The 57,671-nt window shown below is 35.8% G+C and carries 50 protein-coding genes and 1 pseudogene (1 of these 51 only partly in view); 22 read left to right on the top strand and 29 right to left on the bottom strand.

Features of this window, described 5'->3' with window-relative positions; all coding sequences use genetic code 11:
* The first annotated feature begins 493 nt into the window (after window positions 1-493).
* From JM83_RS08210 to JM83_RS08170, 9 genes are all read left to right on the top strand, one after another.
* Window positions 494-1,885, top strand: coding sequence for a toll/interleukin-1 receptor domain-containing protein (locus tag JM83_RS08210; protein ID WP_144961064.1), 1,392 nt, complete (start codon window positions 494-496; stop codon window positions 1,883-1,885).
* Complete coding sequence (locus JM83_RS08205) at window positions 1,878-3,404, top strand: argonaute/piwi family protein (protein WP_144961062.1); 1,527 nt, start codon at window positions 1,878-1,880, stop codon at window positions 3,402-3,404. Before JM83_RS08210 ends, JM83_RS08205 begins: the two co-directional genes overlap by 8 nt.
* 8 nt (window positions 3,405-3,412) lie before the next feature.
* Complete coding sequence (locus tag JM83_RS08200) at window positions 3,413-4,420, top strand: hypothetical protein (protein WP_144961059.1); 1,008 nt, start codon at window positions 3,413-3,415, stop codon at window positions 4,418-4,420.
* 77 nt (window positions 4,421-4,497) lie between these two features.
* On the top strand, window positions 4,498-4,806 hold the full coding sequence (locus tag JM83_RS08195) for a helix-turn-helix domain-containing protein (protein WP_144961057.1): 309 nt from the start codon (window positions 4,498-4,500) through the stop codon (window positions 4,804-4,806).
* Window positions 4,803-6,296: a hypothetical protein gene (locus JM83_RS08190; protein WP_144961056.1), complete on the top strand. Its 1,494-nt coding sequence runs from the start codon at window positions 4,803-4,805 to the stop codon at window positions 6,294-6,296. Before JM83_RS08195 ends, JM83_RS08190 begins: the two co-directional genes overlap by 4 nt.
* Window positions 6,297-6,373: 77 nt before the next feature.
* Window positions 6,374-6,802 (top strand): hypothetical protein, encoded by a 429-nt coding sequence (locus JM83_RS08185; protein WP_144961054.1) that lies wholly within the window; start codon window positions 6,374-6,376, stop codon window positions 6,800-6,802.
* 2 nt (window positions 6,803-6,804) lie between these two features.
* The gene (locus tag JM83_RS08180) at window positions 6,805-8,097 is read left to right on the top strand and encodes a tetratricopeptide repeat protein (protein WP_144961052.1); all 1,293 of its coding nucleotides are present in this window, start codon (window positions 6,805-6,807) and stop codon (window positions 8,095-8,097) included.
* Window positions 8,098-8,172: 75 nt separating this feature from the next.
* A complete protein-coding gene (locus tag JM83_RS08175; RefSeq protein WP_144961051.1) occupies window positions 8,173-8,562 on the top strand; it encodes a hypothetical protein in 390 nt (129 codons plus the stop codon).
* 254 nt (window positions 8,563-8,816) lie between these two features.
* Complete coding sequence (locus JM83_RS08170) at window positions 8,817-9,065, top strand: hypothetical protein (RefSeq protein ID WP_144961049.1); 249 nt, start codon at window positions 8,817-8,819, stop codon at window positions 9,063-9,065.
* A gap of 96 nt (window positions 9,066-9,161) precedes the next feature.
* Here JM83_RS08170 and JM83_RS08165 read toward each other — a convergent pair whose 3' ends face one another.
* From JM83_RS08165 to JM83_RS08070, 20 genes and pseudogenes are all read right to left on the bottom strand, one after another.
* A complete protein-coding gene (locus JM83_RS08165; RefSeq protein WP_144961047.1) occupies window positions 9,162-10,451 on the bottom strand; it encodes a tyrosine-type recombinase/integrase in 1,290 nt (429 codons plus the stop codon).
* Between the two features lie 397 nt (window positions 10,452-10,848).
* Entirely contained in the window at window positions 10,849-11,859 is a 1,011-nt protein-coding gene (gene fbp / locus JM83_RS08160) for a class 1 fructose-bisphosphatase (RefSeq protein WP_144961045.1), read from the bottom strand.
* Between the two features lie 225 nt (window positions 11,860-12,084).
* Window positions 12,085-12,756: a bifunctional 4-hydroxy-2-oxoglutarate aldolase/2-dehydro-3-deoxy-phosphogluconate aldolase gene (locus JM83_RS08155; RefSeq protein ID WP_144961043.1), complete on the bottom strand. Its 672-nt coding sequence runs from the start codon at window positions 12,754-12,756 to the stop codon at window positions 12,085-12,087.
* A gap of 12 nt (window positions 12,757-12,768) precedes the next feature.
* The gene (locus JM83_RS08150) at window positions 12,769-13,788 is read right to left on the bottom strand and encodes a sugar kinase (protein ID WP_144961041.1); all 1,020 of its coding nucleotides are present in this window, start codon (window positions 13,786-13,788) and stop codon (window positions 12,769-12,771) included.
* A gap of 99 nt (window positions 13,789-13,887) precedes the next feature.
* On the bottom strand, window positions 13,888-14,652 hold the full coding sequence (locus JM83_RS08145; RefSeq protein WP_144961039.1) for an SDR family NAD(P)-dependent oxidoreductase: 765 nt from the start codon (window positions 14,650-14,652) through the stop codon (window positions 13,888-13,890).
* A 35-nt stretch (window positions 14,653-14,687) separates the two neighbouring features.
* Window positions 14,688-15,965 (bottom strand): MFS transporter, encoded by a 1,278-nt coding sequence (locus JM83_RS08140; protein ID WP_144961037.1) that lies wholly within the window; start codon window positions 15,963-15,965, stop codon window positions 14,688-14,690.
* A 199-nt stretch (window positions 15,966-16,164) separates the two neighbouring features.
* Window positions 16,165-16,875: a FadR/GntR family transcriptional regulator gene (locus JM83_RS08135; protein WP_144961035.1), complete on the bottom strand. Its 711-nt coding sequence runs from the start codon at window positions 16,873-16,875 to the stop codon at window positions 16,165-16,167.
* A gap of 197 nt (window positions 16,876-17,072) precedes the next feature.
* On the bottom strand, window positions 17,073-18,410 hold the full coding sequence (locus tag JM83_RS08130; RefSeq protein WP_144961033.1) for a RagB/SusD family nutrient uptake outer membrane protein: 1,338 nt from the start codon (window positions 18,408-18,410) through the stop codon (window positions 17,073-17,075).
* Between the two features lie 10 nt (window positions 18,411-18,420).
* Window positions 18,421-21,606 carry a SusC/RagA family TonB-linked outer membrane protein gene (locus tag JM83_RS08125; protein WP_144961031.1) on the bottom strand — a complete coding sequence of 1,062 codons (3,186 nt, stop codon included), beginning with the start codon at window positions 21,604-21,606 and terminating at the stop codon, window positions 18,421-18,423.
* 383 nt (window positions 21,607-21,989) lie between these two features.
* A pseudogene (locus JM83_RS08120) lies at window positions 21,990-22,738 on the bottom strand (SDR family NAD(P)-dependent oxidoreductase).
* A gap of 130 nt (window positions 22,739-22,868) precedes the next feature.
* Window positions 22,869-23,219 (bottom strand): cupin domain-containing protein, encoded by a 351-nt coding sequence (locus JM83_RS08115; protein ID WP_144961028.1) that lies wholly within the window; start codon window positions 23,217-23,219, stop codon window positions 22,869-22,871.
* A gap of 6 nt (window positions 23,220-23,225) precedes the next feature.
* A complete protein-coding gene (locus tag JM83_RS08110; RefSeq protein WP_144961027.1) occupies window positions 23,226-25,511 on the bottom strand; it encodes an alginate lyase family protein in 2,286 nt (761 codons plus the stop codon).
* A 99-nt stretch (window positions 25,512-25,610) separates the two neighbouring features.
* Window positions 25,611-26,381, bottom strand: coding sequence for an SDR family NAD(P)-dependent oxidoreductase (locus JM83_RS08105; RefSeq protein ID WP_144961025.1), 771 nt, complete (start codon window positions 26,379-26,381; stop codon window positions 25,611-25,613).
* Window positions 26,382-26,472: 91 nt separating this feature from the next.
* A complete protein-coding gene (locus JM83_RS08100; protein WP_144961023.1) occupies window positions 26,473-27,588 on the bottom strand; it encodes a polysaccharide lyase family 7 protein in 1,116 nt (371 codons plus the stop codon).
* Window positions 27,589-27,862: 274 nt separating this feature from the next.
* A complete protein-coding gene (locus JM83_RS08095) occupies window positions 27,863-29,137 on the bottom strand; it encodes an Nramp family divalent metal transporter (RefSeq protein WP_144961021.1) in 1,275 nt (424 codons plus the stop codon).
* A gap of 23 nt (window positions 29,138-29,160) precedes the next feature.
* On the bottom strand, window positions 29,161-31,044 hold the full coding sequence (gndA, locus tag JM83_RS08090; protein WP_144961019.1) for an NADP-dependent phosphogluconate dehydrogenase: 1,884 nt from the start codon (window positions 31,042-31,044) through the stop codon (window positions 29,161-29,163).
* Entirely contained in the window at window positions 31,037-32,089 is a 1,053-nt protein-coding gene (locus JM83_RS08085; RefSeq protein WP_144961017.1) for a polysaccharide lyase family 7 protein, read from the bottom strand. Before JM83_RS08085 ends, gndA begins: the two co-directional genes overlap by 8 nt.
* The gene (locus JM83_RS08080) at window positions 32,089-34,398 is read right to left on the bottom strand and encodes a chondroitinase-B domain-containing protein (protein ID WP_144961014.1); all 2,310 of its coding nucleotides are present in this window, start codon (window positions 34,396-34,398) and stop codon (window positions 32,089-32,091) included. The genes JM83_RS08085 and JM83_RS08080 overlap by 1 nt, the downstream gene beginning before the upstream one ends.
* Before the next feature lie 271 nt (window positions 34,399-34,669).
* Window positions 34,670-35,407, bottom strand: a complete 738-nt coding sequence (locus JM83_RS08075) for an LVIVD repeat-containing protein (RefSeq protein ID WP_261376401.1) — start codon at window positions 35,405-35,407, stop codon at window positions 34,670-34,672.
* A 1-nt stretch (window position 35,408) separates the two neighbouring features.
* Window positions 35,409-35,924 (bottom strand): hypothetical protein, encoded by a 516-nt coding sequence (locus JM83_RS08070; protein WP_186434968.1) that lies wholly within the window; start codon window positions 35,922-35,924, stop codon window positions 35,409-35,411.
* A 289-nt stretch (window positions 35,925-36,213) separates the two neighbouring features.
* On the opposite strand from JM83_RS08070, the gene JM83_RS08065 reads away from it, so the two are divergent.
* The 3 genes from JM83_RS08065 to JM83_RS08055 all read left to right on the top strand — a co-directional run bounded on the left by JM83_RS08065 (window position 36,214) and on the right by JM83_RS08055 (window position 39,042).
* Window positions 36,214-37,137 (top strand): alkaline phosphatase, encoded by a 924-nt coding sequence (locus tag JM83_RS08065; protein ID WP_144961012.1) that lies wholly within the window; start codon window positions 36,214-36,216, stop codon window positions 37,135-37,137.
* A 100-nt stretch (window positions 37,138-37,237) separates the two neighbouring features.
* Window positions 37,238-38,197: an MBL fold metallo-hydrolase gene (locus JM83_RS08060; protein WP_261376400.1), complete on the top strand. Its 960-nt coding sequence runs from the start codon at window positions 37,238-37,240 to the stop codon at window positions 38,195-38,197.
* 128 nt (window positions 38,198-38,325) lie between these two features.
* The gene (locus tag JM83_RS08055; RefSeq protein ID WP_144961008.1) at window positions 38,326-39,042 is read left to right on the top strand and encodes a TerC family protein; all 717 of its coding nucleotides are present in this window, start codon (window positions 38,326-38,328) and stop codon (window positions 39,040-39,042) included.
* Here the strand turns inward: JM83_RS08055 and JM83_RS08050 are convergent.
* The 6 genes from JM83_RS08050 to JM83_RS08025 all read right to left on the bottom strand — a co-directional run bounded on the left by JM83_RS08050 (window position 39,039) and on the right by JM83_RS08025 (window position 43,799).
* Window positions 39,039-39,620, bottom strand: coding sequence for a DUF1989 domain-containing protein (locus tag JM83_RS08050; protein ID WP_144961006.1), 582 nt, complete (start codon window positions 39,618-39,620; stop codon window positions 39,039-39,041). The two genes, JM83_RS08055 and JM83_RS08050, sit on opposite strands and share 4 nt — an antisense overlap.
* The gene (locus JM83_RS08045) at window positions 39,613-40,221 is read right to left on the bottom strand and encodes an FMN-binding negative transcriptional regulator (RefSeq protein ID WP_144961004.1); all 609 of its coding nucleotides are present in this window, start codon (window positions 40,219-40,221) and stop codon (window positions 39,613-39,615) included. The genes JM83_RS08050 and JM83_RS08045 overlap by 8 nt, the downstream gene beginning before the upstream one ends.
* Window positions 40,222-40,224: 3 nt before the next feature.
* On the bottom strand, window positions 40,225-40,932 hold the full coding sequence (gene gntA, locus JM83_RS08040; RefSeq protein ID WP_144961002.1) for a guanitoxin biosynthesis heme-dependent pre-guanitoxin N-hydroxylase GntA: 708 nt from the start codon (window positions 40,930-40,932) through the stop codon (window positions 40,225-40,227).
* A gap of 189 nt (window positions 40,933-41,121) precedes the next feature.
* The gene (locus tag JM83_RS08035) at window positions 41,122-41,643 is read right to left on the bottom strand and encodes a DUF421 domain-containing protein (RefSeq protein ID WP_144961000.1); all 522 of its coding nucleotides are present in this window, start codon (window positions 41,641-41,643) and stop codon (window positions 41,122-41,124) included.
* A gap of 75 nt (window positions 41,644-41,718) precedes the next feature.
* On the bottom strand, window positions 41,719-42,918 hold the full coding sequence (locus JM83_RS08030; RefSeq protein WP_144960998.1) for an NAD(P)/FAD-dependent oxidoreductase: 1,200 nt from the start codon (window positions 42,916-42,918) through the stop codon (window positions 41,719-41,721).
* Window positions 42,919-42,950: 32 nt separating this feature from the next.
* Entirely contained in the window at window positions 42,951-43,799 is an 849-nt protein-coding gene (locus tag JM83_RS08025) for an SDR family oxidoreductase (protein WP_144960996.1), read from the bottom strand.
* 274 nt (window positions 43,800-44,073) lie between these two features.
* Here JM83_RS08025 and JM83_RS08020 point away from each other — a divergent pair, with 274 nt between their 5' ends.
* Window positions 44,074-44,787 (top strand): glycerophosphodiester phosphodiesterase, encoded by a 714-nt coding sequence (locus JM83_RS08020; RefSeq protein ID WP_144960994.1) that lies wholly within the window; start codon window positions 44,074-44,076, stop codon window positions 44,785-44,787.
* 70 nt (window positions 44,788-44,857) lie between these two features.
* Complete coding sequence (locus tag JM83_RS08015) at window positions 44,858-46,072, top strand: NAD(P)/FAD-dependent oxidoreductase (RefSeq protein ID WP_144960992.1); 1,215 nt, start codon at window positions 44,858-44,860, stop codon at window positions 46,070-46,072.
* A 6-nt stretch (window positions 46,073-46,078) separates the two neighbouring features.
* Here JM83_RS08015 and JM83_RS08010 read toward each other — a convergent pair whose 3' ends face one another.
* Window positions 46,079-46,558, bottom strand: coding sequence for a TspO/MBR family protein (locus JM83_RS08010; RefSeq protein WP_144960990.1), 480 nt, complete (start codon window positions 46,556-46,558; stop codon window positions 46,079-46,081).
* Window positions 46,559-46,659: 101 nt separating this feature from the next.
* Between JM83_RS08010 and JM83_RS08005 the strand changes: the two genes are divergently transcribed.
* From JM83_RS08005 to JM83_RS07970, 8 genes are all read left to right on the top strand, one after another.
* A complete protein-coding gene (locus JM83_RS08005) occupies window positions 46,660-47,751 on the top strand; it encodes a diphosphomevalonate/mevalonate 3,5-bisphosphate decarboxylase family protein (RefSeq protein ID WP_144960988.1) in 1,092 nt (363 codons plus the stop codon).
* A 72-nt stretch (window positions 47,752-47,823) separates the two neighbouring features.
* Window positions 47,824-48,762 (top strand): mevalonate kinase, encoded by a 939-nt coding sequence (locus tag JM83_RS08000; protein WP_144960986.1) that lies wholly within the window; start codon window positions 47,824-47,826, stop codon window positions 48,760-48,762.
* Between the two features lie 15 nt (window positions 48,763-48,777).
* Complete coding sequence (locus JM83_RS07995) at window positions 48,778-49,683, top strand: geranylgeranylglycerol-phosphate geranylgeranyltransferase (RefSeq protein ID WP_144960984.1); 906 nt, start codon at window positions 48,778-48,780, stop codon at window positions 49,681-49,683.
* A 71-nt stretch (window positions 49,684-49,754) separates the two neighbouring features.
* Complete coding sequence (locus tag JM83_RS07990; protein ID WP_144960982.1) at window positions 49,755-50,618, top strand: pseudouridine synthase; 864 nt, start codon at window positions 49,755-49,757, stop codon at window positions 50,616-50,618.
* Window positions 50,619-51,041: 423 nt separating this feature from the next.
* Window positions 51,042-52,445, top strand: coding sequence for an arginine decarboxylase (locus JM83_RS07985; RefSeq protein ID WP_144960980.1), 1,404 nt, complete (start codon window positions 51,042-51,044; stop codon window positions 52,443-52,445).
* Window positions 52,446-52,600: 155 nt separating this feature from the next.
* Complete coding sequence (gene speB / locus JM83_RS07980) at window positions 52,601-53,479, top strand: agmatinase (RefSeq protein WP_144960978.1); 879 nt, start codon at window positions 52,601-52,603, stop codon at window positions 53,477-53,479.
* Complete coding sequence (locus JM83_RS07975; protein WP_144960976.1) at window positions 53,472-54,443, top strand: deoxyhypusine synthase family protein; 972 nt, start codon at window positions 53,472-53,474, stop codon at window positions 54,441-54,443. The genes speB and JM83_RS07975 overlap by 8 nt, the downstream gene beginning before the upstream one ends.
* A 309-nt stretch (window positions 54,444-54,752) precedes the next feature.
* A complete protein-coding gene (locus JM83_RS07970) occupies window positions 54,753-55,376 on the top strand; it encodes a lipid-A-disaccharide synthase N-terminal domain-containing protein (RefSeq protein ID WP_144960974.1) in 624 nt (207 codons plus the stop codon).
* On the opposite strand, the gene JM83_RS07965 is transcribed toward JM83_RS07970, so the two are convergent.
* On the bottom strand, window positions 55,357-56,751 hold the full coding sequence (locus JM83_RS07965; protein WP_261376399.1) for a mannosyltransferase: 1,395 nt from the start codon (window positions 56,749-56,751) through the stop codon (window positions 55,357-55,359). The two genes, JM83_RS07970 and JM83_RS07965, sit on opposite strands and share 20 nt — an antisense overlap.
* 352 nt (window positions 56,752-57,103) lie before the next feature.
* Window positions 57,104-57,671, bottom strand: partial view of a MutS-related protein gene (locus JM83_RS07960; protein ID WP_144960972.1) — the end only. The gene runs 1,202 nt beyond the window's last position; only the last 568 of its 1,770 coding nucleotides appear in the window; its start codon lies beyond the right edge, outside the window; it ends in the stop codon at window positions 57,104-57,106.

The following is a 57,671-nucleotide window of genomic DNA, read 5'->3' as shown; positions in this document are numbered from 1 at the left end:
TTGCGAAAGTCAAATCAGGTACAACATTTTGTCAAAAATTCACTTTAAAGATACATCTTTATTAGGAATTTTGGGTACAACATAGGTACAACAAATGTTGAAATTAACTGATATTATATGACTTTAAATAAAATGTCAAAACACATAAGTAATTGTAAATGAGTTAATTTGTGTTTTGTTGGTGCAAGGTATGCAAGACTTAGGATCTAGTGCAGCAATGTGTGGAGGTTCGAGTCCTCTCGCCCGCACAACAAAAAGAGCTTAATAGACTGATCTAAAGTTTATTAGGCTTTTTTTATTTTATAAATTCCCCTAAAAACACCCCAGTTTTTCTTTCAATATCTATAAAGGGTGGGGTATCCTATAAATTTCTTCTCAAAATCAAATTTGAATACTGGTCCCTAATGAGTTAATCCCCCACATTAAATTTCTCACTATATTTTACTATTTTAGATGAATATTCGTCCCCTACGCCGATTCACTAAATTATTTTATGCTCGAAAAAAATAATCCACAAGCTAGAGACACCATATTTATTGGCCATGCAACACCTGAAGACAATGAATTTACAATTTGGCTACAATCCCAACTTCAAAATCACGGCTACAATTGTGAATGTGATTTAACTTTTCTCTTAGGTGGAGAATCCGATTACTGGAAAAGCCTTCAAGATTTTTTAGAATATCGTTCAATCAAATATATTTTAGTAGTCTCCGAAGTGACATTTAGTAAACAGGGGGTTTTGGATGAATGGGAACAATGTAAAAGTATTGAAAGACAATTTGGCTTAAAAGACTTTATTATCCCCATTAAAATTGATCAATCTTCCTACTCAGCGAGAATTGGCTTAAATCGAAAGAATATAATAGACTTTGAGAAAAACTGGGCGGTAGGCTTGAAAAGACTTTTTAAAAAATTAGAGGCCGATAAAGCACCAAGAGATAAAAACCTCAAAACTAATTTAACTGATTGGTATAATAATATCTATTCTAATTGGAGTGGGATTGAAAAAGGGGGTACAGATGTTTTCTATTCAAACTGGCTGAGAATTGAGAATTTACCCAGAAATATTTATTTTTTTCACTTTAGAAATGATAAACAGGCAAAAGCTATTCTAAAAGAAAACGATTTTCCTTGTTATAGGCATGGCAATATGGTTGTAACTTTTGATAAAGATCTCAATCTTTATTTAGAAGCTGAAGATCTACATTTAAATCCAAAAGAAGTTATTGAAACTAACACTAAGAATGCTTTCAATTACTTTGAATCAGATAATTTTCCAAAATACAATGATCTTAGAAGGTTGCTAGTTAGACTTTTAAATAGAGTCCTTCATTATTATATGGAAAATCTAGGGTTATTGCATTATCAGTTTTCAAATAAACTCTGCTATTTTCATCCGCATTCCATTGACGATAAAGTGAAAGGTAAGTTTGAGCTAAATGGAAAATCTAAAAATATTGGTTTGACAGGCAAATATTTTGAAGATTTTTGGCACTATGGTATTAGCTTCCATACTTTATTAGAACCCGAATTGTGTTTCAGTTTGAAAAATCATTTAGTTTTTACTTCAGATGGGATGAAACCTTGGAGTGACTCGAAAAAAATTCAGGCTGCAAGGAGAAAAAAAGGAAAGCGAATGTTTAATAAGGAGTGGAGAGATCTTTTACTTTCTTATTTATCGATATTAGGAACCGAAGAAAATAAAATTTACATACCCCTATCTAATAATTCTTATTTAGAACTTCCAACTACTCCTATTTTATTTGAATCATCATTTACCTATATAGAACCAAATGATGAAAAAAGAATGATTCCAATTGATGATTTTCTGGAGGAACAAGAACATTATCTATCTCAAGACGAAGAATCGCAAAATGAATAAACTCAAGAATATAATAGAGCCTAAATTACTGTTCAATCATAATCAAGAGGTTCAAGATCCTAGGGACGGTCTTACCCTATTTGGCCCATACAGTAAGGATAAAGTAAATAATTTTTCGATAGGAATAATAGGAACACCTTCAGGAATAGATTTCTTTAAAAGCTGGTTAACAAAATTCTTAAATCCAGTTATACCCTTAAAAAAAGACGTATCCAAACCTTTTTATCCTGGTTTTGAAGCCATTTTTGGAATTACTGTAAATTTAAATTCCACTGTAGAATTAGAAGTATCGCCTTCGGATCTAAAAAAAATGTATAGATACTCTGATTCTCATGTGAGAGTTTCAAGTATGGTAGATTTATTTGTAGATAAAATTATCGACCAGAAAAAGGAAGATGACAGACCACCAGTTAATTTATGGTTCGTTATTATTCCCGATGAAGTCTATCAACATGGAAGGGTTAAATCCAAACCTGCTAAAGACCCTATAAAAATTGGCATAAAAGATAAATATTCCAGAACAACCGTGGGATTATTTGACGAGATAGATCCAACCATAAAAAAACTTAAGGATAGTTACAATTACGAAAATAATTTTCATAATCAACTTAAATTAAAACTGTTAAAGCATGAGATCCTTACACAAATAATTAGGGAATCAACGATTGCTTATGATCAGCATCCGTATTTAAATTCAAGAAACGAACCCAAAAGAGATTTGGCTAACATGGAATCTGATATTTGTTGGAATATAGCAACGTCAGTATATTATAAATTGGGTGGCTTACCATGGAAACTTGGAAAAATTCGAAAGGACGTCTGTTATATAGGATTAGTTTTTAAAATAAATGAGAGAAATAAAAATAATAAGTATGCCTGTTGTGCTGCCCAAATGTTTTTAGATAGCGGTGATGGAATGGTATTTAAAGGCGCTGTCGGGCCATGGTATAATGAGGATACTAAAGAATTTCATTTATCCGAAGAAGCTTCAAAAGATTTACTCAATAAGGCTCTTGATTCATTTAAAAGGGAAAATAATAGATTACCTAAAGAGATTTTTATTCATGGTAAAACTTACTTCAGTAATGAAGAATGGAAGGGATTTTTAAATGCAGTTGAAGGGCAAGATATTTCAATTATTGGCGTCACTATTAAAGAAGAAAAAGTTTTTAAATTATACAGGAATAAAGATTTCCCAATTTTAAGGGGATCTTATTATACAAAAAGTCATTCTCAGGCTTATCTCTGGACTAAAGGTTTTATTCCTCGCCTACAACAACCTTTAGGCATGGAAACTCCTAATCCTCTTTCAATAAAAGTAACAAGGGGAGCAAGGAACACAAATATTAATACCGTATGCAAAGATATTTTAGCTCTCACAAAATTGAATTATAACTCCTGTAAATTCTGCGACGGATCACCCGTCACTCTGAAATTTGCAAATGTTATTGGAGAAATTTTGACCTCTGGTGAAATAGAGGATTTAAGGCCTGCATTGCCTTTTAGGTATTATATTTAATATTACAAATGGGAAATAGTAACAAGCCAAAATATCAAAAATTAATAAAAGCATTAGATCAATATTCAATCGGTGACATAACAGAATTACAAAAATTGGTGGTAGGAATGGAGATCATTATAGATTTGGAAAAACCAGTTTATGACCAAGATTTAGATCAAACTTATGAGCATGAAAGTGTTATTATAACTATGGATAAATGTTTGACGTTAGAAGTCGACAAAGAATTATTTAAAAGCGGATATTATGATAGGCATTTTTATAGAAGATCCAAAAATGTAAGGCTATCTGAATTACAAACAATTAATTATGCCGACTTTATATATCATAAAAATGATTTCCGTGAAAAAGTTGAAGAAAAGTTAATTGAGATTGAAGAAAATATTACTGAGTATCTAAATCATTATATACACGAAAATCTTCCAACTCCTCATTATCCAAGACATTTATTGAATAAAGTAATTCTTTCCAAAATTCGATATTCTAACAATTGGATGAATACCAATTACAGTAATCCTCCAGAAGAAAATATCTTCCCTTTTTTCAACAAGTTTGACACTTTTCCTGAACTGATGCCAGTAATGACCATGGTACAAGATCGGCAGGCTAACTTTATTAAATTTTTAGAGACTGAATTTAAATATTATTATGACAAATCTGATCTCGAAAAATATCTTGATAAACTAGATAAAGAGTTTCAAAAGAAAAAGAAAACACCCATACATCCTGACTTCTTTAAAAGTGAAATCGAATACGAATGTTTCACTGAATACTTAAATGAAAATGTTGTTAAGAAAAATCCATATAAAGCAATTGGTTATGTTTTTAAAAGAATGTTATTCGAGAAAAAAATTCATAAAATTACCGATATGCAATTTGCCTTTTTTCTTAAAGATAGAAATTTGATAACTATAGAAATGTTTGATTTCATAATTGAAAAAAATCAATTTGATTCTTTGGGAAAGAGTAAATCTGAAGCTCGAGAAGCGGCCTATGATTTAATCTTCAAAAGGTAGTTCCGATTTTCGGAAATTTCTAGCTATAAATCAGAAAACAATATTTTCAAGCTTTGTACTCATAAAAGATAATTATTATGAGTATAAAAACATTTACAGAATTAGATCTTGAAGATCTAAAAACTATTATTAAGAATGCAGTAGCTTCAGAACTGCAAAATTTTAAGGATTTTAAGCCTCCAGGTGCAGCTAATCGAAAAGAGAATCTACTCAGCCGGAAAGAAGCTAAAGAACTCTTACAAGCGTCCTACACAACTTTATGGAACTATAGTAATCAAGGTTTTCTTAAACCAAAGAAAATTGGAGGAAGAGTTTATTATTTAAAGAGCGAAATCCTTTCTTATTTAGAAAATGAAAATGCTCAATCTAAAACCTGGGAAGGATGATTTGCGGAAAAAAATATTGCGTTCAAATTAATCAAGATTTATTTGACGAATTAGAGGTTAGGTTAGAACATTACAATTTTTCATTAGAAAAGAAACAGAAATTGGGGCTAGATTATTTAGTGTGTTTTCTAAACTTAATAACATTTGGTAATCTTCATGGAAAAGGAGATTCAGAAGGATTTGTCAGACTTGCTGCAAAGTATCTCAATAAATTGTGCAGGAATCGGCACAAGGATCATAAAAACTTTTTACTACAAAATGGATTTATTAAAATTAAAGCTTATAGCATCAAAAGAAATCAAAGCTATGGTTATAAAATTTGTTGGTTTGATCAAAAAGATAAATCTAAGTTCAAACCTTTCAATTTTCATTCTTATGAACTATTAAAGAGAAAAGGAGAAATTTCAAAAGAAATAAATGAGATTCAAGATAAAAGAAAGGAAAGAGCAGCAAAGAAAACTGGACATTTAACCAAATGGTTACAAGAAAATTACATACAAATAGATACCGAAAATGCCTACAAATGGATTGAGAATAATGAAGATCTTAGTAAAGATCAAAAATATCAATATGCCTTTGCAGTTAATAATTTAACAGTGGGTAACTGGTGGTACAGTCGGGAAGGTGAAGATAACAGACTTCATAGTAATCTAACCAATTTAAGCTCTAACCTTCGACAATTTTTAAATTGTCAGGGAAAAACTCTAATATCTTTAGATTTAAAATCATCCCAACCCTTTCTTATGACTTCCGTTTTAGAAATGATTAAGATTGGTACTAATAGGGATAAAGAATTTATTAGAAAAAGTTTTGATAAGAGAAAGATCTCTAATCAGAAATGGGATGAAGTTTTCTCTATTATGAATTACAAACTTACGGAATCGCAGAGCCAGAAGGAGTTTGAAGCTTTTAAATCGATAGTTGTTGATTTGGATATTTATATATGGCTTTCAGAATTATTATCTGATAAATTTTTAAAAGAGATAACTACTGAAAAAGGACTTTATGTAATAGAAGCTTATAATACTCAAATAGGTAAACTTGAAAAAAGGGAATTTGACTCCAAACGGTCCTTAGCAAAGGTTCTACTATTGGAATTTATGTATAGCGGACTTGGAAGCAAGACAAAAACCTATAGAGAAGTAAAAAATCTTTTACCTAAAATAATTGTAGATTTTGTTGCAGAATTTAAGAGTTCGAAACATCTAAAGAAAAATTATAGAGAAGGTATAAAGAAAGCCAAAAAACGCTTTGCTACTTTTCTACAACAATTTGAAGCTTTTTTAATTCTTGATGTCATAACTAAGGATTTAGCAGAGGATTACCCGGATATGTTTATGGCAACCATACATGATAGCATAATTGTTACTGAGGAAAATGTCGATCTGGTAAAAAAAACACTAGAAATTAGAATGGACTATTTAACTGGGCTTAAGCCTGAAATTAAGTGCGAACCTTGGATTTCTACAAAAGAAACTTTGAAATGTTAAGAATAAAATCAATATTTGAACTCTATACTATTCATTTTCACAGCCCTACCTTGAAATGAATACATTAAAAATTCACAATGAAAAAATGTATTTTATTTCTAACGGTCTGCCTTTTAATTTCCTGTAGTACAGATTCAGTTAGTACAGAGTTATCTTTGTCCCCTCCTGAATGGCTTCAAGGTTCATGGGAAGATGAACGAAGTCAAAATGATTCATTCACTCAAATCCAAATTGAAGTTTCTTCTAAAAATGTCAAGATTATTTCTGGTGGTGGTATTGTCGTTTTAGATATTGTTGGAATGGCACGAAATGCCAATGACGCTCCAAATGGTTCAGCATCGATAGATGAAGAAATTAAGACTGGAGAAACCTATGAATTTAATGTAACCGTTAATTTAGATAACGCAGAAATACAAAGAACCGCCTATAGATTTGAAAAAATTGATAGTGAGAGAATTACATTTTATCAGAATAATGTCAGCTTAGAATTAAATAAAACAAATTAAATATGAAATCACCCATTTTAATCTTTTTAATTCTGTTTTCCTTTGCATGCTTTAGCCAATCATACACTGAAAAATATAACGAAATTCAACAGAGGTATGAATATTACAATTCTTATAATGAATTAGTTGGATATAAAGAATGGGATGCCATCAATGAGGAGTGGAGATATACAGATTTGACTCAAAGACAACAACAAAGAAAATCTCCCTATGCCGATATGCAACCTGTGAACACTTTTAACGCTAATCTTACCAATCAGGTTTTAGCTGCGAAAGAGTCTAAATATAATTCCAATATAAATTTAGTTCAAAATAAAATTGATGAGTTATCCCGAAATTTAACTTCTCACCCCACTCTACATAAGAGATTTTCAGATGCTATCACTCGATTTAATAATCAAAATAATAAAATTGATTATTCAAGCGCTCAGGCTACTAATAGTGTAATTAACTATTTTATAGGGATATATAACGACTTAATAAATTCAATATCTCAGAAACAATCTAATAATTATCCAGTTAATAAAAAAGATTCTAAATCGAAGTATGAGGAAGCAGATGATTATTATAAAAAAGGGTTTAATTATGAGCAAAATGGAGAAATTGATATAGCCATCAATTTTTACAAATTGGCAGTGGCAAAAAATTCAAATCATTTCGAATCACTATTTGCCTTAGCTCGAAACTTTTTTGAAAAAGCAAAAAATATAAATAATGAAATAAAACAGATTAAAAATTCAGAAGATCAAAATGTGAAATACACAAAGCTGTATCTGCAAAGAAAAGAATTAAATTCTGAAATTAAATCTTTATTAGAAAGAGCTAAAAAACTCAGACCTGGAAACGAGGAAGTAAAACAATTATTAAAAAAGATAACCGACTTAGATACTGTAGAAAAAGAAAACAGTAATCTACCAAGCAAAGAAAATTCCAGACCTATTGAAATTCGAGAGGGCTTTCGAACTAATAAAATACTTGAATTTAGGTTTAATAAAAACTCAAACGAATATGAATTGACCAAAGAATTAGATACAAATTCAGAACTATATTTTGGTAAAGATTATTACGGCTTCAAAAGAGGCAATGATCCTTGGAAATATAATAACTGGACGTTTTCTGAATATAATGATAGAACGGAACTATATATGTTTTATGATAACTATGGTAATACAGTAGTTTTTGACAAACAACTCACATATATAGCTTGGTATTTTGATAGAGAGGGCAATCAATTTAACCAAAGAATAATATATACTGGGCTAAAAAAAGATCCAACTATTTTACCAAAAAAATAGTTAACTGGGATAATCTATTATTAATTGCACCTTACTGCTTCGGGATAGTGCCAGAACTAAGAAACCATTTATTTTATGAAACAAATATTTTTATTAGTCATTTTTATATTTTTTTCATTGGGATTAAAAGCTCAGTCCTGTGAGGAGTTAATAGATTTTGTTAAATCAAATGATTATGGAACAACTTATAACAGTCCATTAAGCGAAGCAATTTCAAAAGTTTCATTTCATAAAGTTTTTATTGATTTTGACACCTATTATTTTGCGATAGTATGTTTTAAATCAAAATACTCTTATGGATGTAACGAATACTTATATCAAGTTGGTTCTAATACAAAATTAAATTATACGATGAATTATTTAGATAGTGCAGGGAAAGCGTTTTGGAAATATATACAACCCTATCATGAAAATTTAGAATGCAGCCCGAGTTTGAATAGATATAGAAAAAATCATCTTGCATAGGTGTCTATTTGAGCGTCCTCACAGGCATCTTTTGCATCTTCATATGAATACCCTTTTCTTTTTCATCATTGAATCTATACAATCATCTCTATGGCTTCTACAGCCAATTAAACAGAAGGTAACAATCGTCAAGGATAGAAAGAATAGGATTTTTCGCATGGTATTAATCTTTAAATGAATATACTATAATAAAAACAATTAGGAAACTGTAGTAAGCTGTTAGGTATGGCTTAGCTTCTTTAAAATAAATATTTATGTGTATACTACATATTAGAAATTGGGAGAGAGTTGAATGTGAAAATTATTTTAAAGAGCAATTAGAAAATGCGGGGGCAGAAAAAACAGAAAAGGGTTATAAATTAAACAATAAAGAATTCAGGCTAATAATATCAGCTATGCTATTTCAAATAGCCATTATAGATGGTTTAGATATAGAGATGGAAACTACATTTAGCCTAGACAGAGCAAAAGAATATATTAATTTTAAGATAATTGAGATTTAAATTGAGAATTACTTATGCAACTTTGAAGAAAGAAAGTAACAACGGCAAGGACAAGTATAATTTTTTCATAATAAAAATTTGAATTACAATACTAAGTTATGATTTTTGTTTTAACCAGAAGTTTTTCAATTTTTCAGCATACTCTTTTGGAGTAACTTTTATATAATCAAGGAATTGCTTTTCTGTTTTATGCCCAGTTATCTTCATAATAGTAAGCGTATCAATTTTTCCATACAGATTGGTAGCAAAAGATCTCCTACATATGTGAGAAGTTACTAATTTATATTTTTTAAAGCTTCCATATTCTTTCCGATGAATGGTGACCTTTTTGCCATTCCGAAGGATATTTCTTTCGCTCATCTTTGCCCCTTCGGTCAGTTCAGTTAACCCTGCTTTTTTAGCAACTTTCTTAATATAATCATTAAATTTCTGATCACTTATTTTCCTGGGTAGTTCACCGCCTCTTTTATTCAAAATTTCCTGTACTTGATCATGAATTGGAATAATCACGGGGAAATCAGTTTTCTTGGTATTTTTAGTTATAAAACCATTTTCAATATTCTTGTTAGTTAAAGAAAGAAAATCAGAAACTCTAAATCCAGTTCTTAAACCTATAACCAACCAATCCCTGGCATTATCTAAATACTCATATTCCAAATCAACACAGTAAATCGAGTTAATTTCTTCCTCATTTAAATAGATATCTTTCGTTTTATTTGATGGAGAATAAAAATCTGATAATTGAAAGTCTTTAGGAACATCGTAATTTCTTTTATCTGCGTTGCTACAAAATAATTTTATATCATCAATGTAACCCCCAATGGTATTAGGGTTTAATAACTGTTCAGTTTCTAAAAAATCAATAAAGTTAGAATGGAATTGAAGATTTATATCCTCAAAACGCAATCTCTTATTTTGATATTCCTCAAAAGCTAATATCTTATTTTTTGTAGTAGTGTAATGTTGAATAGTCCTTTTTTTAACCGGCGTATTATTTCGAGTTTTTTTATTGTGAGAGGCCTTAATAAATCGGTCAATATAATTAGTGAAGAATAATCTATCGTCAATTTCAGCATTTAAAGTTTCTCTATTAAAAAAATGATAGATCTTTTCCTTTAACCACTTAGAATTGATCAGATGACCATTTAACCTAGTGTTTTCGAATTCTGATCTGACATAATTTTTCAGCTCCTTTAATTTCAAATTAGCAGAACGGTAATCCATTTCAATCGTTGGAAGGATTTCTTCTTTATATTTACTCCATCTGCCTTTTGGCGCTTGAATGCCAGTAGAAATTTCTAAATCAAACTGTTTTCCCTGCTTAAATCGAAGATATATTGAATTCCAATCTTTAGACGTTTTAATTCTGTATTTTATTGAAGCCATAATTCCCCTCTTATTCCCCCAAATATACTTAATCTATATGAATTTATCTTTATGTAGTAGAATTTATCTATATGCTAAACCCTATTAAATAAAGAAAAACTAAACATATATGGATTTACTATAATCTACCAGAATCAAGGGTGCGACTCCTCTCGCCCGCACAAAGGGATAAGCCGACTTTAACGAGTCGGCTTTTTTTGTGGGCAACACCGGGGCAACGCTTTTTTGTTGATTTTTTAAAAAGTTATTGTGTTGAGCCGAATTCTCCTAGTTGGCTAGATAAATATATAGAGATGATGAGGCGGGAGTGTTTTAAAATTTGCTTATGCTTTTAACATTGGGCTGTCCAAGCATTACTTAATGGAGTGTTCACGAATTAGACATCTCTAACTAAATTTTAAGATTTACAAGAAGTTAAAAACTCTTCAGCCTTTTCTACCATTTCTTTATTTCCACAAATAAACGGCGCTCGTTCGTGTAGTTCCTCAGGTTGTAATTCCATGATCCTGCGGAATCCGTCAGAAGCTTTTCCCCCAGCCTGTTCGGTTAAAAATGCCATAGGATTACACTCGTACAGTAAACGTAATTTTCCTTTAGGAGCTGTTGTTCCCTGCGGATAGAGGTAAATTCCGCCCAGCAGCATATTTCTATGGAAATCGGCTACCAGCGATCCGGTATACCTGGAGGTAAAAGGCCTGTTTTCTTCTTCATTTAGTTCCTGCACCCATTTTATATATTTCTTGATTCCCTGCGGAAAATGCACATAATTGCCTTCATTTACTGAATAGGTATTACCGGTGTTTGGAAACCTGATATTGGGATGGGAAAGAAAAAATGAACCAATTCCCGGATCAAAAGTAAACCCATTTACGCCATTTCCGGTAGTATAAACCAAAATAGTGGAAGTACCATAAATTAGATAGCCGGCTGCCACTTGTTTATTGCCCGGTTGCAAGAAATCTATCAATTCTGCCTTAGTTCCTTTAGGAGTAATTCTGCGATAAATACTAAAAATAGTACCCACGGTGATATCTACATCAATATTACTGGAACCATCCAATGGATCAATAAGCACGATATATTCAGCATTTTTATGGATATTATCTTCAAAAACAAGATAATCTTCTAGTTCTTCAGAAGCCAGACCACATATTTCACCCCGGTTGCGAAGGGTGCTTACAAATATTTCATTGGCCATTACATCCAGTTTAGCCTGAGACTCTCCCTGAATATTTTCCTGACCTGCCTTTCCAAGAATTTGGGAAAGACCGGCTTTATTTATTTTTTCATTTACCATTTTCCCCGCCAACTTAATTGAGCTTAATAAAGCGCTCAATTCTCCTTTGGCGTATGGAAAATCCTTTTGATTTTCAATGATAAATTCTCCTAAAGTAGTATGTCTTTCCATTTGCTTTATTATTAAATATTAACTAACATTAAGACTTACTTACCATCTTAGGTGTTTTTATTTTTTTTGTTTGTCCGTAAAGCATCCCAAACTGAAAAATGATGTCATTCTGAACTTGTTTCAGAATCTCATTTCAATGTAAATCAATGTAATATGGAGACCCTGAAATAAATTCAGGGTGACAAAAGAGCTTTTAGGGTAGAAAACGGATATACATATATTTTTTTAATTTGATTTGAGATTCTTTATAATTTTAGTACACTTACATACAAGTTGCTCAATTTCCTTAAAGTTATAAGCCCCGTCAGAGTCCCTCTTCATCAGTTTAGAACCAATACCCACGCAATAAGCCCCTGCATTTAACCATTGGCTTATACTTTCCTCTGTTGGTTCTACACCCCCGGTAGGCATAATACTCGTCCACGGTTGTGGGCCCTTGATAGCTTTTATAAATTCTGGCCCATAGATGGAACCTGGAAATAATTTTACAATTTCACAGCCCATTTCTTCAGCCTTAGCAATTTCAGTTAAAGAACCACAACCTGGAAAAAAAGGAATTTTCCGTCTGTTACAAATAGCTGCAATATCCTCTCTAAATACAGGGGTCACGATAAAATCTGCCCCTAATTGAATATATAATGAAGCTGAAGGGCCATCTGTAATCGAACCAATCCCCAGAGCTAGATCAGGATAGTTCTTTTGTACATATTTACCAAGCTCTCCAAATACCTCATGAGAAAAGTCTCCACGTGCAGTAAACTCCAAAACCCTTGCTCCACCATCGTAACAGGCCTTGATAATTTTTTTGGCAATTTCTATATCTTCATGATAAAATAATGGAACCAAACCTGTAGATCCCATTATATTGAATACTTCAAGTCTTGATAGTTTGGACATATTTGATAATTTTTATCGTTTAACTAAAGCGGACAGGTCTCCCTGCATAATAGCGTTGATCTCATCCAAGGAGGCTAAATTAATATCACCCGAAATTGTGTGCTTAAAACAGCTTGATGCTACCGCAAAATCCAAAACTTTTTGAGTGTCCCATTCCTGGCTTAAACCATAGATGATACCAGCCATAAAAGCATCTCCTGTTCCTAACCGGTCTACTATGGGAATAATCTCCTTTATCTCAGATGTAACTATGTTACCTGCAGAAAACATTATCCCACCGATTTTTTGATGAGAAGCACTCTTGGAATACCTTAAGGTAGTTGGTAAAAATTCCAGTTTTGGACATTTCGCCAGCACCTCCTCATAATAATCCCCTAAAGTTTCTGGCATAGAATAATCTGGATCGATCTTCTCTTTGCCAAGCATTTTAAAAAGAGTGGCCAAATCGCTTAAGATGACATTGGTTAGAGCCAGTATTTCCGGCAAGACTTCCTTTGGCTCTTTTCCCCACTTCCATAGCATGGACCGATAATTAAGGTCACAGGAAATGGTTATATTCATCTTACTGGCAACCCTACAGGCACGCAAACATTCTTGCGCTGCTGCCCGGGAAATACCGGGAGTGATTCCAGACCAATGAAACCATTCGGCTTCTTTAAGTACTTCTTCCCAATTAATATCGCCAGGTTCTATATTAGCCACAGCACTATCTGCCCTATCATAAATAACCTTGCCTGGTCTGATCGCAGAACCTTTTTCCAAAAAATAAATTCCGAGTCTTGTTCCCCCCTTAGCGATATACTTTTGACCTACACGATATCTGGAAATTTCAGAAATAACCTTATTTCCAAAGTCGTTATCGGGTAATTTCGTTACGAATTGAGTTTCCAAACCCCAATTCTGTAACGAAGCGAGGGTATTGAATTCGGCACCACTATAAGAAGTTTCAAAAGAACTGGCCTGAAAAAACCGAAGGTGATCAGGAGGAGATAACCGCATTAGAATTTCACCAAAAGCAACAATATTATCCATCTTATTCTTTTTTATTAGGAATGAAGTCGAGACCGATATCCCTGAAGCCTCCAGTAACTAACACTATTTTTACTTCTAACTTGCCCATTTCGTGCTTTATTATATTCCCAGGGCTTGTCCACCTCCAACCTGAATGGTTTCAGCAGTTAAAAACGATGCATCTTTACTTACCAGAAATGATACAACAGAAGCCACGTCTTCTGGCTCTCCCAAACGCCCTAACATGATATTATCTTTCCACGAAGCGAATACTTCTGGTTTAGTAGATTTAATTTGCGCATGAAACGGCGTATCAATGGTACCCGGGGAAACTGCGTTAACCCTAATTCCATATTCCGCAAGATCTTTTGCCAGCGCCCTGGTAAGGGTGTGGACGGCCGCTTTCGAAGTTCCGTAAATACCAGCACCGGGACCCCCGGCATTCCAACCTGCGTTTGAAGTGTAATTAATAATTGATGGGCTATCACCTTTTTTTAAAAATGGAATAGCAGCCCTGGAAGCAAAAAATGCTGAATCAAGGTTTAACGCCATCACCGATCTATAAAAATCAGTAGTCATATCTTCAAATCTTGATCTACCACCGAGACCGCCGGCATTATTTACGAGGGCATCTATTTTACCATATTTCTCCCCAATTTTTTTGAAGTTTGAATTAACAGCTTCTTCGTTGGTAACATCGAAACCATAATATTCAGCCGAAATCCCTTCTTTTTCGAGTTCTTTAACTCTTTCAGCTCCTTTATCGTCTTCTATTCCGTTTAAGATTACGGTATATCCATCCTCACCAAGTCTTTTGGCCACAGCAAAACCAATACCTCCAGTTGCTCCGGTTACCACTGCTATTTTTTTCTTTGAATCACTCATTGTTTATTGATATTTATAATTGTTCTATAAAAAATTTAATTTGATTTGAGTTCCACGGGTTCTATTCTTCTTATTAAGATATAAATAGATATGACTGCCAATGGGGCTAAAATGGCAATTACTATAAATGCCGGTGTATAGGAGATTTCAGTAATCTGGGGAATAAGCCAGTTCATAATAATTACTGATACCGCTGCAACCGTTCCCGCAAGACCTGCCAGGGTTCCAACAGATGGTCCCTTCAGCAGATCACTGGAAAGGGTTTGAATGTTCCCAATGGCGAATTGGAATCCAAAAAGGACTACAGCTACGATATAAATAAACGTCATTGGATTATCTCCTTTTACCAAGAATATGATCCCCATAAGTCCTAGAAAAATTAAGCTACCACCAATAAGAATGGACAGTTTTCGGGAAAAATCCAGAGACCGCTTCTCCATTAGTTTGCCTGCAAACCATCCGCCTGCTATACTGCCGGCCATTCCACCCAAATAGGAGATCCAAATGGTTGCTCCAATTTCTTGAATGCTGAAACCAAATTTGGAGTTTAGATATAGTGGCATCCATCCAACGAACAGCCACCATATTGGTTCAATAAAAAATCGTCCCACCAATACCCCCCAGGATTCCCTATAACTCAAAATCTTTAAAACGGGTAATCCTTTTTCCTTTTCAGGTACTTCATCCGGCTCTATCCTTCCAGAAAGAATAAGATTTCTTTCTTTTTCGGATAACCATGGATGATGTTTAGGGGTGGTTTTATTAATAATGAACCATGGTATAATCCATACAAAACCTAAAATACCTAAAATGATAAAGGTGGTCCTCCATCCAAATTGAGCATATAAAAATGCGATAAGCGCGGGAGCAACCACGCTTCCAAGAGAAGCTCCGGCATTAAATATTCCTTGTGCAATGGCCCGCTCTTTCACGGGAAACCATTCCCCATTGCTTTTTACAGCTCCCGGCCAGTTACCCGCTTCCCCAAAACCAAGCATTGCCCGCACGAGTGACAAGGAAATAAGACCCCTAGCAAAAGAATGCAGGATGGCAGCAGCAGACCATAATGTAATGGAAAAAATAAAACCAAGACGGGTCCCAATTTGATCGTATAACTTCCCCGATAAAAATTTACCAAGTGCATAAGTAACCATAAAGACATTAAGCATGACTGCGTAATCAGATTCATCCATGCCTAAATCCTTACCCATTTCGGGCCACATGACACCAAAGGCTGTTCTATCTATATAATTTATGACCGTGGCAATGCATATCAATCCAATTATCCACCATCTTAGTCCTCTTATCTTCATATTTTCAGATTTGCCGCCCTTTGTTGGGCTTAAATTTTAGACAAAATTACCTGTGACCCTCAGGCAACTACCTGTGGAGTTATATTCTTACATGACCTGGAATGAGGATATAATTTTTTAGGAAAGGTATATCAAGTAATTCCTGGTTTAAATTCTTCTCTCTACCAATTATTTATAGGATCGTGCATTCCCATCTTATTTATAAATCTACATTGTAGCAATACTTGTAAAGACTCCTAAAATGCAATTTCATTTTTTCTTTAGCTTCTTGAGGATTCTTATTTGCTATTGCCTCATAAATAGCTTTGTGTTCATCAATTCCCAAAATGGCCTGATTTTCATCACAAACATGGTATTTTGCAAAATTCGTGATAATTTCTGGTGTAATGATAAGCATGAAAGTATTCATTGTACTGTTCCCACTTGCTTTGGCAATAGCCAAATGAAAAAGCAAATCTTCCTGTACTGCGTCTTCTCCTTTAATAGCTTTTTTTGTATAAGCTTCAAGAGCTTCTTTCATCTGTTCTAATTGATCTTCGGTCCTTCTTAATGCAGCAAGTCTAACCGTTTTTAATTCCATTAAAATTCTGGTTTCAACCAAAGATTTAAAATCTGGATCGTCCAGACTTAAAATATCAGAGATCATCCCATTTAAAGCAACCACACCAATATTGGCCAAATAGGTTCCGCTTTGTGGTACAGATTCCAATAACCCGTAAAACTCCAGCGTTTGAATTGCCTCACGAAGATTATTCCGGCTAACACCAAACCGTTCTGAAAGCATTCGTTCTGATGGTAATTTCTCTCCGGGTTCCATATTTTTGAAATTGATATATTCCCTAATTTCAGAAATAATTTTATTCCTTGTTTCTTGCTGAATATCAATTTTAGTAAGCGACTCCACCTTCATTTTTTCTTGGTTTAATATGTATTTAAAAACTGGTTAACCAAACTGGTTAGGCAAATTTAGGGAAATTAATCTAGTTTAAAATAATTATCACATACTAATTAAAACCCTTGAAGTTACATTGATTCCGTCGATTTTAGCCCAACGGAATCAATGGTAGCTAACTCAAACTAAAATTCTTAACCTATCCAAAAGCATTTTCAACTTCCTTGATAACCAGGATTTTGAGTGATTACCCCATCGCTGGCTAGAATTTCTGAGATTGGGATTGGAAATAGGTAATAATTTGGATCAACTGATTCTCCAATTTCCTCGTTAACAGTACCTGTTCTTACCAAATCAAACCATCTCTGTCCTTCAAAGGCCAATTCCAATCTTCTTTCATCATATATAGCTTCTCTAACCAATGCTTGTGTATTAAGCACAGTATGGTCCAGAGGATCTAATCCAGCTCTTGTTCTTATAGGATCTAATAGATCAAGTACTTCCTCCGAAGACGTACCATTCTCATTCAATGTCTCTGCATATAACAAAATAACGTCTGCTAACCTAAGTTCTATCCAATCATGATCGGGACCTCCAGTTTGGGGATATTTTGGTGATGCCATTAGTCCTTCATCAATAACTACCCCTCTTCTTAATGTTCCTGATACTTCTCCATTTTCATCAAAAGCTGCAATTAAATCTGGGTCTAACGGCATCAAAGCTTTTGTATCCAGGCCACCATACCATGACCAAAATTCGGAATCTCCATATTCATCAACCACAGAACTTGAAATTTGGGTTGCAAATATGATTTCTGAATTTAAATCGTTTTCAAATCCAAAAATATCCCCATAATTAGCTTGTAAACTAATCCCTGCCCCAGCAGCTCCATTAATAACTTCAGCCAAAAGTGGTTGAGCATTACTAAAATCACCTCTTTGAATATATGCTTTTGCAAGCATTCCCTGAGCTGCGATTTGAGTAGCGCGTCCATTTGATAATCCGGAATTGTCCAAAGATGTTATTGCATCTTGAAAATCTGGAATGATCACGTTATTATATACATCAGAAACAGGCTGTCTTGCTAGAATAGATTTATCAGTTGTACTTGGAGAAGCAGATAAATTCACTGGAACATCACCAAATACTTTTACAAGTTTAAAGTAAGACAAAGCCCTCAAAAATTTTGCTTCACCAATATGAGTAGCATCTGATGAATTTTCAATTACATTATTGGCACTTAAAATTGACTTGTACAAAGCTGTGTAAAAAGGCCCGAAAAATTGATCTTCCATAACGGTTAATTCACCATTGAATCTATCGAATGCAGGATATGGCTCCTCGTCCATTAAAGCATTGTCTGCTCTAAAATCTCCCATTACTGCTAAAGGTGTAACAGAACCGTGCTGGTAAAAATAAGCAGCATTTAAAACTCCCTGAAAATCCTCCAGAGAATCTGCACTAGCAATATTTGGTGGAACCTGATCCAAATCACTTTCACATCCTACTGCTACCAACAATGACATTAATAATAACTTATATACTGTTTTCATTTTTTAATCTTTAAAAATTAACATTTAAACCAAATGTAAAGCTTCTTACAATTGGACTTGCACCTACCTGTACCCCATAGGTTGTAGGACCTAAATAATCATTATTCGTAGTCTCAACACCCTCTGGATTAAAAGACGTATAATCATCAGACCATAAATACAATAGGTTGGTTGCCGCAACATAGATTCTCGCAGAACGCAAACCTATTTTACTCGTTACCTCCTGGTCAATAGTGTACCCTAATGTGAGGTTTCTCAATGCAACGTAAGATGCATCTTGTACCTGGGCGTCTAACTGGTTTCTTGACTGGGTATAGAACTGGCCATTATGATCGGCAATACCGTCATTATTGGCGTCAAAACTATCCCTCACTCTTCCTCCAAATTCTGAATTATAGTAAATCGGGTCTATATTATAAACATCTCCTCCCTGGGACCCTTGAAATTGAAAAGACATATCAAAAGCTTTAAATTGCATTGAACTATTCAATCCCCAATAAAAATCTGGAGTATTCTGTCCTATTTTTACCAGATCTCCACCTTCTTCCACAGTTCTGGTTCTATCTATTACACCGTCACCATTCTGATCTACAACATAATATTCTGAACTATTCAAGCCAATAGCTCTTGTTGGATCTTCTATAAATCTATCTTCTACCTGACCTATAGTTTCAAGTCCCCACATTTCTCCAATTTCGCCCCCAACATAATTCCTAAAAACAGGTCCTCTACCACTCTGCCCGTAAATTACCTGAGGTAGTTCGTCCAGGCCACCTAGGTCGGTAATTTCTGTTTTAACCGTAGATAGGTTGGCTCCGATATTCCAGCTAAAATCTTTTTCAAAATCCTGGATAATAGCTGCAGATAGTTCAACCTCTAATCCAGAGCTTCTCACGTCACCAGAATTAAGTCGTATTGAAGTGGTCCCAAGGACTTCAGATACACTTTGATTAATAAGGATATCTTCAATATCCGACGTATAGTAATCTACACTTAACCTAAAACGATTTTTAATAAAACCTAAATCAACTCCATAGTTAGTTTCTGTATTCGTTTGCCAGGTTAAATTATCATTTGCTATATCTGAAGGAATTAGAAATGCATTTCCTAATACTGTTGCTTGTGGGTTTAAAAGACTCAAGGAATTATAGGCTCCTAAATCGGAGGTAGTTCCTAATGATCCTATACTAAACCTTGGTTTTAATGTGCTTAATAGTTCCGAGTTCCAAAACTCTTCATTATGCACATTCCATCCTACCGAAAAGGCCGGAAAGGTTTCGTATTTATAATTAGTCCCAAAGCGAGAATCCCCATCCCTCCTTACCGATGCCGATAATAGATAACGATTGTCATACGCATAGTTAATTCTTCCAAAAATGCTCCTTCTTGAAATTGTCTCATCCCTTTCCGTAACAGCTATATCTGCAGGATCTAAAAGGTTATAATTTATGATATCGCCAAAGGGCACATTTGTACCGTTTAAAGCCGTCCCATTGGTATAGAGGTTTTGAAATTCAAGCCCAGCTACGGCAGATATATCGTGCTTGCCCAATACCTTTGCATAATTCAAAGTTGTCTCACTTAATATTGAAGATCTTTTTATATCGGTTTGATCCAAGTTAGTTTGATTTGTACGTGCTCTGGAATCAAACTCGAGTCCCCTCCAAAAATAGTCTTGGGTATCCCTAATATCTGCTCCTAAAACAGTTTTAATGTTTAACCCATCTATGATCTCAAATTGTAAATAGGACGTAATATTAGCGAAATACGTTTTTTCATATCTGTCTGTATTATCAAGTTTCGTTGCCGGTCCTGCATCGCCAGATCCTCCAATACCATTCCCACTTCTACCGTACTGCCAGTCTTGCGCGGTATCACCAGGCTCTAAAGTATAGATACTATTATTAAAAGGAGCATCACCTCCTCTATAACCAGCGTCAAATGGATCAAGCCCTAAAGCCTGCGCTTGCTGATCCAATTGCTGAACGAATGCAATAGACGCTTCAGTGTGGTAAATAGGGTGAATGCTATATGCTCTTAAAAGATCTCTCATATCCCAACCCACGATATCTCTTTTAGATGCAAATCCATTGAAACTTACTCCGGTCTTAAATTTGTCTCCTATTTTAGTATCCACATTCAAACGTGCATTCACTCTTTCAAAAGCTTGATCCAATACAATACCTTCAGTATTTTGATACCCGATTGAAGCAAAATAATTTGAATTTTCAGTACCCCCGCTCATGCTGAAATCCTGATTATTACTATATCCATTTTTGAAAAGCCAATCTTCTACAGCTACAACATCAGGTGAATTTCTATAGGCATTTATCTTATAATCGACAAAAGCTGGATCCAATTCAGAAACATCATATCTGCCACTGGCTATACCACTCTCTAGGGTATTAGCCCATTCTCCGGATGTCATATTGATATTATCTTTCTTATATCTACTTGATGTACTCACATAAGTATTGTAGCTAAAACTAGGCTTACCCTCTTTTCCTTTTTTGGTTGTTACCAAAATAACACCATTGGCTCCCCTAGAGCCATAAATAGCAGCTGAAGCAGCATCCTTTAACACCTCGATACTTTGAATATCGTTTGGATTGACCGTTGCCAAACTTCCTGAAATAGGATATCCATCCACAACAATTAGTGGGTTTGAATTACCATTGATCGAAGATGCCGCCCTAATTTGAATCTTAGGATCGGAACCTGGTGCGCCATCCTGATTTTGAATTAAAACACCAGATAATTTACCCCCGAGTGCTTCATCCACTCGAGTTGCTTGAATACCTGCAACATCATCCCCATCCACCTGAGCAATAGCTCCTGTTAAGTGCGATTTTTTACGAGATCCATACCCAATCACGACTATATCGTCCAGTTGTTCTGAACTTGAGATAAGAGTTACATCTTGAGTTTGTTGTCCATCAACGGTAATCTCCAGGCTTTCAAACCCTAGGTATGAGAACTGGAGAATATCACCAGTTGCTACATCGATTTCGTAATTTCCGTCAAAATCGGTTACCACCCCGGTGTTCGTGCCTTTAATAAATACGTTTACACCTGGGAGGGGGATGTTATCATCCTGAGAAGTTACATTACCAGAAAGCGAATAACTTTCCTGAGCAATTGCATGTAAATGGCAAAATAACACCATTAAGAAAATTGCTGTGTTTTTCCAATTCATAAGTTTTCCATTTAATTAAATTAATAATTTAACCTAACCGATTAAGGCATGATATTTAAAAAAGAAATGGCGATAAAAATGTATTTATAAATTACGTACGAATTGGTATCTTTGGAATACATGTAAACGATAAGTAATTCGTAATGTGTTTAAATAACTTCTCTCTAAGGAAGTTTGATCTTAAAGGATGGGTGCGCACCCATCCTTTATTTTTTACCATTTTTACAACACCTTTAATTGGTTATCCAAATTGGTTTCCCAATCTGGTTTACCAAATATAATTTTATTTTTTTCTTAAACAAAACTTAATGCGATAATTTTTTATTTTTTACTTAATTTTTTATGGGAGTATAATTTAATTGAGGGTTTTCAGCAGAAAATTTCTAAGAAAAGGCTAAACCTCCATTGATATCGATATTCGCCCCTGTGATAAAGGAGGTTTGATTGGAAGCCAAACAAGCGACTGTATTTGCAATTTCCTCTGCGGTACCCTGTCGTCGCAGTGGGGTGGAATCCGCTATTTTTTTTCTTATTTCATCATTAGTAAAAGTATCATGAAAGGTTGTGGCTATCATCCCAGGACATAGTCCTTTTACCCGTATATTTCTCGGACCAACTTCTTTTGCCAAACCTCGGGAAAAGTCATTACTGCGCCTTTTGAAGTTGCATAAGCCAGGGATCCGGTCCCGCCGCCATCCCGCCCTGCCTGGGAGGCAATATTTATTATAGAGGCACCAGATTTCATATGGGACAAAGCAGATTTTGTTACCATAAAAACACTATAAAGGTTGAGCTTTATTACTTTATCAAAAAAAGCTTCATCCATTTCTTCCAACGTTTTTCTGGCTACTAGACCACCTGCGTTGTTTACAAGGATATAGATAGATCCATAGTTGGAGATGGCTTCCTTAACTAAATTATCGACATCTGCCTTTTTGGTCATATCTCCTTTAACGATAATTCCTTCTCCTCCACTAGAGATTATTTCCTTTAAAGTTTGTTCAGTATTAGCCTGGCTATGTAAATAGTTCACTACTACCTTGACACCTTCTTTTGCTAATTTTAGGGAAATGGCGTTGCCAATATCCCTGGTACCACCGGTGATGATGGCTGTTTTTCCTTGTAAATTCATAAGCATATAATTATTTTATACTTATCCGGTATAACACCTAATGATTGAATTTGGGCTACAATTGTCACGTCGAGCGCAGTCGAGCCGTATTTGTTTGACCTTTCGACTGCGCTCAAGGAGACAAGCATTATTATTTTTGCATAAAATCTTCCCTAATAGGGCTAAATACATCGATCAACATTCCATCTTCCAAACATAAAGCCCCGTGCATTACATGCGGGGGAATATAAAAGGAATCTCCTCCCTTGAGCACCTTTGTTTCTTCCCCAATTGTTAATTTAAATTGTCCGCTTACCACATAGGTAACCTGAGAATGATGATGCTCATGCATAGGCCCAATACTGTCTTTCTTGAATGACACTTGTACCAGCATGATTTTATCATCATAGCCCATTATTTTTCGTTTTACCCCTTCTCCTACTGTTTCCCAGGCGATATCATCACCTATTAAAAATTCCTTACTGCTTCCAAATGTTTCCATATTGTTCTATTTATTAATATTAGAGTAGTAATAAGCACCTTTCCATAAGTACTCTTTACCGTTTATATTCAATTGATGTTCTTTTGTTTTTGACGAATTTGTATTGCACAGAATAAAGATATTTGTATTTCCTAAATCATTTTCCATGCTTACCGCCGTATAATCTGTAGAATCATAAGCTACTTTTAATTTTGAAATATGGCTAACTGCATTTATTGCCAATTCTGACACCGGGCTGTAACTTCCATGCGGTTCTATGACAGAAACAAAAGTTGTGTTTTGTGAATTCTTTCTTCTAATCATCAACGCAGTATCTCTTCTCAGGTTAAACTTAGGGTCGTTAGCGCCTAGTCTTGTAAAGAACAGATCATCTAATGGATTTGTAACCGTGGTTATGGTATAAAAGCTACCACTGTTTAGCCAGGTAAATTTAGTGTTATCGGTATCGGCTTTGCTAATCCCTTCTACCCATAGATGTTGGTAACCATTATTAGTTCCCAGAATTTTCATTGGGGTGGGTGAGTCATATTTAAAATTCGTCTCTATGGGTTGACCCATAAAATAAAAGGGGAAGTCATATTGATTTTGCTTATTGGAAGTCACTTTCATGATATCCAAAACAAAAGGTTTTTCAAAATTATCTTCTTTGATCATGACCATAGTGCGCTGCAGTTCGGTACCCGGATAGGCATTTTTTTCCTTGGCACTTACTATCTGTACATTCCCATTGCTGGCGTCGAAGACGAACAATTCAGAATGATGCGTACTCCCTTTTTCATATTCACCATTAAAATGAGAGGTCTCGTTTTGAATAATGGTATTGTGCGCAATGCTCTGTTTTGCCCAGGTAGTATTTTCCTTTAGATAATTACCTCCTCCTTTTTGCTCGATATTCACAAACCGGGCAAGGCCATAATCCTGAATAACTTCATCCCCCTTTTCATAGAATGAAAATGATAATTTGTCGTAATGACCATGACTTGATCCTTGTGCAGTATATTTAAAAACGAGCTCTAGATCATCCTTTCTTAAAATAGCTACTCCACCTTGAGTTCCATTTGATCCATCCAATAAATTAATTGATTTCTTATCGAATGGTTTTTCTTTTCCGTTTTTGATACCTAGTGCTACTGAAAATCCTGAATCGTCTAACAATACTTGATCTTGTTGTTTTGCGATACTTAATAAACCTGTGACCTGGTTGGCGTTATGGTAGGCAATATCTACAGCAGTCACTAACTCTCTTGAAAAATACGACATGCCTTTTTGGGCATCGTTTAGCGGAAAAAATTCACCGTCTGCATCAGTAAGGTTTAACAATACATCTACAGCTTTTAAAAGCACCCCGTCTTTATACTCAAAAATCTTTAATTCTGGTTTTATATTTTGTAAACCCTGAGCAAAAATTAAAAACGGATACATCGCGTAACGCTGGTAATATGGTCCTTCGGTATAATAGCCATCAGGTGAAAAAGGCTCTTCTATATTTGCTAAAAAACCTGCTTTCCCGTCCTTATTAATATACCCTCCATCATCATCTTTAGTAGTTTTGTCCAGATCAACATCTTTAATTCCATACAAAGCACGTTGTATTAATTCTTCGTCGTTCATAACCAAACCAATCATCCCAACAGCTGCATTTCCCCAGGTACTATGGTTGTGAACTCTGTTATAAAACTGCGGATTTTCAATAGAAATATAATCTGCAAAAGGCCTGAAAAGATTTGTTTCCAGTTTGTTTCGTTCTTCTTTAGACAGGTAGTTATATATACAATCATAAGCCTGACTCACATACACCAACCAATTGGAATCGTTTAAAGATTGCCAGAATAATTTACCTCGTGCATACGAACGAGTTTTTGGATGTACAGGCAATGTCTTATATAAGGCTTCGTATTGCATCAATGCATCCTTAACGTATCTGGCGTATTTTTCGTCATCTAAAATTTGATATAACACACCTGCTTTTTGTAATATTAAAAAGTTACGCTTATGTCTTTCGTGCGTGTAACCTCCAGAATAATCTTCTGGTATTGGTGTATCAATTCCTTTAGCTATTTCGGCATCAACTTCTGCCTTCACCTTTTCTAAAGTTTTATCGAAAATTGGAATATTTCCCAATTGTGCTCTAATATCTTTTACGCCTTGGGCTGTTAGAATTAATTTTGGATGCGCCTGAGACGATGTTGTTTCAGAATTGTTTTCTGAAGCTGCTTGATTCTCATTTTGACCTGAACATATAAAGAACAAAAAAAGAATGATTCCTAGAGAAAATCCTGATTTATTTTTCATTTAAATTGGTCTACCAAATTGGTTTACCAATATACAATAATTTTTTACTTTGTCAATAATTTTTTCTCCCCAAAAGATAAAACACAATTTTATGAGGAACTACATATTGTAAACACCACCATTAATGTCTAGCGTGGCTCCGGTAATAAAACCATCGTATTCAGACGCCAAATATAGAACTGCCCGAGCTACGTCATCTGCGTTACCTGCACGTTGAACAGGAATGCCTGCGATTGTTGCAGCTGCTGAATCTTTTGTTGTATGCGTATCGTGAAAGGAAGTTCCAAGGATAAGGCCTGGCGCAACAGCATTAACGCGAGTACCTTGAGGGCCAAGTTCTGTTGAGAGCGCTCGAGTATATGTTAAGATAGCACCTTTGCTGGTAGCATAAGCCAGAGATCCTGGATGCCCACCTTTTCTTCCGGCAAGGGATGCCAAATTAACAATACTGCTATTGTTGTTTTTTGCCAAATAAGGTGCTGCAGCTCGTGTTACTAACATCATAGACGTAAGGTTGATGGCCATTACTTTATTCCAAAAATCAGTTTCCATTTCGCTTAACATCTTACGCGCTACCAGGGAACCTGCGTTGTTAATTAAAATGTCTATACCTCCTAAGGCTTTTGCTGTTTTTTCAATCAATGCGTTGACATCGGTTTCTTTGGTTAGATCACCAGAAATTGCAACCGCATTTACACCATTGCTCGTTGCATAAGTTGTTAATTGCTTCGCAGTATCTGCACTGGAAAAATAGTGAATTGCCACATGGGCCCCGCTATCAATAAAGTGTTTGGTTATAGACTCACCAATGCCTTGGGCACCAGCTGTGATGAGTACCTTCTTTCCTGTTAACTTAGTTTTTTGTTTCATATGTAGATATTTATTGTTTTTTTATGGTCATATGCAATTCGCATATCTTCATCGGTGTTTGTATCGCATTCCCGTTATGCTCATTTCATGGTTAATCATTTTTAGTGAAATAACCTTCATTAGAAACGGCATTATCACTTACAGTTATACTTGCATCCTTAAACCATACCTCAGCATAGTTTCCGTCTGCATATTGTTTTTCTATATCGCCTCCATGAGTTTCCGCGCCAGAACACCAATTTTTATTTATTGTAGGTGATTTTCCATTAGTTTGATTGTAAGCTCCCAACTTAAAAAAACATCCCTCGCCAGCATACGCATTTTTACGCTCTACCCCATCTTGCCCAACTGGCACGAATAGATCCTGTGTTTGCTTGGGAATGTCGGCAGTTGTTGGATATTCAGATTGGATTAGGTTTTTTGTAAAAGATTTGGTTTCATGTCCTTCACTAGTGAATTTTAAGTTCATAATACCATCCTTCACCTCGATTTCATAACTGAATTCTTCACCTAATGCAATACCATCCGCTGGTTCTTCCGGATAGGTATTTTCATCAGGGCCAACCACCGAAAAGTCATGCCCCCAAACCGCTGTGGAAAAATCCCAGCGTACAGAATTGTCATCGCCTGCGGTATTGATCTCATAATGCCAAAACACAGAACCCTTGGTATGACCGGGAAATTTCTTGTAAAATATTTTAAGCGGTTCGTTCTCATGGCCATCGGCACTATGAATCTGACCGACGACTACCGAGTACGAAGCCGCTACACGGGCATCGCCGGTAGATGATACATTCATTACTTTGAGTGTGGCCGACAGTTTATCATTAGCAGTTGCGGGATACCATTTTTTTATTTGAGCCAATTCGGTTCTCGTATTATTTGAAGTGCCATGGGTATCCCCTCCATTGGGCGCCTTAAAAACTACCCAATTCCCAGAATCATCCGTTGCAGTATAGAAGAAATCTTCATCTTCAAATTTATTGGCAATACCAGCATTGGAACCATCACCCAATATCAATTTCCAATGATCAAAAAATGGAATAACGTCACTTGCGTAAACTGTTTTATTCGCTTCCTTTTCACCTTTGCTGGCCTCAGTTGAAGTATCTGTGTTTTTGGTTTTATCATTACAGCTACTACTTGATATTAGTAAAACACCAAGGGCCAATGATATTGATAGTGATTTGATTGTATAACTCATCATATTATTAGTTTTAATTTTTAATACTTCTCTGTTAAAACACCTGATAGGCAAATCATAACTACAATTGTCACGTCGAGTATTTCGGCTTCGCTCAATACAGGCTAAAGTCGAGACGTTTTTGTTTGACCTTACGACTGCGCTCAAGGTGACAAAAAATTATACTAGTGTCTAAATAAGTAAGCATATAATTTTTTATTAAAATTGAATAGTTCCACATACATTTCTATGCAAATAACTTCTTAACATAAACAGGGTTTCATACCATTACTAGGTATTAAAAATACTCCCTCAATGCCAAAATTCCGTTGTAAGATATTATGCAAGCAAAAAGCAGGGAGGCAAACATTCCTATATTCACAAATAGGCTGGTTTTATATTCCTTCATCACTTTTTTACTGTTCACTAATATTATTATACCAATTATCACTAATGGCAAAGCAAACACATTAAATACTTGAGATAGAATTTGAACCTCAATAGGATTGGCTCCAAAAGCAGGCCCAATCAAAGCCACCAGAGAAGCGATAAAAGTTATAATTCTAAATTGCTTTGAGTTGGTATCTAATTCACCGGATTGATAATCTGCAATCAACAAAGGTGCTATTAACAAACAAGGAAAAATAGATGATAGACCTGCACTTAATGCTCCAAAAAAGAAAATAGTAACTGCCCATTTTCCAGCTACCGGCTCTAAAGTATTTGCCATATCCAGTACGTGGGTTACCTCTTTACCTTCATAAAATAATGCACCAGCAGCCACGGCCATTATAATTCCACTAATAACAAATATTAGAACAGCAGCAGTTATAGCATCTTTCTTCTGCTGATCTAAATTTTTAATAGTCCATCCTTTTCCTTTTACGAAGAGGGGACGCGATAAGAAGGTTGCAGAAGCCATGGTAGTGCCCACAAAAGCAGCTACCAACATTTTACCTCCCGGAACATCCGGTATAGTTGGGATTATTCCTTTGAGCACATCCAATGGTAGCGGTTGTACAAAAAATAAAGACAATAAGAACGATAACCCCATTAAAGTTACGAATATTACCAGGATCTTTTCAAAAAAAGTATACTTACCCACTAATAGTAACAAGTAGAAAACTAAAATTATAATAATGGCTGTTATTAGAACCGTTTCGTATTCATATCCGCTTAAGCCTGGAAAATTAAGCACCAATATTTCGAATATAATATTAGATGAAATTCCCAGGATTCCCATAAGGGAGTTCCATTGTCCAAAAGTGACTCCTATAATAATTAGTATAGCTAAGGCCTTACCAAATTTCAAGTGTTTCTTAAAACCATACAAGGCTGTCTCCCCGGTCAATAAAGCATAGTTGCCATAAGTGAACATTAATATCCCTGAAAAAAAACAACTCAGTAGTAACACCCATAGTAATTGCATATTGAATTTACTGCCGGCCACGATCATAGAGGTTACGCTACCTGTACCAATGGTATAACCAATAGCAAAAATACCCGGACCAAAACCTAAAATTATGGCAACGACTTTTTTTAGTAGTGATTTTTTCGCTGTAGCAGCATCCATAATTCTAAGTTAGTAGTTAAATATTAGTCCCAAATGGTATGATGGTTTTTGCCCGAATCATCATCAAGCCTTTTATAGGTGTGGGCTCCAAAATAATCCCGTTGCGCCTGAATTATATTAGCGGAAGAATATGCTGTTGTAATCCCATTGAAGAATTGAGTCGATTCGCTCAAAGCGGGTGTGGTGATATCATTAAGCAAACATTGTGAAACCACTTTTTTTGCTGATGGCCTGTATTTCTTGATTTTTTTTATCAATCGAGGATGGGTCAACAAGTTGGATGTCTCCATAAAGATTTCAACCAGATCCCGCATTAAGGTAGATTTGATAATACAGCCGCTTGTCCAGATTCTTGAAATTTCACTTAGATTTAAATTCCAGGAATATGATCTTGAAGCTTCTGCAATAATTTTAAAGCCTTGATAATGATTTATAATTCTCGCAAATTGGTAGGCTTCTAAAATCTCATTTGTGCTAATATTTAATTTTGAAGATTTTACTCCCTTAAAAGTCTTATTTAATAGAAGACGTTCCTCTTTATAAAACGAAATATATCTTGAAAATAAGGCCGATGCGATTAATGTACCTGGCACTCCAAGCTCTGCCGAAGCAATAGTCGTCCAGTTGCCTGTGCCTTTATTGCCGGCTTTGTCTAGAACCTTCTTTACTAACCAATCTTCACCTTCTTTTTTTCTAAAAATGCTTGCTGTTATATCCAGCAAATAACTATTTGCATTCTCCTTCCAGCTGTCTAAAATGGCAGCAATCTCGTCTGGATTTTTACCTGATGCTTCCATAATAGTGGATATCTCAGCTAATAATTGCATTTCTACATATTCAATTCCATTATGAACCATTTTTATAAAATGACCACTTCCTTCCGGTCCCACATAGGTACAACATGGTAAACCGTTACGGTCTTTAGCCGAAATGGTTTCGAGGTAAGCTTGCACCAGTTTATAAGCAGCTTTATCTCCCCCTGGCATAATGGAAGGCCCTTTTAAAGCTCCTTCCTCTCCTCCTGAAATTCCCGTGCCTATAAAGTGAATGTTCTTAGCTTTTAAATACGCTATACGTTCTTTCGTCTTTTTATAGTTTGAGTTCCCACCATCAACCAGAATATCGTTTTCAGACAAGTGTGGCAGCAAATCATCAATTACGAAGTCAATTGTTTTTCCTGCATTGACCATGAGCATAATTTTTCTTGGTTGTTGCAAAGAATTCACAAAAGCAGAAATATCATCAAATGCAGATGCATTAGATAATTCCGGAAATTGAGCTTTAAAATTTTTGGCGATATTTACTTCTACTCCATCAACATGTCTATTAAAGATTGAAATTTTGAAACCATTTCTAGCCAAATTTCTGGAAAGACTTTTTCCCATAACACCTAGACCAAATAATCCAAATTCCGAGGTTTCCATTAATTCGCTTTTTATAATTTTTATAATATCTTCTGGTGTTAAACTTATATCTACTTGCAATGCATCTTTAGGTTCTTCTAAAATGTCGAATTGCGATTTTAGCAATTCTGAAGGCATAAAATGATTGGCCCTACTATATATTCTTTCAAGAATCTGCTGAAAAGAACCTGATAAATAAACCCATTTTGTCTTACTTTCAATATCACGACTTAAATGATCACGATACTTTTGTTTTAATGCAGAACAGACAATTACGCAACTGGTCTCTTGGATTTGCTTCTTAGCCAAATTGTTTAAAGTGTCTAACCAGCCTTGTCTATCATCATCGTTTAATGGTTGACCACTAGACATTTTTGCGATGTTGCTTTCTGGATGAAAATCATCTCCATCAAAAAACGGGATATTTAACTCTTGCGCCAGCAACTTTCCAATAGTGGTTTTACCACAACCGGAAACACCCATTATGTAAATAAGCCTATTCATTACCTTTATCTGGTAGAACTCCCGGACCTACCGTAGCTTCTTTAAACCAGACTTCTGTATAACTACCGTTTTTATATTGTTTAGCTATATCGCCATCGTAGGTCTCAGAGCCTGTACTCCAAACAATATTATCTTCGGGATTTTTACCGTTGGTTTGATTATATGCTCCTTGTTTAAAAAATTGTATCTCGCCAGAATAAGCGTTTTCCCTTTCTACACCATCACGACCTATTGCTGAGTATAATATTTTCACCTGTTCAGGCATATCTGTCTTTCTTGAATATTCTGATTTCAGTAAGTTTTTTGTAAAGGTTTTGGTTTCGTGCCCTTCACTGGAAAAGCTTAGGTGCATAATCCCGTCAAAAACATTTACCTCATAACTAAATTCTTCACCTAAAGCAATACCATCTTCTGGTTCTTTTGGGAACGTAGTTGGAGTAGCGCCAACCACAGCAATATCATAACCCCAGACCGCAGTAGAGAAACCCCATCTACCAGAATTATCACCTTTGGTGTTGATTTCGTAATTCCAGAAAACTGAGCCTTTGGTGTGACCCGGAAACTTTTTATAGAATATTTTTAACGGCTCGTTTTTGTGTCCTTCATCACTATGAATTTGACCAACCACAACAGAATAGGAAGCTGCTACTCTGGCATCGCCAGAAGTCGAAACATGTTGTACTTTTAAGGTTCCTGTAAGTTTACCACCTTCTTCGGGAGTCCAGTGTTTTTTTTGTCCTAATTCAGTTCTTGTGTTACTTGAATTTTTTGAAGTTATCCCAGAGTTAGGCGTTTTATAAACTACCCAATCTGTTTTTCCATTATTTTCAACATAAAAGAAATCTTTCTTTTCAAAATTTACTAGATCTTGTTTATGTGTTCCGTCCCCTAAAAGAATTGTCCATTCATCCATAAATGGAAGGACATCGCTTGGATATTTTGCGGTTTCGCCTTTTTGCTCGATTTTCTTAGAGGTACCTGCGGCATTATCCTTACAGGAAAAAAAAGCGAAAAATATGAATATGGTTATGAATATTTTTTTCATTAGTACATTAATTTTTGCTTTAGGTTTTCTTCTACTTTAATTTCCCCGGAATTTTTAATGGAATTGTTCTCCGGTTTTTGCCCTTTTTCACCCCAGAGAATGGCGATGAATTTTACGGGATTGTTGAGAAAGCTATTATTGGAAAACTCGACATTCACAATTCCGCGTGTTTTCAAGAGAATATCCGTGTCCTCTGAAGTTCCGGAATTTTTGAATGTATTCCCGGTTAAAACCAGGTTTCCGCCAATAGTGGATTCATCATAACCGCCCCGGTAATAATTCAAAATCTCTTCCTTAATATTTTCAAATTTCGAATTAATGATATAAACAAACTCCGCGTTATACTCTCCCTTATCATCGGTTTCTTCTGCCAGGTTTATACCGCTTTGAAGATCTTTAATTGTTGAATTTGCTATAGAAATCGTATCGGCAAAAGAGCGTTGGGAAACTTTCAACAGGCTATTAAAATCGCTTATTTCAGAATTATCGACCCACAAGTTATAGGCACTGGACATATTTTTATCTAAGGTTCCAAAAGCATCACGGTTTTTAGTTCCTTTTAATATGATATTTTCCAACTTAAGAACCCCTCCCGGATTCATTTCGAAGGCCGCAGATGAATTATTCCCTGAGAATTGAAGGATAGCCCTATTTTCTTCACTTTTTGACTGAATAGTGATCTTCTTGTCTATTGGGATTGAGACGTCCAGCTTATATGCACCGGACTTTATTTCGATAATATCACCAGAAGCCATTTTTTGAACCGCTTCCAGTAATTCTTCTGAAGTTGAAACCTGAAATACTTCAGCCTTTCTATTTTCATTTATAGGAGTATACCAATCCGGTCCATATTTAGATATTTCAAACAACTTTTGATCATTGTGTACAGGAAGACTTATAGCGCCTATACTGTTAGATGTTCTTCGATCCTTTCCGAAAATATCCTCTTCAATCTTTTCAAAATCAAAACCTGAATAAATATCTGTTTGATTTTCAACCGGAACATATAAATATTCATTGATCTTTTTCATTTTAAAATCCCTGGTAATGATGCCCTTATCCCGGATTTCACTTTCGTTTGGACTATTTAAAATATTCTTTTTAAAGCTCACGCCATCTATCGTATCGTAAGCTACGACAGGAAATTTTTGCTCCTTATCATTGTAGATCAAATTATTGGCTAGCAATACCCGCTCAGGACGCGCAGAACGAATTTCGGAAGCAGGCAAGACATCGCTTTTAGCTACATTGGAGCCCACGCTAAAATGCCAAGGAGAGATGCAATTAACATAAGTGTTGAATGCAGCCACCACATCGGTCACCTGATTGTATCTATTTAAAGGGGATTTTGGTATTCCATTCATGACCGCCAGGGGGCTTCTGAATTCTGAACCTTTTAATTTATAAAAATAGTTATTGGTAATCCAGTGACCCGTATTGATCACCCGTATCCCTCCAATGAATTCGGAATTATCATTCCCTATAAAAACATTTCCATCAATTTTAGCATAATTGCCATGTCTTAAAACCAACGAACCCTCCGACTCGAAAAAAACATTGTGCTTAAATTCATTAAAATTGGATTTACTGGAGATAATCTCTACCTCCCCGTTACATCTGTAAAATAAATTCTCGGAAACATTAACATATGCAGGAGTCATTGAAGTTTCACTGGAGCCTATTTGTAAAGTTTCCCCGTGAGGACCTCCCTTTCTGGGCCTAGGGCCAAAATAATTATTGATTATTTGATGGTGTGTATTTATATTTTCGTTTCCTTTTAGGAATACCCTTAAAGTAGGTCCAGAATTAGATTTTCCTGCTATATAACAATGGTCCATCTGGTTATTTCTCCCCCAGAACTCTATCCAGTGATCCTGAACATCCCGGCTGGGTTGGGTAAAATTTTCGATTACGCAATTGGTGACCCGGGAATGGTTAGCGATATGTTCATTATCTACTTTAAATTGTATCACCGAATTGGACGGAGTGTACCCATTTGTGAAATACAAACCATCCACTATTAAATGTTCCCCAGCCAGTTTTAATGAAGATTTCCCTTCAATAGTTACTTTTCCCTTATCTTCAACGTTTAAAGTTATGGGTTGATCTTTAGTTCCCTGTCCCTTAAAAATGAGTTCAGCATCCTTCCAAACGCCATTAGCCAATGTGATCACATCACCCGGCTTTGCCTTATCTACCGCACTATTATATTCCGTAATATTCTTGACAAGGATTTGCTGGTTGGAAGCCTTTTGCGCAAAGTTGATCCCGCTAAAAAATAGTAATAAAGTAAGGAAGATATATTTCATGATTTAAACTGGTTTACCAATTTGGTTTACCAAATATATAAATAATCATCTCTTTACCAAATTTTTCTTAGTCATATTAGGAATCGCTTTTTATTATTGTGCAAAAATAAGATCTAGTGCCGCGAGGTGTGGGAGTTCGAGTCTCCCCGCCCGCACAAAGGAAACTTTCAGAGAAATCTGGAGGTTTTTTGGCTTTATAATAGTTGCCTCAGAAAGATGAAATTTTCTCACAAACTAAAATTCATTCAGTTTTAATTAGAGGGAGTGACATCTAAAAATCGATTGAACTCTTAAAAACTAAATCTTCTATATTCTCAGGATTTAATTGATATTGGCTTAGCGATTTTTCCCCAATAATAAACAAATCGTCATTTCTGATAATAAGATCGAAGGCATCTTCCTCTATCCCTCCCACAAGATCTGGTTGCGCTGGGTTGGTAACATCAAAAATCCGGACAACATTTTTATCGGTAACAAGCAAATAATTTCCGTAGAGACCAAGCCCAATGGGACGATCTAGGGCAATGACAGTAAGCAATTCTGGCCTCAGGAGATCTTGAGTGTTATAAATTTCCAACTGGTTGACATTTCCAGCACAATTCACATTGGTATGTAGCGTAACATAGGTAAAATCGCCTGATGACACCACAGGATCACAACTACGAACATGCTCTACTTTAGAGAGCTGAAGTGGAAATTTAGGATCGGAAATATCGAAAATAAACATGCCAAGACGGCTCCCCACAAACAAATATTCGTCTAAAGAATAAAGTGTTTCTATATCGAAACCAATAAATTTTTCTCCGGTAAACAGGGGTAATTCTGGATTTGAAATATCAAAAATCCGCAGGGATTGATCATCTACCGTATACAAATAATCGCCAACGAGGGCAAACCTTGCAAGGGAACCTCCAGAACCATCTACAGATGCTGCGGCTGAATTATCACCCTCCGCACTACAACCAATTAACAGAATAGAAAGACAGAATATTATTACTTTTTTCATCATCTTAGTTTATTTGTTGATAACCTATTACAACTTCATTTTCGGGAACATTATAAAATGAGGGCTCCAAACCTTCCGGAGAACGTAATTCCGGAAAAACATTCCGCTCCCGATGTACGATATTTAATGAGTTTGAATTTAGGGAATAGGTAAAAGCAACAAGATCTACTGCATGGTGCACATATAAAATATTGTTCCGGATAGCAAGGTCTGTAGCTAGTGGGATTTTTAGAAAAGCAACAGGGAGGGGATTAGTAGGATCTGAATTATCTATAATATGAAAGCCTTCACCGAGTTCATTTAAATAAATAAGATCGTCTTTTACATATATTTTACCAGCGTTAATTACTGGACGTTCCCCCATAAGGTCGATTCCTTTTTCAAATTCTTGGCGGGCTTGGGTGATGGGCTCATAACTACTCCTCATTAAATCGTCATCGCCTCCATGTCTGGGCCAGCAGGATTGGAGCAATAAGATGGCCATTAAAAACAAGCTTACATTCTTAATATTACAGATCATAATATAATCAGGATTAAAACTATTATGAAAAGTTACTATAATTTATTTAAAATTTACTTCTTTTATAGAAACCCATAATTTATTTTGGTTTGTCCATAAAGTATCATAAACTGGTAAAAGACGTCATTCTGAACTTGTTTCAGAATCTCATAATTCTGTAAATCAATACAATAAATTGAGATCCTAAAATAAACCCTCAATAAGGGATTAAATCCTGTTCATTCTAATTGTTTTAGAAGTCAATTAAATAGGTTAAATTATCACCTGTTTAAACAATTAAAATTTATCGATGCTCCAGATCTTGTTGAAGCGATTTTCATTTTTTACCATCCTAACCCTATTCTTTTCTTGTTCCAGTACCCAAAAAGTTAATTCCCAAGAACAAAACAAGCAAGTTGCAGGACATATTATCTTAATCGGAATTGATGGTTTTGGAGCTTATGCTTTCGAGAAGGCAAAAATTCCAAACATCCGTAAAATGATGAAAAACGGAAGCTATTCCCTACAAGCGAGATCTGTGCTTCCTTCTTCCAGCGCCGTAAACTGGGCTTCTATGCTTATGGGATCTGGTCCAGAACTGCACGGATTTACAGAATGGGACAGTCAGGAACCTGAATTACCTTCGGCAACACTTGGGGAAAGTGGCATTTATCCCACGATCTTTAGTGTGATAGACACTCAATTGCCAAAAGCAAAAAAAGGAGCTATTTATACTTGGGGCGGGATTCGAAATCTTTTTGAAAGAGAGCTCGTAGAGCTATATTATAATGGGGAAACCGATACCAAAACCATAGAAAAAGCCACAAGTTTTATAATTGAAGAAAAGCCGGTATTTACTTTTATCCATTTGGATGATGCCGATCATACAGGACATAAAATTGGCTTTGATTCCCCAGAATATTATAATGAAATTGAAAAAATTGATACCCTCATAGGAAAGATGATTGCTAGCTTAGAAGCTGAAAACTTACTAAAAGAAACCATCATCATACTAACATCAGATCATGGCGGAAACAGAAAAAGCCATGGCGGCAAAACCTTGAAGGAGGTAGAAATTCCTTGGATTATTTTTGGAAAGGGCATCTCCAACAAAGGAAAGTTAGAATCCACGATTGTAACCTACGATACAGGTGCAACAATTGCCTATTTATTGGGGCTTCGAGCACCTGAGTTCTGGAGGGGGAAACCTGTAATAAATATTTTAATGCTATAGATCAAAAATTAAGGACAAGTGCAATAAAGCTTCATGAACACCCTAGGTTGACAAAAAAACCATGGTTTCCTGTCCAGAAAAAATAATTCTATATTTAAAGATGAAATTATTCCAATTATTCCTCATTTGTAGCCTTCTTAATTTTCCATTAAGTGCGCAAGAAAGAGAACCTGATATTGATACAGGAAAATTAACTGAAACGTCCCTTATTATTCTAGGGAATGTGCAAGATGCAGGATCCCCTCAAATTGCCTGTACAAAAGATTGCTGCAAAGGATTGTTTGAAAACCCCGATGAAAATAGAAAAGTGGTTTCTTTGGGATTAATTGACCCAAGCAGTAATAAAAAATACCTTTTTGAGGCTACTCCAGATATCACTTCCCAACTACGACTGCTTAAAAATTATACTTTAGGAAAATCTTCTGACGTTCCCAATGGAATTTTCCTGACCCATGCACATATTGGGCATTATACGGGACTGATGTTTTTGGGCAAAGAGGCACTTAATGCTTCGGATGTTCCTGTCTTTGCAATGCCAAAAATGAAAAGTTTTTTGGAAAATAATGGGCCTTGGAGTCAGTTAGTGATCAATAAAAATATTCTGATAAAAGAATTGCTTTCTGAACAAGAGGTTGTTTTAAGTGAAAACATAAAAGTGGTTCCATTTCATGTACCTCATCGGGATGAATATTCTGAAACGGTAGGCTACAAAATCATTGGTCCAAATAAAAAGGCGTTATTTATCCCAGATATCGATAAATGGGAGAAATGGGAGCACGATATTATTAAAGAAATCGCGAACGTAGACTATGCATTTCTGGACGCCACTTTTTTTGATGCTGCTGAAGTTAATAATCGTGATATCTCGGAAATTCCACATCCCTTTATTATAGAGAGCATGAAACTGTTTTCGGAATTGACTTCCGAAGAAAAGAACAAGATCTATTTTATTCATTTCAACCACACCAACCCAGCACTAAATCCGGAAAGTCCTCAAACAAAAGAAGTTATAGGGAATGGATTTCATATTGCCAGGATTAATGATGTTTTTGAACTTTAAAAAACAATTGCACGAGTACTACTACCATTATAAGGGAGTTATTTATAGTTTCTTTAGCTAAATCCACTTTCTAATCTCTCTAGATTTTTATTAATTTTCGGCCACACTAACAGCCAAAAAATATTCTGATGGAATTATTCTTACAAGCCGATACTTGGATCGCGCTACTTACCCTAACTTTTATGGAAATTGTTTTGGGGATAGATAACATTATTTTCATCTCGTTAGTTGCAAGTAAACTCCCAGAACATCAACAAAAGAAAGCACGCCTTGGCGGACTTTCAGCAGCACTTGTTATGAGGGTCTTGTTGCTATTAAGTATTACTTGGATTATAGGGCTTACAGAGCCTGTTCTCACTTTTGGAGATTTTGAACTGAGCTGGCGGGACATTATTCTAATTGGGGGTGGAATCTTTTTATTGGTAAAGAGCACCTTGGAAATTCATCATAAAGTGGAAGGGCAACATGAGGAACAAAATGTAAAAAACATTCGTTCTTTTGGATATGCGATCGTTCAAATAATGCTTTTGGATATCATTTTCTCTTTCGACTCTATCTTGACCGCCATTGGACTTACCGAGCAATTAATACTTATGATCATCGCTGTGGTGATCTCTATTATCGTAATGATGGTTTTTGCAAAAACCGTGGGGGATTTTGTGAACAAACATCCAACCATTCAAATTTTGGCCCTTTCCTTCCTTATTTTAATCGGGGTAATGCTTATTGTTGAAGGTGCACATTATCATGTTCCAAAGGGATATATCTATTTTGCAGTCTTCTTTTCCCTTTCTATAGAGATGTTGAATATGAGGTTTAGAAAGAAAAATGTGCCAAATATTTAATCTATAATTTCGTAATTAATCGGCTTAAAGCTGCCGTTGTTACTGTCTTCTGCAGAACATGCGGTTAGGGCAACTATCAAGTTCATTTCAGCTTTAAACAACACATAATCCCCGGCTTTGCTTAAAGGTGCATCTACACTCAATTTGCCATTGGCTGCAAATTGTACATTCATAAATATATTAAAGGCCGTTGGGATTTCGTCTGGGGTGATCCCAAAAGAAGCTAGATTTGTATAAAGATTTTCGAAACAACTCGGATGATATTCGGGGTTGTTATACATGATCTGAAATGTTTCCGGACTGCAAGGAGCTAATAGAAAATCGTTCCTCCCATTGGTGTCTTCCAATATTTTCATCATTTTCCTACTTCTATTGCTCCACAAAAAATCACCTTTGGTTATAAGAATGCTTTCTTCAAAATCCAAGGTTTTTCCTGAAGAAATTTTCTCGCGGGGATCTTCCAAGTTGAACAACACCATATCGCTGACTTGCTCTCCTTGTGGATCTATCACTTTTAGTTGTTGTCCTTTTTTTAGAACAAATGCGGCACCGGTTTGCTTTTCTATTACCTTAATCATGTTCTTTTTTTATGTCCTTGCTTAATTCCATTTCCATCGGGGTTCCGTGTTCCAAATGCTCAATAACTGCTGTAACATCCTGCTTTTTATAAGATTGATGTAATTTTGCCACAGCTTCTATTTTATAGGGTTCACACCAAAACCCTGTGATTAAAGGCAAATGCTCTTTTAGCATTGCCTTTGGGATTTCTTTATAAAAAAGTGGCTTTTCTTGCCCCCTTTCAAATTTATGAACCAATTTTTCCAAGGAACTTTCCAATTCTGCTGAAGTCTGCATCTTAACGTTCGCATTTATATGCACTGCCGAATAGTCCCACGTGCTTATATCCTTTTTCTTATACCAAGAAGAGGAAATATAGCCATGTACTCCTTGAAAAACGATTAATACTTCTGCTCCTTCTTTTAAAAAAGGAAGCATTTCATTAAAATTTGCGATATGGAAATACAACCTGAAATTTTGAGGTGCACCTTCAATAAGAACCGGGATATGTGTAGCCAATAAACGCTCACCCTGCACCAGAATGGTAGCGAACGGATGGTCTTCTATAAACTTATATAAATATTCTGGATCTTGTTTTTTGTATTTCTTGGGCTGGTACATGTACTACAATTTCCCTGAAAGAAACGGACATTCCCACTCTTTTCCAACTTTTTTGCCACTGTATTGTTTTGCTTCACTAGTTTCTCCAAAGTCCTTAAGCATAGGATTTATGCTCCCTTGTAGCTCCATATCCCGTTCCCTAATTTTATCCCTTACTTTCTCGTAGGTGTTCATTTCCCTAAGCTTTTCAAACTGCCAATGCAAATTGAAAGCCATTGCGGGATATGGGGATTGTCTCGCTATTCTGGAACTGTTTGGGTGCAAACCAACAATATAAAAAGCTTTGCCACCCAAACTAAAACTGAAATCTTTATGGGAAGGATCACTGCTCACAGTAGAATCCCAAGGATCTGTATCTACTTCACTAAGAAAATCAAGTTGTTTCCATAGGACGGTTTCAAATTGCTCTTCAGAAAACGAACTTCTTCCTTTAAAAACCGCTAGAAATGTTAAAAATTCATTCGATTCGAAGTCGTAATTTTCGATATATGTTTTCAAATCTTCCAGAATCTTTCTTGCTGTGTTTTTGGAACCAAAGTTCTCATAGGTATGAAAATCCACTTTGTCCATGCTAAATACAGTTTGTGCCATCATGCAAGGATGATCTTGCTCTAGGATAAAATCTGTAAACTGCTCTTTTATTTTCTTGTCATCAATATGGATTTCAGATTTGCGTTTTTTAGTCGAATTAAGTTCTATCTCAGAAGCCATTTTGCTTATTTTGCATAAATATATTTAGAACACAATTCAGCCAAAAGGGGTTTAAGACCAAATTCTGAAAAAATTAAAACTCTTTAACACCGCAATTCGAAATGGGTTAATTTTTAGCAGCAATACCATTAACAGGAATATAATTTATCGAAAATCCAGACATATATCCTACAGAAAGCACCTATCATTTTACTTTAAAATTCCCTCCATCAACCAATCTTCCAATTCCACGTTTTCATCTTTGGAATGCAAAACCGAAATATCCCCGGTAGCCTCAAAAACCACTGCACGAACCTGAGATAGCTCAAGTACATTCGCTTCTCTGAGTTTTGATCGTAAATCTGATTTGGTAACTCTTGCTTTCTTAAGGTTTTCATGTAAGATTTTAGTGCCGTCCATCAACAAAAGTGGCTTGTTATCAATAAGTTTTTCGATCCTTGAGGAGCGTCTTAATCTTGCAACAAAAATCTGCAAGAGATAAATCATCCCAAGACCAACCAAACCTTCTAATAAACTCACCGATTTGGAAAGCAAAGTACTGGCAAGTATAGAACCAATTGCAACGGTCATGGCAAAGTCGAAACTGGACATTTTGGAGAAACTCCGTTTTCCGGCCAACCGGGTAAAAATTATTACTGCAAAATAGATTGCAATAGCCGAAATACAAATAGCAACAACAGATGTCCAAGATGTTTCAAACCATTTTTCCATATTTTTTATATCTGTTTAGTTTTTCAATATATCGATTAAAAATTTATAAAATAGAAAACTTACATATAGATAGGGTTATCTTCCAAACTTGTAATATTCTAAATATGGATGGGGGGTTTTATGCAAAGAATTCAAGATTGCATCCATACCCATTACACTAAACATGATTCCGTTTCCGCCAAAACCCAGAACATAATGTTTATTTTTATCGAGATCCGGTTTTCCTAAATAAGGGAGGCCATCTTTGGTTTCTCCAAAAGTCCCTGCCCAAGAATAATCCAATTCAAAAGAAATATCTGGGAAACATTTATTAAATGCCTTTGTAAGGTTTTTCTCTTTCTTCGGAAGAAGGGCATCTCTTTTTTTTGCGTTTTTAAAATTCTCATCACCCCCACCCATTATAATTCGCCCATCCTTCGTGCCCCGAAAATAGAGGTAAGGCTCGGAGGTGTTCCAATAGATATGGTCTTTAAATGCTTTGGGTATTTTCCGAAACGCTTCGGAAGCCAAGGCATAGGTACTTTTTAAATCTACAATATCTTCCTTAAGGGTTTCTACACTTTCATAGCCCGTACAATAAACAAGGTGCTGCACCTCTATTTTAAAACCGCTTTTAGTGATCGCACTTAGACTTTCATTTTCTTCTTTAACAGATTCCAATTCTGTTCTGTCAAATATCGTCAATCCCTTTTCTGAACAGTATTCCAGAAGGTCGCCGGCGAATTTATAGGTATCCATTACAGCTGCAGATTCCGATTCTATGCCTGCTTCAGCTATTAAACCGAGTTTTTGCAACTTTTCTTTGTCCAACCATTTAACCTTAAAGCCGTGTTGCTTTCTGGCTTCAAATTCCTTTTCAAGAAAATCCACATCCTTTTTAGTGCTGCTGAAATAAACGCTTTTTTTGAATTCAAACTGGCAATCGCTTTTTATTTCACCTACTATTTTCTTAAGATCGAAAATTGCCTTTTCACAATTCTGGTAACTGGCCACCGCACAAGTTAGCCCGCGTTGTTCTATCAATTCATGGAGAGGTGCATCAATTTCGTATTGTAGCATCGCTGTGCTGGCAGCACTGCTCCCATTGCACACATCTCTCCTATCTATTAATACAACTTTCTTTCCCTCTTTAATGAGCTTATATGCAATTAATGCACCTGTAATTCCTCCCCCCACAATTAAAACCTCTGCTGACATATCTTCCTTTAAAGAAGAATAGCTATTGGTAAGGGCATTTTTAATAAGCCAGTAAGGTTCATTGGATCTTATATCCATAAGTTCTTTTGTTATCCATATAATATAATTTTTTAGCCACCAACAATTTCTCCCCCATTTATATGAATGACTTGCCCGGTAACATAACTGCTATCCTCACTCGCTAGGTACACAAACGCAGGTGCCACTTCACTTGGTTGCCCTGCCCTCCCTAACGGGGTATCCTGACCAAAATCTGAAACATCATCAAAAGTAGATGGAATCAAGGGCGTCCATATAGGGCCCGGAGCTACTGCATTTACCCGAATGCCTTTTTCTGCCAACATCTTGGAAAGGGATCTTGTAAAACTTACAATGGCTCCTTTTGTGCTGGAATAATCCAACAAATGCTCACTGCCGCGGTATGCTGTTACCGAAGTTGTATTGATTATGGTATCTCCCTTCTTTAAATGCTGCATTGCTTCTTTTACCACATAAAAATACGGATAGATATTGGTCTCAAAAGTTTTATGAAGTTGGGTTGTACTAATTTCTTCAATACTATCTTTAGGATTTTGATATGCTGCATTGTTAACTAGAATATCCAGGCTTTCAAATTCTTGAAGGCATTTTGGAATCAAGGATTTACAGAAATTTTCGTCTTTAAGGTCTCCTTCCACGATAAGGCATTCCTGGCCTTCCTCCTTTACCATTTTCATGGTTTCCAAGGCATCTTCGTCTTCTTTTAAATATACAATTACAATATTCGCGCCTTCCCTTGCAAAATGAACGGCTACACTTCGCCCTATTCCACTGTCTCCTCCTGTTATTAAAGCGGTTTTGTTCTGAAGTTTTTCACTGCCTCTATAGCCTTTCCGGATGATCTCTGGCTGTGGATCCATTTTATATTCAGATCCTGGTTTACCCTGAGTTTGATTTACAAATTTCTTTGGTTTCTCCATCTTTTAAATTTTTTAATGTATATCCGTTTTTTGTCCTAACAGTTCTTTCGTCACCCTTAATTTATTTCAGGGTCTCAATATTGCATTGGTTTACAATGAAATGAGATTCTGAAACTCCCGAAGTGTCCGGACAGAATGACGTCCCTGTTCAGTTTAGGATACTTTACGGACAAACGAATTCTTTATAATTTGTTGTGAAGTTATAAAGCAACTCATTAAAAAAAATGTTAAGCAGTATTAAGACTTTCTAAACAAGTAGATATATATTTGAAAAATGAATCCTATCTATAAAATTGGTCATCGGGGCGCGAAAGGCCATATCACAGAAAATACGCTGGAAAGCATCAATCTCGCCTTGGAAATGGGCGTAGATGGAATTGAAATAGATGTACACGTATGTGCTTCGGGAGAATTGGTGGTATTTCATGATTTCGCCCTAGATAGGTTAACCGATGGTTCTGGAGAAGTTACTGTCAAGACCTATGGGCAACTTCAGCAATTAAAACTTAAAGGAGGTTATAAAATCCCTTTATTAACCGAAGTACTGGATCTTATTGAAGGCAAATGCTCTGTCAATATAGAGCTTAAAGGCTTGCATACGGCAAAACCAACCTGTGCTATTATTTCCAAGTATATAAATAAAGGTTGGGACTACAATAGTATTTTGGTGTCCAGTTTTCAGGAGAATGAATTGCTGGAAGCAAAAAAAATAAATGCAAATATCCTCATTGCCGTTTTAAGTAAGGCCAGTGTAGAGGAAGCTATAGAATGGGCAAAGATCTTGAATGCCACTGCCATCCATCCTTCTTTGGGAATTATCACCCGGCAAAGTGTTATAGATGCCCATAATAAAGGTTTCAATGTAAATGTCTGGACGGTGAATGAGCCTGAAGATATTGCCAGAATGATAGAGTTTGGGGTAGATGGAATAATTTCAGACTATCCCGACAGGCTTATTTCAATAATAGGGGAATCTTTAGAGGAGTAAACCATAAATTCATATTGCTAAAAATACTACCCTGAAAACCGCTACCTTTGCGCTTTCAATTTTTTTCTGAATGAAGCATGATATAATAGTTATTGGGGGTGGGGCAGCAGGATTTTTTGCAGCCATCAATGCTGCGGAATTCAATCCTCATGCAAGTATACTTATTCTCGAAAGAGGGAAAGAAGTACTCACCAAAGTGCGCATTTCGGGAGGTGGAAGATGTAATGTGACCCATGCCGAATTCACTCCAAGCGAACTGATAAAAAAGTATCCTAGAGGAGAAAAAGAGCTCCGCGGTCCTTTTCACAATTTTATGACGGGAGATACCATTGCCTGGTTTGAAGAACGTGGTATTGAACTAAAAATTGAAGAAGACGGCCGCATGTTTCCCGTTTCGGATTCTTCGGAAACCATTATCATTTGTTTTCTTTCTGAAACCCAGCGTTTAGGTATTAAAATCCTTAAAAATCATGCTGTACAAAATATAACTTCTGAAAATGGGCAATGGTTTATAAATACCAATAAAGGGGGTTTTTCTGCTGAAAAAATTCTTGTAGCCACCGGAAGCAATCCAAAAATTTGGAAATTATTGGAAAGTTTAGGACATCAAATGGAAACCGCAGTTCCATCATTATTTACATTCAACATAAAAGATGATCGAATTACAGACCTGCCTGGCGTAGCAACCTTTGCCTCGGTAAAAATTCCTGAGATAAATATGGAAGACGAAGGCCCGCTATTAATAACTCATTGGGGTTTAAGTGGCCCTGCGATCTTAAAACTTTCGGCCTGGGGCGCCCGAGAGCTTCATGATCTCAATTACAAATTTAAGATTCAGGTGAATTGGCTTGGGCAGCAAAATTCAGAAGAAATTTCAGGGCAACTTTTAGGACTCAAATTAAAACATGCCAAGCAACAGCTTTCAAAATACGCACAATTCGAACTACCAAAACGCTTATGGAAAAACTTGGTGCTAGCTTCAGGAATTTCGGAAACGGCTATTTGGGCAGATATCAATAAAAAACAATTAGTTGTGCTTAGTGAGCAACTTACAAAATCGGAATTCTCTGTAGATGGAAAAAGCACTTTTAAAGAAGAGTTTGTAACGGCTGGCGGCATTAAGCTCAATGAAGTGAATTTTAAAACATTCGAGAGCAAGCTTTATAAAAATTTATATTTCGCCGGAGAAGTATTGAATATAGATGCCATTACAGGCGGATTCAATTTTCAAAATGCGTGGACTGGCGGATACTTAGCTGCCAAAGCGATGACGACTTTACAATAAAAAACATCACAAATTCAGTCGCCAGATTTCAAAATTCAAGATTGCTGCAAAAATCACCCAAAAAGCATAGGGAACCAATAAATAAGCTGCAGCATTGTTTACTATTTTAAACCATTTTATGGTAAAAAGTAGAACAATAAAAAGCGCTATTATATCCAATAATGCCCAAAAAGGCTCTTGCAGTCCAAAGAAAAGTAAGGACCAAGCAGCATTCAACAAAAGTTGAAAACCAAAATGATAAAGTGCTGTCTTTACCCATTTGTGATAAAAACCTTTACTCCACACTATTCCAGCTGCAATTCCCATTAAGATATAAAGCAGCGTCCATACAGGCCCAAATATCCAGTTTGGCGGATTAAAACTCGGTTTATTAAGTTGCACATACCAATCTCCAATACTGGCTTGGGTGGCCAGAGATCCCAAAAACCCAATAAACAAGCAAGCACCCAGCGCAAAAGAAATCCGGATAAAGAGTTTAGTGGTCATAGTATTCGGTTGGTTTAAGACCCTAAAATAGGGAATTATTCGAAAACCCAAGTTATTATCTCTTAACTAAAAAAGTATATTTGTGTAAAATTTTTAGGAGTATGCAAGCACAAGATTTTATACCACAATCTAAACTAGGGACAATTGACACCGGTAAAGTTGCTTGGCAATCACCTAGCAACATTGCCTTGGTTAAATATTGGGGTAAAAAAGAAAATCAGATTCCTGCAAATCCTTCGATCAGTTTTACGCTGAACAACTGTAAAACAACAACCAGCTTAGAATGTACCCGAAAAAAAGATTCTGAAAATAAAGGTGATTTTTTTGATTTCGAATTTTATTTCGAAGGCAAAAAAAAGGAAGATTTTAAACCAAAAATCTATACCTTCTTTGAAAGAATAGAGAAATATTGCCCTTATCTAAAGGAATACAAATTCACTATACATTCGAAAAATTCCTTTCCCCATAGTAGCGGAATTGCTTCTTCAGCAAGCGGAATGAGTGCTTTGGCATTAAGTATTGTGAGCATTGAAAAGGAGTTGAATCCCACAATGAGCGATGCACATTTCTATCGAAAAGCTTCATTTCTTGCCCGTTTAGGCTCTGGAAGCGCCTGCAGAAGCATACAGGGAAAACTGGTTGTTTGGGGAGAACACGCGGAAATTGAAGGAAGTTCAAATCTTTATGGCGTAGAATATCCAAACGAAGTTCATCAGGTTTTTGAAAACTATCAAGACACCATTTTATTGGTAGATAAAGGGGAGAAAAAGGTAAGTAGTAGTGTGGGACATGATTTAATGCACAACCATCCTTTTGCAGAAGAGCGTTTTAAACAAGCTCATAGGAATTTAACTGCCCTAAGGGCTATTTTTTCATCTGGAAACCTGAATGAATTTATAGAAATTGTGGAAAATGAAGCCTTAACCTTGCATGCAATGATGATGAGCAGTAACCCATATTTCATCTTAATGAAGCCCAATACACTGGAAATCATCAATAAAATATGGGCTTTTAGAGAAGCAACCGGATTACCCATTTGTTTCACTTTAGACGCTGGAGCGAATGTGCATGTGTTGTATCCAGAAAAAAATAAAATCGAGATTTTTCAATTTATTGAAAATGAACTGCTTACATATTGTGATAAAAATCAATTTATATCTGACAGTGTAGGTTTCGGTTCAATAAGATTGTAATTTTAATTGATTATATTTGCCTCAAAACCTACTGTTTAGGATTCTTTTTGAATTCAGAATATTTATATGCTTATGAAAGGACCATTATTTTATTCCAAGATCTTGCTTTTCGGAGAATACGGGATCATTAAAGATTCCAAAGGTTTATCTATACCCTATAATTTTTACAATGGTGCTTTAAAGGTGGATGAAAATCCTTCGGAAGAAGCAATAGAATCCAATAAAAGCTTGGTGCGTTTTGCCAAATATCTAAGAGAATTGGAAAATTCCAATCCTTCCTTAGTTCATTTCAATTTAGAAGAATTAAATAAGGATATCGCAAAAGGGATGTATTTTGACTCCACGATCCCTCAAGGATATGGGGTTGGGAGTAGTGGTGCCTTGGTTGCAGCGATATATGATGAATATGCCAATAACAAGATCACGGTTTTAGAAAACCTGACCAGGGAAAAGCTTTTAAAGTTGAAAAAAATATTCGGGGAAATGGAATCTTTTTTCCATGGTAAATCTTCTGGGCTAGATCCTTTAAACAGCTATTTGAGTATTCCTATTTTAATAAACTCCAAAGATAATATAGAGCCTGCCGGAATTCCATCTCAAACCGAAAATGGAAAAGGTGCCGTCTTTTTATTGGATAGTGGTTCTATAGGTGAAACTGCGCCCATGGTGCAGATTTTTATGGAAAACATGAAGCAGGAGCCATTTAGAAAAATGGTAAAAGATCAGTTTGTAAAACATACCGATGCTTGTGTAGACGATTTTTTACAAGGAGATATCAAATCTTTGTTCGGGAATATCAAGAAACTTTCCCACGTTGTTTTAGACAATTTTAAACCAATGATCCCTACCCAGTTCCATAAACTTTGGAAACAAGGGATTGAGACCAACGATTATTACTTAAAACTTTGTGGTTCTGGTGGTGGTGGCTATATTTTAGGTTTTACCGAGGATATAGAGAAGGCTAAAAAATCTTTAAAAGATTATAATTTAGAAGTGGTTTACAACTTCTAAAATTTCCTAAACTACATGGCGTCTGCTAAAAACAAACGATTACTGCTTAAGATGTTGAGCTTGTTTTCGGTAGTACGAGGCTACAATATTCTCATCCTTGTATTTGCACAATATCTTACTGCTGCTTTTATATTAGCTCCAGACCTGCCGCTTAGGGATGTTTTTTTCGATCCAAATTTATTTTTTCTAATTCTTTCTTCAGCCACTGTAATCGCTTCTGGATATATCATCAATAATTTTTACGACAGTGAGAAAGATTTGATAAACAGGCCTAAAAAAACGATGCTGGACAGGCTTATTAGTCAGCGCACCAAACTCTCGGTATATTTTATCCTGAATTTTGCTGCGATCTTTTTTGCCAGTTATGTGTCTTTTAGGGCAGTGGTCTTTTTTTCTATCTACATTTTCACGATCTGGCTATACTCACATAGGATCAAAAAAATCCTTTTTCTTGGCAATATCATGGCAAGTATTTTGGCCATCACCCCATTTTTTGTAGTATTTATTTATTATAAAAATTTCGAGACCGTTATTTTTATCCATGCCACCTTCCTTTTCATCATGATCGCCATGCGCGAACTGGTAAAGGATTTGGAGAATCTAAAAGGAGACCTTATTCAGGATTATAAAACAATCCCGGTAGTATATGGTGAAAAATGGAGCAAATTCTTTCTTTCTGTACTCACTGTACTGGCTGTTATCCCCATCTTGCTCTTAACAACAAGGTTCGATACCGGCTTAATGGATTACTATTTTTACACTTCTTTGCTCCTGCTTATTTTCTTCTTATTATTTCTATATTTCAGCAATGCAAAATGGCAATATCTTTTATTGCATAATATTTTGAAACTGATTATTGTAGCTGGGGTTTTTAGTATTCTACTTATAGATTACAAAGAAGTATTTAGCCGGGTATTTTGAGATGTTAAATCTTTGAGTTTTAAAATCTAAAAGCAAAGATATATCTAGTATCTTTGCAAAAAATTAGCGATATGAGCAGGAATGATAATTCTTCAGGAAAAAAATTTAGTGGAAGACAAGGTGGTGGGCCAAAGAAAAAATCTATGGCTAGAGGGAACGCTCCTGTAAAGAAAGATACTGCTCCAAAAAGTGCTCCTAAAGGTGCAGCTAAAACTGGTCCTAAGCCAGAAGGAATTAGACTTAACAAATATATCTCCAATTCTGGTGCTTGTTCCCGCAGGGATGCAGACATTTATATTGCTGCAGGAAATGTAACCGTAAACGACAAGATAGTTACAGAAATGGGATATCGTGTAAAACCTACCGAAGAAGTGAAATTTGATGGGAGACGGGTTGTTCCGGAAATGCCGGAATACATTTTATTGAACAAACCAAAGGGCTTCTTTACAACTGGCAGTTTAGAAAAAGGTTCCAGAACCGTAATGGATCTAATTGCCAATGCTACCAGAGCCAAGGTTGTTCCTGTTGGAAAACTAGACCGTCAAGCAACTGGTCTTTTATTATTTACCAATGACGGGGCTCTGGAGAAACAACTTGGAAAACCAAAGAACGGAATTAGACAAATCTACCACTTAGAACTTAGCAAGCCTATTTCTTTCGAAGAATTGAAAAGAATAGAAGACGGGGTTACCTTGGAAGATGGGAAAGTGAAAGTGCAAGAGGTAAGTTATATAGATAACAGGCCTAAGAATGAGCTGGGAATAGAAACCAATAGTATCAAACCACACGTAATCCAACGTCTGTTTAAAAGTTTAGGTTTTGAGGTAGAAAAACTGGATAGAGTAACCTTTGGCGGACTAACTAAAAAGGATCTCCCAAGAGGAAATTACAGGACCCTTACCAAGCAAGAGATCATAAATATAAAAATGCTTTAAGAGTAACTTAAAAATGTAATTTCGAATAACATTTTTTATACATTTGTTTGACTAATAAGTGAATTGCATTTTAAAAATTCATTTTTAGTAACAAGTAAAGGGGCTATTTTTAGAATTAGGAATAAATAATCTCTGGGCATAGCCAGGGGTCTGAATTAAATAATCCTTTTAAAAATCCGAGGCATGCCTCGGGGAATTAAACCCTCAATGAGGGATTAAATAAACTCAATTGATAACGTTGATGTTGTTTTTAAGTGAAGACCTTGATCTTCAAGTTTTTAATTCAGCCTTCGGCTCGAAAGATTTCGACGCGCTTACATTTAGCGACTTCCCTTCAATTTATCTTAACAATAATTTACAAGTCAATCCTTTTGACAGTATTATTTAATTTCTAAATTTTAACCTAACAATTAAAACACAGCATTGAATACAAAATATCGCGATTTAATAGAGCAAACCTTTTATTTTCCACAGGAAGAATTTAAACTAGAAGATGATGAGCTGCAATTTCATGGTATAGATCTTATGAAATTGGTAGCGCAGTACGGCGCACCACTTAAGTTCACCTATCTTCCAAAGATTTCGGAGAATATAAATAGGGCAAAAGATTGGTTTAAAAATGCCATTGAAGAACACGATTATAAAGGAAAATATAATTATTGCTACTGCACGAAAAGCTCACATTTCGAGCACGTTTTAAACGAGGCTTTAAATAATGATATCCATATTGAAACCTCTTCTGCATTTGATATCAATATTGTTCAAAAATTAAAGAAATCGGGAAAGCTCTCTAAAGACGCTTATGTAATATGTAATGGTTTTAAAAGAGATCAATACATCAGTAATATTGCAGATCTTTTGAATGAGGGTCATAAGAATTGCATTCCTATAATAGATAATTACGAGGAAATCGATCTTCTTTCAGAAAAGATAAACGATCCTTATAAAATTGGAATTAGGATCGCTTCTGAAGAAGAGCCAAAATTCGAATTTTACACCTCTAGATTGGGGATTGGATATAAGAACATCGTTCCTTTTTTCAATAAAAAAGTAAAAGATAATCCCCAAGTAGAGCTTAAAATGCTTCACTTTTTTATCAATACGGGGATTCGGGATACGGCATATTACTGGAACGAGCTAAACAAGTGTTTAAAGGTGTATATCAATTTAAAAAAGGTATGTCCTACACTAGATAGTTTAAATATTGGCGGCGGATTTCCAATTAAAAATTCGCTTGCTTTTGAATATGATTACCAATATATGGTTTCAGAGATCATCAACCAGATCAAACTTACATGTGAAGAATATGAGGTAGAAGTGCCTAATATTTTTACCGAATTTGGATCGTTTACCGTTGGTGAAAGTGGAGGGGCAATTTATGAGATCCTTTACCAAAAGCAACAAAACGATCGTGAGAAATGGAACATGATAAATTCCTCTTTCATCACCACGCTTCCTGATACTTGGGCCATAAGCAAGAAATTTGTAATGTTGCCTATAAATAGGTGGAACGATGAATATGAGCGTATTTTGTTAGGTGGCCTTACTTGCGATAGTGACGATTATTACAATTCTGAACAAAATACCAATGCGATCTATCTTCCGAAGTATAAAAAAGAAAAACCACTTTACATAGGTTTCTTTAATACAGGTGCTTATCAAGAAAGTATTGGTGGATTTGGTGGATTGCAACACTGTTTGATCCCGCAACCAAAACATATCTTAATAGATAGGGAAGAAGATGGGACCTTAACCACCAAAGTATTTAGTGAACAGCAGAACGCCGAAGATCTTTTGCATATCTTGGGCTACGATAGAAACAAATAGCTTTAAAAAAATTTATAACTTTAACCACTGCAAATCAATAACTTATGGAAAGACCACGAGGTATGGATTTGGAAATAATTTAAAAAATTCGAGGCAAGCCTCGGGGAACTAAACCCTCCATGAGGGAGTCAACTTAAAACTTTTAAAATCAAGCAATGAGCAAAAAGAATTACGCCGGGATACCAGAAAAATATGCACGCCTAGACGATGCGCAAGTGGTATTGATCCCTGTTCCATATGATGGAACAAGCTCCTGGCAAAAAGGCGCAGATAAAGGACCAGATGCTTTTTTGGAAGCTTCAGAAAATATGGAACTTTTCGACATTGAGACCCGTACAGAAGTTTACAGAAAAGGGATTTACTTGGCCCCGCCGGTAACAGAAAATTCTTCCCCAGAGAAAATGGTGGAAGCTGTTCACAAAACCACCAAAAATTACATCAACCAAGAAAAATTTGTGACCATTTTTGGAGGAGAACATTCTATAAGTATTGGTACCATTCGTGCCTTTAACGAAGCATTTCCAGATCTTACCGTGGTGCAACTAGATGCTCACGCAGATCTAAGACCGGAATATGAAGGTTCTAAATGCAATCATGCTTGTGCACTTCACGAAGCCAGTAAAACCACCAACCTTGTTCAGGTTGGAATTCGATCTATGGATGTTTCAGAATTGGAGCACATGGACGAAAACCAAGTGTATTTTGGCGATGATTTATATGAAAACTGGACAGAGGATGCTATTGGCCAAATGACGCCAAATGTATTTATTACGATAGATTTGGATGCTTTTGATCCTTCTATTATGCCATCTACAGGAACTCCGGAACCGGGTGGATTACTTTGGTATGAAACCTTGGAATTCCTTAAAATGATCTTTAAAAAGAAAAATGTAGTAGGATTCGATATTGTAGAACTTTGTCCAAACGATGTGGATAAATCTTCAGATTTCCTTGCTGCAAAATTATACTATAAAATGTTGAGCTATAAGTTCAAATATTCAAATCATAACCCAGACGAAGACGAAGATGAGTAAAGGAGCGATTTCCGAATTTATTAAGAAGTACTATTTACATTTTAATGCCGCTGCGCTTGTTGATGCTGCTGAAGGGTATGAAAAGCAGTTGGCACAAGGTTCCAAAATGTTGGTTTCCCTTGCGGGTGCCATGAGTACTGCCGAAATAGGAAAGATATTTGCAGAGATGATCCGTCAGGATAAATTGCAAATAATTTCTTGTACAGGAGCAAACTTAGAGGAAGATGTTATGAATTTGGTTGCGCATTCTCATTATAAGAGAGTGCCAAATTATAGAGACCTTACGCCTCAAGACGAATGGGATCTTTTAGAAAAAGGTTTGAACAGGGTTACAGATACCTGTATTCCAGAAGAAGAAGCATTTAGAAGAATCCAAGAACATATCGTGAAGATCTGGAAAGATGCTGAAGCTGCCGGAGAACGCTATTTCCCACATGAATACATGTACAAGCTTTTACTTTCCGGAGTATTGGAAGAGTACTATGAAATAGACATCAAGGATTCTTGGATGTATGCTGCTGCAAAAGCGAATCTTCCAATAGTGGTTCCGGGATGGGAAGATAGTACCATGGGGAACATCTTTGCTTCTTACGTTTTAAAAGGCGAATTAAAGGCGAGTACCGTGAAATCTGGGATTGAATACATGACTTTCCTAGCCGATTGGTATACCGAAAATTCTAAGGAAGGAATTGGTTTCTTCCAGATTGGTGGAGGTATTGCGGGAGATTTCCCAATATGCGTGGTGCCAATGTTGTATCAAGATATGGAACGTACAGACACTCCCTTTTGGAATTATTTCTGCCAGATCTCGGATTCCACAACCAGTTATGGATCTTATTCCGGAGCAGTTCCAAATGAAAAGATCACTTGGGGAAAATTGGACATCAATACCCCTAAATTTATTATTGAAAGTGATGCGACTATTGTTGCTCCCTTAATATTTGCTTATTTATTAGATATGTAAATTAGTGTTAAAAAATATTTAAGCTACTTATTGGAAGTTGCGTCCACCCGGAAGATTATTTTTGAAGAACTAATTAATTCTTTTGCTTGTCAGTAAAGATCCTAAACTGAAAAAAGACGTCATTCTGAACTTGTTTCAGAATCTCTCTACAATATAAATCAATACAATATTGAGACCCTGAAATAAATTCAGGATGACGAAAGAACTATTAGGACAAAAAATGGATATACATTTAATTCTTCATTATTTCTGGCGACCATCTTTTAATAAGCAGTTTTTTATTTAAGCATATTTACATAAAACACGATAATGAGCAGTTGGGTTATTTACAGTATTGGATTTTTGGCGCAATTGCTTTTCTCTACACGGCTAATCACACAGTGGTTTCTTTCTGAAAAAGCCAAGAAAGTTAAAACCCCAACTGTTTATTGGAAACTGAGTTTATTAGCTGCTTTATTACTTTTTATCTACGGATATCTTAGAAATGATCTTCCCATAATGATTGGCCAGGTATTGATATACGGTGTTTATTTCAGGAATTTAAAACTTCAGCATGAGTGGAAAAGCTCCAGGTTGATCTTTAAGATCACAGTTTTTCTTGCTCCTATTCTTATTGCTAGCTATTTGCTTTTATTTAGCCAGAAACAAAAGAGCGATTTTCTTCAAAATGAAGATATAGCCATGTGGCTGATTATTTTAGGGGTTATTGGACAACTGGTTTACACCTGTAGGTTTATATATCAATGGATCTATTCTGAAAAATATAAAAAATCCAGTTTGCCTAAAGGCTTTTGGATTTTGAGCCTTAGTGGTTCTGCGCTTATTTTCACATATGCTATTTTTAGAAAGGATCCGGTTTTATTGGCCGCCCACTTTTTTGGTGCCATCGTTTATATTAGGAATTTATTCTTGATCAAGAAGAACAACGATTAAATAATTTTCCATTTTTTCTGCGGAAAAGTTCCCACACTAACATCATAAAAACAAGAATATATTCAATTGCTACCAACCATAAGTTTTCTTGAAATCCGTTTGTCGTGTATGCAGCATAACTCAAAATCACCACAAAAGTCCAGACCAAAAGGTACCTATATTTGGTAAATATTGAAAGAATTAAGGGTGTTGCCAGATACCAGGGATGTACCGTGGTAGAAAGAAACAAATAAGCGGTAAAACCAAAAAGCATGGCAGAAAGCAATTTTTCAAAATAATTGTTTTTTCTGAAGAACGATAAACCTGCCAATATCCCGATGGTGACCAATGGGAGCGCTTTTCCCGCAGTTTCTATAATGTTATACCCCTTTGCCTGAAATCCGAGCCAACGAACGATATAATAGATACTGGCGTTAAATTCGAATTTCTGAAACCAAAGGCTGATCGTTGCCATAAAATTTTCAATAAATGCTGAAGATAGAATAGGTAAGAAACCCAATACTACAGTAATTCCAACAATTAAATAGAATCCCAACAACTTGGCTAGCCCTAGTTTAGATTCCTTTTCAACTTCATGAGTATTCTCTTTTTTATAGATAAAATATCCAAAGAATAGTGGCAAAAACATCAGCGGGACCAATTTCAGAAGCACAGAGCAGGCGAAGATGATCGCGCTCCCGATCCATTTTTTTTGCTGAAGTAAATACAAACTCCAAACTAAAAAGAAAACCATCACCCCTTCAAAATGAAGGTTTCCGGTGAGTTCTATAATTATGAAAGGATTTAGGAGATATAGAAATATCCTGGATTCCGGTAACTCGAGATTCACCAGCAGTTTTCTTCCGAAGTATAGCACACCGATATCTGCTGTAATAATAAGCATCCTTAAAGCTATAACCGAACCTAGGATGCTCTTTCCTGACAGAACTCCTGCTATCGCAAATAACAACTGGTTTAATGGGGGATAATTTGTGTAATGACTCGCATTAAGCGCCCCCATGCCATTAAACAGTTCTCTAGCTTGCGCAATTGGAGCCGTTCCCAGCTCGATTAAATTTTCCGGCAAGTATAAATACGGATTAAAACCAGCGGCGATCATTCTCCCATCCCATAGAAATCGGTAGAAATCTTGTGAGAGATTGGGGATTGCACTTATGAAAAGCAATCTAAACAATAGCATCGCACCGGCAAGAAACCAAAAATTTACTTTTTCAATAGTATAAAGTTTCCAACTTAAATAGAAAGCTCCCGAGTAAATTCCGATAAGTTTAAAAAAATCAGAGCGTTCCAAGTCGTAAGCGAAAGAAAAGTAAAATACCGCAGTAGTTACAATAAGCAAAAACGACATTTTGTGCAGCTGGAAAAAATTCTTCATTCAGGAATTATAATTCTTTAAAGTAACGGAATTTTTAGGTTCTGAAACAAGTTCAGAATGACGTGACTTGGGTTTTGTATGTCACATCGAGCGGAGTCGAGATGCTTCGACAGGCTCAGCATGACATTGATGTTCGATTGTCATCCCAACGGGAGGAGGGATCTCTTCTACAACGAAATGTTGGGTTATTGAGATTCTTCATTACGCTATGCTTCATTCAGAATGACATTTATTTGCAATCATGCGTCTGTGCCTGTCGAAGACTGCATTAGAAATGTCTGGCAATACATCTCGACTCCGCTCAATATGACATTCCCTTTAATATAAAACAATAATAGAAGTCGCAGTGCAACTAATCTACGATGTTCATTTTCTTCAACAAGAAAGAGGCATTCATATTTTGGCATATTCCTTCTTTGAACTTATAATCGAAAAACAACTCATCATTCACGATTTCTGCATCAAAATAATGGTTTTCCACTTCATTTAATTCATTAGCAACCTCACACAAACTTAGATCGTGCGTTGCAATAATCCCGGTAGATCTGGATTTTACCAGTTTCTGAATGAATTTTCTGGAACCAATCGCTTTATCGGTGCTGTTTGTACCCTTCAGTATTTCATCTAAAATGATAAAGTATTTATCTTCCTGAATTTCATTTACAATATACTGCAAGCGCTTCAATTCAGAAAAGAAATAAGACTCGTCATCGCTCAGCGAATCTGTGGTTCTCATACTAGTGATCAATTTGATTGGAGTATACTCACTTTCTTCAGCACAAACAGGCAGCCCGATATTCGCCATCACAATATGTAAAGACACTGTTCTCAAAAAAGTGCTTTTCCCGGCCATGTTGGCGCCGGTAATAATAAGAAAATGTTCGTTATCAATTAAAAGATCATTATCTACCCGTTTTTCA

Source organism: Gillisia sp. Hel_I_86, assembly GCF_007827275.1.
Taxonomy (GTDB): domain Bacteria; phylum Bacteroidota; class Bacteroidia; order Flavobacteriales; family Flavobacteriaceae; genus Gillisia.
Note: the sequence above shows the minus strand (reverse complement) of the source record. Positions and strands in the feature narration are given on the sequence as shown.

What these genes read in the sequence shown, in the direction of transcription:
- JM83_RS08210 (WP_144961064.1), top strand. Translation starts at nt 494, where the DNA reads ATGCTCGAAAAAAATAATCCACAAGCTAGAGACACCATATTTATTGGC.
- JM83_RS08205 (WP_144961062.1), top strand. Translation starts at nt 1,878, where the DNA reads ATGAATAAACTCAAGAATATAATAGAGCCTAAATTACTGTTCAATCAT.
- JM83_RS08200 (WP_144961059.1), top strand. Translation starts at nt 3,413, where the DNA reads ATGGGAAATAGTAACAAGCCAAAATATCAAAAATTAATAAAAGCATTA.
- JM83_RS08195 (WP_144961057.1), top strand. Translation starts at nt 4,498, where the DNA reads ATGAGTATAAAAACATTTACAGAATTAGATCTTGAAGATCTAAAAACT.
- JM83_RS08190 (WP_144961056.1), top strand. Translation starts at nt 4,803, where the DNA reads ATGATTTGCGGAAAAAAATATTGCGTTCAAATTAATCAAGATTTATTT.
- JM83_RS08185 (WP_144961054.1), top strand. Translation starts at nt 6,374, where the DNA reads ATGAAAAAATGTATTTTATTTCTAACGGTCTGCCTTTTAATTTCCTGT.
- JM83_RS08180 (WP_144961052.1), top strand. Translation starts at nt 6,805, where the DNA reads ATGAAATCACCCATTTTAATCTTTTTAATTCTGTTTTCCTTTGCATGC.
- JM83_RS08175 (WP_144961051.1), top strand. Translation starts at nt 8,173, where the DNA reads ATGAAACAAATATTTTTATTAGTCATTTTTATATTTTTTTCATTGGGA.
- JM83_RS08170 (WP_144961049.1), top strand. Translation starts at nt 8,817, where the DNA reads ATGTGTATACTACATATTAGAAATTGGGAGAGAGTTGAATGTGAAAAT.
- JM83_RS08165 (WP_144961047.1), bottom strand. Translation starts at nt 10,451, where the DNA reads ATGGCTTCAATAAAATACAGAATTAAAACGTCTAAAGATTGGAATTCA.
- fbp (WP_144961045.1), bottom strand. Translation starts at nt 11,859, where the DNA reads ATGGAAAGACATACTACTTTAGGAGAATTTATCATTGAAAATCAAAAG.
- JM83_RS08155 (WP_144961043.1), bottom strand. Translation starts at nt 12,756, where the DNA reads ATGTCCAAACTATCAAGACTTGAAGTATTCAATATAATGGGATCTACA.
- JM83_RS08150 (WP_144961041.1), bottom strand. Translation starts at nt 13,788, where the DNA reads ATGGATAATATTGTTGCTTTTGGTGAAATTCTAATGCGGTTATCTCCT.
- JM83_RS08145 (WP_144961039.1), bottom strand. Translation starts at nt 14,652, where the DNA reads ATGAGTGATTCAAAGAAAAAAATAGCAGTGGTAACCGGAGCAACTGGA.
- JM83_RS08140 (WP_144961037.1), bottom strand. Translation starts at nt 15,965, where the DNA reads ATGAAGATAAGAGGACTAAGATGGTGGATAATTGGATTGATATGCATT.
- JM83_RS08135 (WP_144961035.1), bottom strand. Translation starts at nt 16,875, where the DNA reads ATGAAGGTGGAGTCGCTTACTAAAATTGATATTCAGCAAGAAACAAGG.
- JM83_RS08130 (WP_144961033.1), bottom strand. Translation starts at nt 18,410, where the DNA reads ATGAAAACAGTATATAAGTTATTATTAATGTCATTGTTGGTAGCAGTA.
- JM83_RS08125 (WP_144961031.1), bottom strand. Translation starts at nt 21,606, where the DNA reads ATGAATTGGAAAAACACAGCAATTTTCTTAATGGTGTTATTTTGCCAT.
- JM83_RS08115 (WP_144961028.1), bottom strand. Translation starts at nt 23,219, where the DNA reads ATGGAAACATTTGGAAGCAGTAAGGAATTTTTAATAGGTGATGATATC.
- JM83_RS08110 (WP_144961027.1), bottom strand. Translation starts at nt 25,511, where the DNA reads ATGAAAAATAAATCAGGATTTTCTCTAGGAATCATTCTTTTTTTGTTC.
- JM83_RS08105 (WP_144961025.1), bottom strand. Translation starts at nt 26,381, where the DNA reads ATGAAACAAAAAACTAAGTTAACAGGAAAGAAGGTACTCATCACAGCT.
- JM83_RS08100 (WP_144961023.1), bottom strand. Translation starts at nt 27,588, where the DNA reads ATGATGAGTTATACAATCAAATCACTATCAATATCATTGGCCCTTGGT.
- JM83_RS08095 (WP_144961021.1), bottom strand. Translation starts at nt 29,137, where the DNA reads ATGGATGCTGCTACAGCGAAAAAATCACTACTAAAAAAAGTCGTTGCC.
- gndA (WP_144961019.1), bottom strand. Translation starts at nt 31,044, where the DNA reads ATGAATAGGCTTATTTACATAATGGGTGTTTCCGGTTGTGGTAAAACC.
- JM83_RS08085 (WP_144961017.1), bottom strand. Translation starts at nt 32,089, where the DNA reads ATGAAAAAAATATTCATAACCATATTCATATTTTTCGCTTTTTTTTCC.
- JM83_RS08080 (WP_144961014.1), bottom strand. Translation starts at nt 34,398, where the DNA reads ATGAAATATATCTTCCTTACTTTATTACTATTTTTTAGCGGGATCAAC.
- JM83_RS08075 (WP_261376401.1), bottom strand. Translation starts at nt 35,407, where the DNA reads ATGATGAAAAAAGTAATAATATTCTGTCTTTCTATTCTGTTAATTGGT.
- JM83_RS08070 (WP_186434968.1), bottom strand. Translation starts at nt 35,924, where the DNA reads ATGATCTGTAATATTAAGAATGTAAGCTTGTTTTTAATGGCCATCTTA.
- JM83_RS08065 (WP_144961012.1), top strand. Translation starts at nt 36,214, where the DNA reads ATGCTCCAGATCTTGTTGAAGCGATTTTCATTTTTTACCATCCTAACC.
- JM83_RS08060 (WP_261376400.1), top strand. Translation starts at nt 37,238, where the DNA reads ATGAAATTATTCCAATTATTCCTCATTTGTAGCCTTCTTAATTTTCCA.
- JM83_RS08055 (WP_144961008.1), top strand. Translation starts at nt 38,326, where the DNA reads ATGGAATTATTCTTACAAGCCGATACTTGGATCGCGCTACTTACCCTA.
- JM83_RS08050 (WP_144961006.1), bottom strand. Translation starts at nt 39,620, where the DNA reads ATGATTAAGGTAATAGAAAAGCAAACCGGTGCCGCATTTGTTCTAAAA.
- JM83_RS08045 (WP_144961004.1), bottom strand. Translation starts at nt 40,221, where the DNA reads ATGTACCAGCCCAAGAAATACAAAAAACAAGATCCAGAATATTTATAT.
- gntA (WP_144961002.1), bottom strand. Translation starts at nt 40,932, where the DNA reads ATGGCTTCTGAGATAGAACTTAATTCGACTAAAAAACGCAAATCTGAA.
- JM83_RS08035 (WP_144961000.1), bottom strand. Translation starts at nt 41,643, where the DNA reads ATGGAAAAATGGTTTGAAACATCTTGGACATCTGTTGTTGCTATTTGT.
- JM83_RS08030 (WP_144960998.1), bottom strand. Translation starts at nt 42,918, where the DNA reads ATGGATATAAGATCCAATGAACCTTACTGGCTTATTAAAAATGCCCTT.
- JM83_RS08025 (WP_144960996.1), bottom strand. Translation starts at nt 43,799, where the DNA reads ATGGAGAAACCAAAGAAATTTGTAAATCAAACTCAGGGTAAACCAGGA.
- JM83_RS08020 (WP_144960994.1), top strand. Translation starts at nt 44,074, where the DNA reads ATGAATCCTATCTATAAAATTGGTCATCGGGGCGCGAAAGGCCATATC.
- JM83_RS08015 (WP_144960992.1), top strand. Translation starts at nt 44,858, where the DNA reads ATGAAGCATGATATAATAGTTATTGGGGGTGGGGCAGCAGGATTTTTT.
- JM83_RS08010 (WP_144960990.1), bottom strand. Translation starts at nt 46,558, where the DNA reads ATGACCACTAAACTCTTTATCCGGATTTCTTTTGCGCTGGGTGCTTGC.
- JM83_RS08005 (WP_144960988.1), top strand. Translation starts at nt 46,660, where the DNA reads ATGCAAGCACAAGATTTTATACCACAATCTAAACTAGGGACAATTGAC.
- JM83_RS08000 (WP_144960986.1), top strand. Translation starts at nt 47,824, where the DNA reads ATGAAAGGACCATTATTTTATTCCAAGATCTTGCTTTTCGGAGAATAC.
- JM83_RS07995 (WP_144960984.1), top strand. Translation starts at nt 48,778, where the DNA reads ATGGCGTCTGCTAAAAACAAACGATTACTGCTTAAGATGTTGAGCTTG.
- JM83_RS07990 (WP_144960982.1), top strand. Translation starts at nt 49,755, where the DNA reads ATGAGCAGGAATGATAATTCTTCAGGAAAAAAATTTAGTGGAAGACAA.
- speB (WP_144960978.1), top strand. Translation starts at nt 52,601, where the DNA reads ATGAGCAAAAAGAATTACGCCGGGATACCAGAAAAATATGCACGCCTA.
- JM83_RS07975 (WP_144960976.1), top strand. Translation starts at nt 53,472, where the DNA reads ATGAGTAAAGGAGCGATTTCCGAATTTATTAAGAAGTACTATTTACAT.
- JM83_RS07970 (WP_144960974.1), top strand. Translation starts at nt 54,753, where the DNA reads ATGAGCAGTTGGGTTATTTACAGTATTGGATTTTTGGCGCAATTGCTT.
- JM83_RS07965 (WP_261376399.1), bottom strand. Translation starts at nt 56,751, where the DNA reads ATGAAGAATTTTTTCCAGCTGCACAAAATGTCGTTTTTGCTTATTGTA.